We start from the raw sequence: 45,931 nt of genomic DNA on the forward strand, positions 1-45,931 counted from the left end.
GCCACCACAAGGCGCCGCGCGCCACGCGCCCAGTCCAGCGCGCGCACCGGCGCGGCCGGCATGGAAACCGGCCGCCGGCTCGCTGGATTGCCGGCCTCCGCCTGCAATATGACCAGCCTGCCGCTTTCGGTCGCGGCGGCCACCGGCGGGGTGACGCCCGTCAGCGCCAGCAGTAGCGGCGGCGCGCCATCCTGCCCGCGCGAGAGGATCCGTGCCATCGGATGGCGCGGCGCGTCGAAGCGCATCTGCAGCAGCTCGCCCTGTTCGGTGGAGGCAAACAGGCGCTGGTCGCGGCCGGCCAGCGCCAGTCCGGTGATCTGGCTCGGCAGGTCCAGCAGCTCGTTGCGCGTGAACTGCATACGCTCGGGGTCGAGCCGCCAGCGGATCACGCGGCCATCCCAGCCGCCGGAGAGCAATTGCTTGTCGTCGGTGAAGACCAGCCGCACCACGGCATCGTCGTGGCCCAGCAGCGCGCGCGGCCACAGCACGCCATCGGCGGTGCGCCACACGCTGATGCGGCCGCCGCGCGTGCCGGCCACGGCCAGGCTGCCGTCCGGACTGACGGCGATGCTGTGGTAGCCCGCGAACCAGTCGGTATTGTCCGCGGGCGCCGACAGTTCCTGTGCGGGGGTCTTCAACACAGCGGGGTCCGCCCCGGAGTCGGACGGCAGGCGCCACAGCCGGGCCTTGCCGTCGCGCGACGCGGTGGCGAGCTGCCGGCCTTGATCGAACAGCGCCACGTCGGTGATGCGCAGGGCGTGTGCGCGCCCGCTTGCCACCGGGCGCCGCCACGTGTCGCCGCCCTTGGCGAGATCCCACACAACGACGCGGCCGCCGTCGTAGCCCGCGGCCAGGCGCCGGCCGTCGCCGGACAGGGCCGAGACCGGACCCCATCCGCTTGCGCGGCTCGCCCCCGGCGGCTGCAGCACCGTGGCACGCGCGGGCTGCGCGATGTTCCACAACGCCACGCTGCCGTCCTGGCCGCCCGTGGCCAGCGTGCCGGCGCCGGTCAGCGCCAGCACGCGCATGCCGTCGGGATGCTGGTTGCGCAGCGCGGCCTCGTCCAGCCGCACCGTGCGGGCGCCGGGACCGAGCCCGGTGACGTCCACGATCCAGTGATTCGCGCCGAGCCTGGCGCTGACCCGATAGCCGGCATCGGCCTGCACCTCCAGGGTTTGCTCATCCGCGCGCGCCAGGTAGGCTTCGATATGGCGGGCACGATTCATGGTGCTGACCAGGGAGCGCCGGAAATCGAAGCCCGCCGGCGGGGAGTGGCCATGCAGGTCGCGCGTGCCCTCCACGGCCGCCAGCAGCGCGGCGTCCGGCGCGGGCCGCGAGCCGAGCAGCGAGAAAAGGGCGTTTTGCCGGGCGATGTCTTGCTTGGTGGCGCGCAGTTGCCAGGCCAGGATCGCAACGCCGATCAGAACCACGAACGTGACGAACGCCAGCGAATAGCCAAGGATATGCCAGCGCCGCGCGCGCTCCTGCTCCGCGCGATAGCGCTGGTAGGCCGCCAGGAAACGGTTTTCCGCTTCGCTGTGCCGGTCCTCGGCTTCGAGCAAGGTGTCGTCGAGTTCCTCGGTGGAGCTGAGCTTGCCGAAGACGCCGGGATTCTCGCCGGACAGGGCCCAGGCGCGCGCCAGCTGTTTCCAGTGCGGCAGGTACTGGGTGCGCCATTGCGCGTTGCTGGCGCGCACCGGTTCGATCAGCCGGTCGTGCGCAAGCTCGAGCCACTGCGCGTCCTGGCGGCTTTGCGCGCGCACCAGGTGATATTGCTGCAAGAGGTCGAGCTCGGCCGCCGTGGGTGCGCTGCGCGAGCCGGCGTCCAGCGTTGCCTGGGCGCGCATGTTGGTGGCGGTGATCAGGCGGCTCTCGACCCAGTCGCGTACCACGCGCTGCCGTGGGCGCGTGGCGGCGGCCGTGTCGAACACCGTATTGCAGTACGAAGCCAGCGCCGCGCCGGTGTCCAGGCGCCGAACCTGCTCGAGCGTGATCGCGCCCCCGCCGGCCGCCGGCCCGTCCTGGCCGAAGCAGGCTTGCCACAGGCTCAGGCCGACCACCTGCAATTGCACCGGCTCGACAAAGCGCCCCTCGCGCAGGCTTACCTGGCCGGCCGCATCGCGCGTGCGCACCTGGGCCAGATCCTTCACCAGTTGCCGCGCCGCGTCCTCGCGAAAATCCACGCCCGCCGCCAGCGCCGGTCCACGCAGCGCCTCCAGCGCCTGTTCGCGCGACAGCAGGTCGATCCGCATGGTGTTCATCAGGTGCGTCGGCACCAGGTCGCGATAGGCATCGAGCCACGAGAAGTATTCCTCGCGCATCGCCACCAGGGCCCATACCGGGCTGCCGCTGCGATCCAGCAGCTCGCCCAGCTGCGTGAAGAACACCTGCTTGGCGCCGGTGTCGGTGCTGTCGAGCGTGAAGATCTCCTCGAACTGGTCGAGCACGATCAGCAGCCGCCGCGTGCGGCCACCCGGATTGTGGTCTTCCAGGCGGGACAGGCAGGACAGCAGCGTATCGTCCGCGCGCGGCTTCAGTTCGGCGCGCGCAGCCCAGCAGTGCAGCACGCTGGTGACATAGCGGTTGCTGCCTTCATACGGCACGCTGACCCGCGCGGTGGGCAGCACGTCGAAGCGATCCGCCAGGCGCGGACGCAGGCCGGCCTCGATCAGCGACGTCTTGCCCGCGCCCGAGGGCGAATACAGGAGGACGACGCGGTCGGCTATCAGGCGGTCGCGCAGTTCCTCGATCTCGGCATCGCGGCCGAAGATGGGGTCCGTCTCGTCCAGCGGCATGGGGCCGATGTACGGGCCGTGGGCGTTGCGTGTCGTGTCCGGAAGTTCGGGATTGGCCGCCATCTCACCCCTCCAGGCGTCGCAGCAGTTCGGCGGTGAACATGCCGACGTCGCCCCAGTACAGCTTGAGCCGGGCCTTGTCCTGGAAGTAGCGCTCCAGGTAGCGGCGCGCGCTCACCGGGTCGACGATGCTGTTGGGATCGAGCTGCGCGGAAAGGTGCTGGTATTCCTGGCGCAGGTCCGCGCCCTCCAGGTTGAGGATGCTGCGGAACAGGATGCGGAATTCCCACGACTGCACGTCGAAGCCGACGAACAGCAGCGCACTGTCGTTGAGCCGCGCCCGCACGGCCAGCGGGATGGCGTTGCGGTTCATCGACACGCTGGTGAGGTAATCGAAATACTGGTCCTCGGTCAGCACCAGCGAGCCGGGCTCGCGCAGGTCGCCGAACAGCTTGAGCACCATCGGCGCCTGCGCGGTGGGATTCGCGCGCTTGCGGCCTTCGGACAGCGCGTCGTCGCAAGCTTCGGCCTGGCGGTTCCAGCGGCACAGCCGGATGCCGGGATCGGCGCCGCCCTCGCGCAGGGCATCGGCAAGCAGGTCGCTGGGATCCGTCGTCAGGTACACCGGCAACTTGAGCCGCGCCATCGCGCGGTAGGGGCTGGCGGGATCCTGCTGGCGCTGCGCGCGGCCCACGGTGCAAACCACCTCGCCAAGCTGCGCGATGATGTCTTCGTTGCGCAGCGCCGACAGTGCGGGTGGCAGGATGTCGCGGTACTGCTGGCTCAGGTGCTGGTACGCGAACTTGAAGAAAAGCCGCCGCGGGAACACCCCTTGCTGGGACACGGCCAGGTACTGTGCCACCTGCGGCAGCTCATCGCGTTCGTGCGCCGCCATCGGGAAGTGATAGGCCTCGGCCCACATCTGCGCCAGTTGCAGGCGCGAGCCGAAGACCGTCTCGCTCATGGCCGGTCCGAGGATCGGCGTGGTCTCGCCATGCTGGATGTTCTCGATGACGGCGCGCCAGGCATCGGCGCCATCGCCTTCGTCGGGTCCGAAGCCCGGCGGATAAAAGATGCGGCCGCTGTCGAGCCGCGTGAACACCGCCGGCATCCACCAGTCGGGCTGCTGGCTGACCGCCGCGCGCGCGATGCCCGCGGCGCGGTCCACCTCGCCGTGGTCGCGCAGTTCGGTAAAGAACACCGGCATGAAGGCGTCCATGGTGGCCACGCTCACATTGCCCTGCATGGCGAGGACTGCCGGTACGCCGGCCTGCGCCAGCAGCGGGCCGAGCGCCATCAGCGTGCTGCCGCCGCGCGCCGCGCCCGCGCTCTGGCAGGAACAAAGCACCACCAGGCTGGGCGGGCGCTCCAGCGTGCCGATGCGGTCCACCAGCACGCTGCCGGCCACCAGGTCGCGCGTGCCGTCGGTGCGTTCGAGCCACAACATGGGCGTGTCATCCACCAGCGCGCCGTGGCACACGATATAGAGCACGTCCACGCCGTCGCGCAAGGCGGCGAGGATTCGTTCCACGGTGGCGTGTCCCGGCTCGGCCAGCGTGGTCACCGGGACCGGGGCGAGCGCGGCAGCCGCGCGCGCGGCTTCCCCGGCGGCATCGATCGCCGCCATCTCCGGGCCGAGCCCGCTTGGGTTTGCCACCACCACCAGCGCTGTCACATCGCTCTTTGCACGCAGCTTGGGCAGGCGCATCTCCCGCGCGAACAGGTAGCGCGAAAAAAAGCAGTGTTGCCCGATAAAGAGGGGATGCTCGCCGGCGGGGTCGAACAAGGTCTCCCATGGCAGCGCATGCAGTTCGCGCGCATCGATGCTGATGCGCAGGCGCACGCGCAGGTCCAGGCGGCGCTCCTGCGCCGCGGTCTGCGCGGCGACAAAGGCATCGCGCACAGCCGGCGCCGCGAACAGGCTGGCCGCCAGCGCGCGCCCGCACACCCGCGGGTCCGCATCGCGCAGGGCCGGGTCATCCGGTGACAGCGCCAGCGGCACGCGCGGCGTAATGGCGTCCCCTTCAGGCACCCGATGACGGGCTTCCACCTCGTACCTGCCGCCGCCATCGTTGTCGATGACGATTTCTAGCTCGGAGTAGTTGCGTGGCATAGGCCGTCTCGCGGAGTCCGTGACGCGGGGCCGGAATGCGTTGCCGGCGACGGGTGTCCCGATGGAGACGCGCCCGTCCAAGAACTAATGAATATGATATTTGCGAAAAATGCAATTTGCGTCGCTGCCGCACGGATCTGGAACGATGCCTGCGGTGATGCAAGCTGCATCCGGCGCCGCCCGCCACGGCGAGAAGCCGCCATGGCGCAACTGTTGGCCGGGACGCCACATCTCGCATTTCTGTTGCCGGAAAGCCAACATCGCATCTCGCCGCACGAGCCGGCGTCGGACACGGAATAGGCCGCTTCAGCCGCATTGGGCGGGTTTGCCCGGGAAGCAGCGAAGCAGTGTGCCCCATGCGTGGCGCAGACAGCCCAYGCGCGCGAATGGCACGCTCCATGCTCACCTGACATCAAGCCTCGTAACAGGCCCGATACGGATCCCCCSATCCGACACGTCAACATCCCGACCTGTTTTACCGACTATTAGGAGACTGTAATGAACACGCTAGACATTAAAGACCTGCCGGTGTCCGAAGTGCTGGACGAGGAAGCGATGGCGGAACTGCGCGGCGGCATTGGAAGAACGCCCGTCCAGATCCTTGCATGGGAGTTGTCGGGCAAGCCGGCCACCTGGCAAGGCATGATCCTCGGCGACGATGGCCGCCTGCATCCCGGACCGGTCTGAGCCATGACGTCGACCCCAGTGGGAGACGCCGAGCCGGGCGCGAGCCGCCCCGCCTGCCCGATCGCGCTGTCCGCCGGGCAGCGCATGCTGGCGTTTGTGGACGCTTGCCGGTGCGAGACGCGCCAGCTTGCCTGGTGGCCGCAGCCGCGTACGCGGATCGTCAGGCAATGGCGGCTCGCGCCAACAGGCAGGCCTTGAACGCGAGCCCGATGCGGCTGACGTGGCGCGGCGCAGGAAGTCGGTGCGGAAGTAGCCAGGCTCGATCACGGTGACGTGGATGCCAAGCGGTGCAAGCTCGTCATGCAGCGCTTCCGACAGGCCTTCGACGGCAAACTTGGTCGAGCTATAGACCCCGAAACCGGCGGCTGCCCGGTAACCGCCCAGTGACGACACATTGATCACGTGCCCCGCGCGCTGGCTGCGCATCTGCGGCAGCACGGCGCGCGTCACGTTGAGCAGGCCCATCACATTGGTTTCGAAGAGGTTCCGGACTTCGGCCGCGCTGGCCTCCTCCACCGCGCCGGCCATGCCAAAACCCGCGTTGTTGACGAGCACGTCGATACGGCCGAATCGTTTCACCGCCAGCTTTACCGCTTCCCGTGCGGACGCTTCGTCGGTGACATCGAGGTCCACCGCCAGCAGGCCGGGCAAGGCGCCGAACTTGCCGGCCACGGTCTTCGAATTCCGCGCGGTCGCCACGACGGCGTCGCCGTGGGCGAGCGCCGCCGAAACGATCTCCGCGCCGATGCCGCGCGATGCGCCCGTGATCAGCCAGACGCGCTTGAATCGGGTTTGCGTTTGTTGAGTCTGATGAGTCTGTTGCGTGTGTTGCGTGTGTTGCTYGCTCATATTCATTGCTCCTTGGTCGGGTTCGGCAACCGGAAGAGCCGGTGCCGATGAAGCAAATCCTACGCATCCGATTGCCCGGCAAAAAGCGGATCGAGGTACATTCGTCATGAACCAGAGGTTCATAATGGAGTGAGCAATGGACAAGGACGCCTTCGACGGTATCGCCATGTTCCTGGCGGTGGCGGAACACAAGAGCTTTACGGTTGCCGGCAGCCGGCTGCAGGTCTCGCCGACTGCCGTCAGCAAGGCGATCCGGCTGTTGGAGCGGCGGCACGGCGTGCCGCTGTTCCAGCGCACCACCCGCAGGGTGGCCCTGACCGAGGCCGGCGCCGCGCTGTACGCGCGGCTACGTCCCGCGGCGGAGGAAATCGGCGGCGCGCTGGAAGCGCTCGGCGGCTTCAGTACCCATGCCTCGGGCACCTTGCGCATCACCATGACCCGCGCGGCCTGCGCGCTGCTGGTTGAACCGATGATCGAGCGTTTTCGCCTGCTGCATCCCGAGGTACACCTGGACCTGACGCTGGACGAAGGTGTCGTCGACCTGGTGGAAAGCGGCTTCGATGCCGGGATACGCCTGGGCGAGACGCTGGCCAAGGACATGGTTGCGCTGCGGCTCACGCCGGACGTCACCTGGTGCGTGGTCGGCAGCCCCGCCTATTTCGCCAGGGCAGGGCGGCCGAAGGCGCCGGCGGACCTGATGCGCCACCAGGGCATCCAGTATCGCTTCGTCAAATCGGGCCTGATCCATCGCTGGGATTTCCAGGTGGGCCGCCGCAAGGTATGGGTCGATATCGACAGCAAGGTCACGGTGAACGATCGCAACACGCTGGTCGATCTTGCCCGCAGGGGGCTTGGGCTGGCTTACGTCGCGGAGTTCGAGGCCGGGCGGGAACTCGCGGCGGGCGAGTTGGAGGCCGTGCTGGCGCCGTATGTGCCGCGCAGCGATGGCTTGTACCTGTATTTCCCGGTGCGCACGCAGTCGCAGGCGAAGCTGCGCGCGTTTATCGATATGCTCAAGACGGTGCTGCCGCCGGCAGGTTGAGCGGTTTTGCGAAATGCAATGCAAGGATGGCGGCGATGGATTCCTGCTATTCGGCCGCTGCAGCCACTGCTTTCCAGCGTTGGGCAGCCTGTCTCAGCACTTCACCAAATTGCCTCGCCTCGGGCGGGGCGACGGTATTGCTGGTCGCCATGACAATGTCTAGCCGCTCGATATCCACCAATCCATCGTCGCGGTCAAGAATCCGCAGGTGCTCACGGGCGGCTTGCGAGGGTACTGCCGCCACCACCATGCCAGCGTTCACCCCTGCCAGGATGCCGGGTACGGATGTACTCTCATATACGCAGCTATAGTCGGCTTCGGCATGCTCCAACGCGGCCAGGATATGGGCGCGGACCGTGCTCCCAAGCTCGTACAGCCCAATGGGGATTGGATTCTGCTGCCAGATGTGAGGCCCGTCCGGGTGCGCAACCCAGCGTAGCTCCTGGGTGAACAAGGGGTCTCCATCCATATGGGCCCCTCGCACGCCAATGGCAAGGTCCACCTGGCCGCTCTGCAGCTTTCCGTTCAGGTGCGCGGTCGACGCGCAAACCAGCTCAATGAGGACGGTCGGGTGGGTAGCATGAAAGTTCCGGATTGCAATGGGAAGCAGTTCGTTCGCATAGAACTCGGGAGCCCCGACTCGCAGACGGTGCTTTGCGCTGCCGCGAATCGCCACCCAGGCTTCTTCCTCCAGCGCAACCACACGCATCGCGTACGCGTAAAGCGCTTCCCCGGAAGCGGTCAGCTTTAGCTGTCTATTCTCCCGACAGAACAACTTGGCCTCGGCCATTTGCTCCAGTTGGCGCATCTGCATGCTCACAGCAGCTTGCGTCTTGTGACAAGCCCGCGCTGCAAGCGTAAAACTCTGACGGTCTGCGGCTGCCAGAAAAACCCGAAGTTGCTCGATGCTAGGTCTACGGCCCATAAGCGAAGTTTGTCCACCCCATCAATTTTTCTTGCTTTATTCGTCGGCGCAGTCTACGCCATACTTGGGGCGCGCCGGGATGACCTACGTCAAAAAAGGATCGTCTTTACGATAGCGTTGTAAATCGAAGTGTGTAGAGAACATGCAAATCGACCCAAGAGTCGGCTGCATAGGGCCAGAGGCTGCTGAATTAGTTGCGGGGTTATGCTACCCCTGGTCCGTTCGTGACTCGCTCATACCCGGCGCATCCGGTAAAAAAATAGGCCTCAATTGTCGGGGCTTTCGGGTGCAGGCGTCGTCGTCACGGCGACGCGGGCTTTACGGGGGGTGCAACAGGATGGTCGATTTGTGCGGCGATGCGGTGGAGCGAATCGAGTCAACATGGGGTGTGGACAATTTGTCCTTGTACGCATTTGCGATGGAGCAAGTGGCCGATTCCATCGTCATTACGGACTCGATGGGAAAAATCACCTACGTCAACAAGGCGTTCGAAGCCCAGACGGGTTATGACCGTTCGATGGCGCTTGGCAATACGCCCGGCATAGTGAAGTCGGGGAAGATGGCGGAGGCATTCTACGAGAGACTATGGGCGATTCTAGGCGCGGGTGAGACATTCAAAGGGATTTTTGTAAACAGAAGAATAGATGGCGTGCTCTTCTCCGAGGAGAAGGTCATCACGCCGCTTCGCGATCTGAACGGCGCGATTACCCACTTCATCTCGGCGGGAAGGGACGTCACCTCGCGCCTGGAATCCGAGCGCAGACTGCGAGAGCTGGCGTGCTTCGACGATTTGACGAAGCTATACAACAGGGTTTCTTTCTTCGAGCAGCTTGACGTACTGATCTCAGCCAGCAGCGAACGCTGCAACGGGGTCACGCTCCTGCTGATCGACCTTGACCGCTTCAAAGGCATCAATGACGCGTTGGGGCATGACATCGGGGACCAGGTCCTGATCAAGGTGGCGGAGCGCCTGGTCGATGCCACCCGGCTTGGCGATATCGTTGCGAGGCTCGGGGGCGATGAATTCACGGTGGCTCTTGCCGGCCCGCTGACGGATACCGACAGGGAGTCGATTCTCCAGCGCATTTGCGCCACGGTCGAGGTTCCGATCGTGGTATCCGGAACGCCGCTCTATGTAGGCGCCAGCATTGGCGTAAGCCGGTTTCCCGACGACGGCGGCGATAGCAAGGCGCTCTTCAAGCAGGCCGACATTTCGCTGTATGAGGCCAAGCGTGAAGGGCGCGGCAGGGCGAAGCACTACTCCCCTGCGCTAAGAAAGAATGCCGAGCGATATCACCAGATCTACCAGGCGATGCGGCATGCCTTTGGCGCCAGGGAACTGTGGGTTGCCTACCAGCCGGTCTTTGATCTGAAGACCAGGAAGGTAGTCGGGGTGGAAGCCCTCGTCAGGTGGAATTCCCAGACCCTGGGTACGATCATGCCTGCCGAGTTTCTCCCGGTGGTCTGTGACCTGGGGCTCGGCCACAAGCTCACGGACTTCGTTCTCGAGAAAGCATCCTCCGATATCGCTCGCGCCAACGCGGAACTTGGCGTGTCCCTGACCGTGGCGGTAAATGTCCCGGCCGAAGAGCTGCATGCTTCCGGATTTGCGGGCAAGGTCGAAGCGGCGCTGCGCAGGAGCGCGCTTGCGCCGACCTCGCTGAAGGTCGAGATTACAGAAAGTGCGCTCATCCCACAGGGGGAGTCTTCCACCTCCGCGCTGGAGGCGCTCGCGAACGCCGGCGTCGAGATCGTGATCGATGACTTCGGAACGGGGTACTCGAATCTCGGCTACCTAAGTACCCTTCCCGTAAGCTCACTGAAGATCGCGCGCTCATTCATTGAGAAAAGCGGACGAAGCGAGAATTCAAAAAAGATAATCCGGGCAATCATGATGCTCGCCTCGAATTTCGGCGTTGGCGTGATAGCCGAGGGTGTCGAAACTTCAAGTGAACTGGAATTCCTGGAGGAAGAAGGCTGTCGTCTTATACAAGGATTCCTGATTGCCCGTCCTATGCCGATAGGAGATCTGATTAACTATATGAATTCATATGGAAGGGAAGCAGACTGGACGAGAGGCGGCACTGGAAAGGAGAAGTAAGAAGTGTCAAAAAACATGATCTTATTTCTGCGTATTTTTTATGCAACGGGATACTTGTCGGGGAAACGGAATGCGCGGGAATTTTCCAGTCAAAAATGAAGAGTACGTGCTGCCGGATGGTGAGGTCATCATTACGCGCACGGATATTTTCAGCCGCATTACCTATGCTAACGAAGCGTTTGTCAGGAGCAGCGGATTCTCCAGGGCTGAAATCATCGGCGAGCCGCAGAACATCGTCCGCCATCCGGACATGCCGGCGAAGGCGTTCGAGGATATGTGGGCAACGCTGCAGGATGACCGTCCGTGGACAGGGGTCGTCAAGAACCGGCGCAGGGACGGCGGGTTCTATTGGGTGGTCGCAAATGTCACGCCCGTCTTCAAATCGGGGCAGAAGGTCGGCTATATGTCAGTGCGGACCAAGCCTTCCAGGGAGCAGGTGGCAACCGCAACCGAGCTCTACCGGCGGATTCGGGAGGGGGAGGACAAGCGTTTCCGGTTGCATCATGGTGAAGTCAAGCGCGTAGGAATCGCTGGCCTCTCGAGCCGGATTCTGGGACTGCCTGTCGGCATCCGCCTCTGGGCCGTCATGCTTGTGCTCGTAGGCATTCTGTTGGCACAAGCCATCGGCGTCAGCCTCCTGAAAGCGGAGGCTGGCATCTTCGTGGAAGGGATATGGATGCTCACCGCATCCGGCGTGGTGATTGGCCTCGGGGCGGCGTTCTATCTTTCGCGGCAGGTGCTGGAGCCACTCAAGAGGCTGAATGAGACGGCCTTTGCCGTTTCTTCGGGGCAGGTACAGGCCCGGTTCCCGGAGCGCGGCGACGTTCAGGCAAAGATGCTGGGACGCGTATTGAACCAGATGAACGCCAAGCTGGTAGGCGTCTTGCTGGACGCGAGGGTGGCCGTCGATACCATCCGGGTGGCGGCGGCAAACCAGGAGCGCGGCAATGCGGATCTCTCCCGGCGCAATGAGGAAACGGCGAGTTCAATCGAAGAAACGACAGGAAGCCTGTCCCAGATCACTGAAACGGCGCGGCGGAACGCATTGGGCGCGGAACACGTCAACGAGGCGGCACAGGCGGCTTCCAGCGCGGCGATGTCTGCGGCAAGCGATGTTCGCAAGCTGGCGAACCTCATGGGCGACCTGGACCGTCAGTCCAGGAAGATCGCTGAAATCACGTCGATGATTGACGGCATTGCGTTTCAAACGAACATTCTTGCGCTGAACGCCGCCGTCGAAGCCGCCAGGGCTGGCGAAAGCGGCAGGAGTTTCTCTGTCGTGGCTACCGAGGTTCGAGGCTTGTCGACCAGGACGGCAAGCGCAGCCAAGGAGATCAAGCTCCTGATCGACGATTCAAATCAAGCCATATCCCAGGCCGGGGCAGTGGCCGTATGCGCAGGCGGGGCGATGGCGGGCGTCGAAGAGAAGGTGAGGGCGCTGATGGACTCTGTGTCGATCATCGCCAGCGCCAGCAGGGAGCAGAGCCAGGAGATCGGGCATATTGATCTGGCGGTAGGGCAAGTGGCGCAGCTGACGCAACGAAATGCGGGTCTCGTCGAGCAGGCCGCGGAGTCAGCATCCAGGTTGGGTCAGCAGGCGCAGCATCTGGAGGACTGCGTCAATGTATTCATGCTGACCGAATGAGCTGCCGCGCAGGGATCGGGCGCTCAGTGTTCCAGGCCCGGGACATTAGCCCGCATTCGCAAACGCGCGCAACTGCTCGATATCCAGGATCTCGATCGCGCCTCGCGTGCGGTGCAACACGCCCCGCAGTTCGAGATCCTTGAGGATCTGGTTCACCGTCTGCCGGGAGACGGAGAGCATCAGCCCGAGTTCCTCCTGCTGCACGTGGATGACCCGCTTGCTGCGGCCATGCCGCTCGCCGTAGCCGCCGGCTATGGCCAGGAGCCGGTGGGCCAGCCTGACCGGCGCCGGCAGCAATGCCGACGCTTCGATGGCGTTTAGCGTCAGTCTCAGCTTTTGTGTGAGCAGGAGCCCGAACGCTCTCCAGTGCGATGGGTTTTGCGCAAGAAAGTGAAGCAGATCCGACTGGGGTGTGTGCAGCAGCAACGCATCGCTTTGCACCCAAGCATCGTGGGTGCGCGGCAAGCCGTCGAACAGGGAAATTTCCCCGAACCATTGCGGCGCCTCGGCAAAGGCAAGCAGCGCCTCCTTGCCCTGCTCGGAGGTTCTTGTCATCCGGACCGCGCCATCCACCACGAAGTAGAGGCCGTCCGGCGCATCGCCGCGGCGGAACAGGGGCTCGCCGGCGGCCAGGGCCCTGACCCGTGAATGCTCGGCGATCCACCCTTGAAGCCCGGCAGTCAGGCCTGCAAACCAGGCACTGGATTTCAGGGCGGCCAGGCGGTCGTCGATGGTAAATGGCTTTGACACAGCGACATTCTTGGCTTTATGTCAGGAAGACGACATTGTATTCGGCCATTTCCGGCAAAGATCCTCACTTGTCGTGACGACCCCTAGATGAAAACCCTCGTAAACGAGGGCGCAAGCATGAAAACCGCAACGTCAGCGGCTGGCGGCGTCGCGGTCCCGGCAATGACGTCATCAACAGGAACGAGGCAATGGCCACCCAGACCGCCCCCGATCTCTACAAGCGTGATTTACCCGCCGCATTTCGCGCGATCCGCAAGCTGCTCGCGAACGGCGACGATACGACGCAGGTGTTCCTCATCATGCGCGCGCTCAACGGGCCCGCCGCGGCGAAGAATTTCGACCGGCTCATGAAGACGCCGCAGGGGCGCAAGCAGGCCTATCGGCGCGTCGAGCTGGCGGAGCGGTTCTCCGATCCGGCGTTTATCGCGAGCTTCGCGCCGGGCACGCTCGGCGCTGCCTACCGCGCGTTTCTCGAGGAAACGGGATACAGCGCCGCCGGCCTCGCCGAAGTCTCGAACATCAACCGGGAGCCGCTCATCGAGAGTCCCTACGCCTGGAGCGCCAGGCGAACCCGCGACGTTCACGACATCTGGCATGCGCTGACCGGCTACAAGGCCGACGAGAACCTGGGCGAGGCGGCGCTGGTGGCGTTCAGCTACGCGCAGACCGGCGGCCTTGGCTGGGCGTTCATTGCGGCAGCCGCCGCGCTGAAGAGCCTGCGCAAGACTGGCACCACCGCCTATGCGCGTGCCGTGATCGAGGGGTATCGCAACGGCCGCAAGGCAACGTGGCTGCTCGGCGAGGATTATGAGGCGCTCTTGCACGAGCCGCTCGACGCGGCGCGCGCACGGCTCGGCATCGCCGAGCCCATTGCGTACCTGGATTGTCCCGAGAAGCAATGGGCCTGACCGGGCCGGTGGGACCGGCCAAGGGCCGCGCCATGCCGGGCGGCCAGCCTCAGATGGTTCCGAACAGCGCGCGCGGCCGGTCGCGCAGCGTCTGCGCCACGATCCGCAATGCGCTCACCAACTGATCGCGCGAGGCGGCGCAGGCGAGGTTGATCCGCACGCCGTGCTCGCTGGTTGAGCGGTCCACAGCGAATGCCGAGGCCGGCATGGTGTTGACGCCGCGCGCCAGCGCATTCGCCGCGAAGTCGTCCGAGCGCCACGGCGCCGGCACGCGCAGCCAGACGAACATGCAGGCCGGATCGCTCTTCAGATGCGCCTTGGGCAACAGTTCGCGCGCAAGCTCCTGCCGCACCGCGAGCTCCGCGCGCTGGGCATCGAGAATGCACTGCGCCGTGCCGTCCTCGATCCAGCGCGTGGCGATCAGCGTCGATAGCGGCGCGGGCATCCACGCCGTGGTACGCACCGCTTCGGCCGCCAGCGCGGCGCCGTTGGGCGGCGTCAGCACATAGCCCACCCGCAGTCCCGGCGCGAGGACCTTCGATGTCGACGTGACATGGAAGGTCAGCTCCGGACACAGGCTGGCAATCGTGGGCAGGCGCGTGCGCAACAGCGGGCCGTAGACATCGTCCTCGATGATGGCGATGTGGTGCCGGCGCGCAATGTCGACCAGCGCCGCGCGCCGCGCCAGGCTCATCGTCACTACCGTTGGGTTCTGCAGGTTGGGCACGGTGAAGATGGCCTTGACGCGCAGGCGCCGGCACGCATCTTCGAGTTGCTCGGGCAACAGGCCTTCGTCGTCGCTGGGAATGCCGACGAGTTCAAACTGGAACACCGGTGCGAGCGCCTTCAGCCCGTAGTAGGTGAGCTGGTCGGAGAGGATCACGCCGTCGTGGCCCATCAGGCTGCTCAGCACCGCGTAGAGACCATGCTGCGCGCCACTGGTAACGACCACGTTCTCCGGCGCGGGCGTGAAACCCGGCGCCGCCATCCATCGCGCGCCGGCGGCGCGCGCCCAGTCCGGTCCCTGCGGCGGCTGGTACTCCTGCGTTTCCGGATAGCGCGGATCGCGCGGGACGGCGCCCATCGTCCGCGCAAGCTGCGCCAGGAACTCGCCCGTTGCCGGCCGGTTGACCGTGAGGTCGATGACGGTATTCGACGCTTCGCCGGTCGCGCTGCGCGCCGGCCTGGCCTGGACGGACGGCATCGCACCCCCGGTGACGATGGACCCGCGCCGCTTGCTGGCCACGATCAGACCGCGGGCCKGCAATTCCTTGTAGGCCCGCGATACGGTCGAGACATTGATGCCCAGCTCCACGGCCAGGTCGCGCTGGGCGGGCAGCCGGCTGCCAGTGGGGTAGACGCCGCTGCGCACCTTCTCTTCCAGCGCACGCGAGACTTCCAGGTATGGCGCCTGACGTACTTTTGTCTGGAGATCGTCGCCGTCGTTTGTGTGGTGTGTCTCAGTATTCATCCCGTTTTGATCTCCATACAAATACCCTTTGGCTTGCGGTCGCGCCGCGCGGAGAGTCAGATCCACTCGCTAGCCACATATTAACCTGTCGCGTCGCTATCCGGCCAGCGGCAGGCTTTCCACGCAACAATTCCACTGGGCTCAGGGAAAATACCGACGTCCACACAAAGACAAACAAATTGCACTCAAAAAAGTTTTGTGTGACGATATTTGTGTCGTTTGTATGCCCTCAGTCCGGCAGCACGACCCGAACTGTATTACAGGAGGAGACACCCGTGGCAGATCAAGCATTATCGCGACCGGCACGCCCGACGCCGGCCCCATCCAACCCCCCGGCCCCGGCCGACCTTGGCAAGTCCCTGCGGCAGCGGCATGTGACGATGATTTCGCTCGGCGGCATCATCGGCGCGGGGCTGTTCGTCGGCAGCAGCGCCACGATCAGCGCGATGGGGCCGGCGGCATGCCTGAGCTACCTGCTGGCCGGCATCGTCGTGCTGTTCGTCATGCGGATGCTTGGCGAAATGGCGCTCGCCAACCCCGGCATCGGTTCGTTCACCGAATACACGCGCCTCGGGCTGGGCAACTGGGCCGGCTTCACCAATGGCTGGCTGTACTGGTATTTCTGGGTCATCGTGGTCGCCGTGGAGGCGGTGGCCGGCGCCGCCATCCTGCAGCGCTGGATACCCGCGCCGGTGTGGGCGATCGGCCTCGTGCTGCTGTCGGTGATGACCGTCATCAACCTGATGTCGGTGAAGTCATATGGCGAGTTCGAGTACTGGTTCGCATCGATCAAGGTAGCGGCGATCATCGTGTTTATCGCGATCGGCGCGGGCTATCTGCTTGGCTTTTCGTCGTGGCACGAAACGGCCGCGCACCTGACCGGCGACCGCGGCTTCCTGCCCTTCGGCGCCATGTCGATCTTTGCCGGGGTGCCGACCGTGATCTTCGCCGTGGGTGGCGCGGAAATCGCAACCATTGCCGCCGCCGAATCCGACGACCCCGGCAAGAGCGTTGCGGCGATGACGCGCTCCGTGATCCTGCGCGTGATCACGTTCTACGTTGGCTCGATGTTCGTCATTGCCTGCATCGTGCCGTGGGCGCAGATCAAGGTCGGCTATTCGCCCTTCGTCGCCGCGCTGGAAACGATGCACGTGCCCGGCGCCGCGGACATCATGAACGCGATCGTGCTGGTCGCCGTGCTGTCGGCGCTGAATTCCGGGCTGTATGTGTCGTCGCGCATCCTGTTCCGCCTGGCCGAGCGCGGCGATGCGCCGGGCCGCCTGCTGAAGCTTTCGGCGCACAAGGTACCGCGCCTGGGCGTGCTGCTGAGCAGCATGGTCGGCTATGTTGCCATCGTCGCGGCCATTGTCTCGCCGCAAGGCGTGTTCCTCTATCTCGTCAATGCGTCGGGTGCGATCATGCTCTTCGTCTACCTGGCGATCGCGGTCTCGCAGATACGCCTGCGCAGGCGCATCGAGGCCGCCGCGCCCCAGCGCCTGACGCTCAAGATGTGGCTGTTCCCGTGGTTGTCGTACGCTGTGGTAGCGGCCATCGCCGGCGTGCTGCTGGCGATGGCCGCCGATGCGGAGCTGCGGCCGCAACTGCTGGCCAGCGTCGCGAGTCTTGCGGTTGCGCTGGCGGCCTACTGGCTGTGTGCGAAGCGCCGCACCGACGACGCGACGGCAACCGGCTACCGTTCGGCCATCGGTGTGCCCATACTGCAAGGGAGAAAGTAATGGCGAAAGTCGCCATCATCGGCGCCGGCTTCATCGGGCTTGCCAGCGCCGCCTGGCTGATGCGCGACGGGCACGACGTGACMCTGTTCGACCCGTCCGGTGTGGGGCAAGGCGCGTCGTACGGCAACGCGGGCACGTTCGCGCACTATGGGTGCATTCCCGTGAACAACCCATCCGTGTTCCGGGACCTGCCGCGCTTCCTGCTGTCGAGCCAGAGCCCGCTCCGGCTGCGCTGGGGCTACCTGCCGCAGCTCGCGCCCTGGCTCGGCCGCTTCATGATGAGTTCGCTGCCGCGCCGCTATGAGGCCAGCGCCGGCGCCCTGGCCGCTTTGCTGAGTCATGCGCAGGACGGATATGCGCCGCTGCTGGCCGATCCCGGCCTTGCGCAATTCGTGCGGGCGCGGGAATGCCTGTACCTCTACTCCAGTGCATCGTCGTTTGACGGGGCACGGCCCGCGCTGGATCTGCGGCGCAAACTTGGCGTGAAATTCGACGTTGTCGGCGCGGGAGATATCCAACAGCTCGAACCCGCGCTTGCGCCGATCTTCGAGCGCGGCGTTCTCTTCAGCGACAGCTGGCACTTCTCCGATCCGCATGCCTTCCTGCTGGCGCTCCACGCGCAATTGGCCGCGCGCGGATTGAAACTCGAACATGCCGGGGTAAGCGCCGTGCAACCCACGGCGGGCGGCGTGACGGTGGTTGCCGAAGGCATGGCGCAGCGTGGCTACGATCATGTGGTGATCGCCACCGGCGCGCGTTCGGCGAAGTTCGCAAAGCAGTGCGGCGACAGGGTGCCGCTCGATACGGAGCGCGGCTATCACGTGCGCTATGCCGGCGCGGCGCAACTGATCTCGCGGCCGGTCGGCTGGGCCGAACGCGGCTTCTACATGACACCGATGCGCGACGGTATCCGGGTGGCGGGCACGGTCGAACTGGGCGGATTCAGCGACACGCGTAGTCGCTCGCTGCTGGACCTGCTGACATTTTCCTCGCGGCGCGCCTTGCCCGCGCTCAGGGAGCCGGACAGCAGCTGGCTGGGCTTTCGCCCGACGCTGCCCGATGGCGTGCCGGTGCTGGGGCATTCACGCGCCAGCGACCGCGTGATCTACGCATTCGGCCACCAGCACCTGGGCCTGACGCTGGCGGGCATCAGCGGCCGCGTGGTCGCGGACCTGGTCGCGCGGCGCAGCCCCGTGCTCGATCTTGCGCCGTATGCGGCAACCCGTTTCTAGCCATACGACTCCGACATGTCGCGCATCGGCCGGTCGCTTATCCCCAGGCGCGACACCATATCTCGCAAGGAGCGCATCATGAATCGCCGCCATTGTCTGTTGAGCCTGGCAGTTTGCGCACTGTCCGCGCAAGCGCCGCTGACCCGGGCCGCCGAGCCCAAGGTCGTGAAAATCGGTTTTGTCGCGCCGCTGACCGGCTCGGTCGCGCGGGTCGGCAAGGATCTGCAGTATGGCGCGCAACTGGCGCTCGACGAGGAGAACGCCAGGAGCCCGACGGTCGGCGGCGCGCCGGTCAAGTTCGTGCTGGATGTGCAGGACGACCAGGCGGACCCGCGCGTGGCCATGCAGGTTGCGCAGAAACTGGACGACGACGGCGTCGTCGGTGTGATCGGCCACTACAACTCGGGATGCAGCATCCCCGCATCGGCGGTGTATCACCAGGCCAGTATCGCCATGATCACGCCCGGCTCGACCAATCCGCAACTGACCAAGCAAGGCTTCAGGAATGTGTTCCGCACGATGGGGCATGACGGCGTGGGCGGCGTCGTTGCCGGGCGTTTCGTGGTCGAACAGGTCAAGGCCCGGCGGATCGGCATCATCGATGACAGCACGGCCTTCGGACAAGGCCTCGCGGATGCCTTCGAGAGGGGCGTGAAGGAAGCCAAGGGCAGCATCGTCCGCCGCGAGTTCACCAGCGACAAGGCCGTCGATTTCCGCCCGATCCTGACCACGCTCAAGGGCCGGAATGTCGACGTGATCTTCTTCGGCGGCCTGGATGCGCAAGGCGCGATGGTGGTCAAGCAGATGCGCTCGCTGGGCATGCAGGCGCAATTGTTCGGCGCCGGCGCGCTCAAGAGCAATGCCTTCCTGCAGATCGCCGGCACGGCCGGCGAGGGCACGCAGGACCTGGAGCCCGGACCCGCGCTGGACAAGCTGCCCGCGGCGCAGGAGTTCGGCAAGCGCTACAAGGCGCGCTTCAACCAGGATGTCGAACTGTACGCGCCGTTTGCCTACGACGCGGCGCTCGCGATGATCAAGGCGATCCACGATGCCAACTCGCTCGACCGGAAGAAGATCGTCGACAGCCTGGCGAAGGTGACTGTGACTGGCGTCACCGGCAAGATCGCATTCGATCCCTACGGTGACCTGATCAAGCCGCCCTATACGCTGTTCGAAGTCCGGCAGGGGCAGTGGAAGAGCGTCAGGACGCTGGGCGGCGAAGGCGGGAACTGACCGCGCCTGGTCCCGGACCGGCGGCGGGGAAGAGAGTCCCGATAGCGTCAAGGTGGGATGGAGCGGGCAAATGCCTTTATTTGACGGTCCGTTTCCCACGCTTGCTGCCAAGAGCCGCCAGCCAATAAAAGAGGCGCCATCGCCGTTGTTTTTGTATGCAAAAATAGAATACAATCAACCGCAGTAAAGAGCGCGGCGCGGGCATCGGCCCAAGCTGATCATGGGTTCGGAGGACAATATGACATTTTGTGAAGCAGGCCTGACGTCACCACATGTACCGGCTCTCGAGCCGATCGAGAACTACCTGAAAGCCCATATCACCGGCAAGGCCGAATATATGCGCCTGGCTTTCCATCCGGACGCGAGGATTGTCTCGTTTCGCGATGGCGTGCTGCACTCCCTGAGCGTCGATGAATTCTCCGCTCGCTTTCAGGGCCAACCCGCACCTGATGAAGCTCAGCGCAAACGCTTCATCACGCATTTCGACGTCGTCGGCAATGCCGGCAGCGCCAAGGTTGTACTGCAATATCCGGAAGTGACATTCACGGACTACATGACGCTGCTGGAGATCGACGGCGTGTGGAAGATTTCCAACAAGACGTTCAGCGCAGCGCCGCAAGAAAAAACCAGATAAGCGGCGGCGGGTGCGGCTTGTGACCTTCCGCAGGCAGAACCCGGATGCTAGCTGGTCCACCGACGCGTGCATCCGAGCCTGGTCGCCGGGGCACCGGCTGCACCGCACCGGCGAACTCGAACCGGCGCGGCGCGGGAAGTCGCCGATAAACGGTATATACTGTTTATTCCGTTTTTCATTCAAATCTGCCGTGAACTCACCGATCATCAAGCCGCCCACGAAAAAGGCATTTCATTTTCCGAAGAGCGCGGACGTGGCCACTAGCTCGCGCCGGCTCGGCCGTGCCGAAAAAGGCGCCGGGTGCCAAGAAGGAAAAGGTGCTGCGTGACAGCTTCACGATGCCAAAGTCCGACTACGCAAGAATCGATGAACTCAAGCAGCGATGCCTCGATGCGGGTGTGCACATCAAGAAGAGCGAGCTTCTGCGAGCAGGCTTGCTGCTTCTTGCCGCGACGTCGCCAAAGCAATTGCTGGCTGCGGTCTCGAAAGTCGAAGCCGTCAAGACCGGGCGTCCACCGAAGGCCTAGGCGCTTGTAGCGTGCCTGCGCGGCTCGCCGCGGTTGGCTGGCCTCGCATGTGTCCTGGCGTCGAAAGACGCGCAAGTCCTGGCGTTAAGGGCTTTCATTGACGGCCGCGACGAGCGGGGAGGAGCGCGAGTAGCGCAGGACGCCGCCCACATGTCCCAGTCCCATTCCGATGGCGTACAACGAGCACGCCAGTGTCATCAGCAGCAGGGCGCCGACCATCGAAGCGGTCATCGTTTGCGTTGCCATCACCAACAGGAAGGACGCGCTGCGCCAGCTAGCGGCGGCAAGGCGGTACGACGCACGGCCGATTCGCTTGCCGGCGGCAATGCGGAAAGTGCGTTGCATCATCGATGGCTCCGGCTTATCAGTGGATGGTCCTTGCTGGGAGGCAATCCGTCCTTGCGACGCGCAAAGTCAGATTGACCTCATGCGAAACGGACGCTTCAGTGCGCGGCCGCGGCGGCCTCCGATACCTGGCCCTTGACCGGCTTGGTTAGCCAGATCAGCGGCACGATCATGATGAAGATCACACCCGAGATCCAGAAGATGTCGTTCAGGCCCAGCATGATGGCTTGCGTGTTCAGGCTGCGCTCGAAATACGCGACGGCCTGGCCCGGCGTGAAGCCCAGTGTCGACTGGATCGACTGGAGGGCGGCACCGTACAGCGGGTTGTTCGGACTGGCTTGCTCGGCCAGTTGGGCGTGGTGCAGCACGGCGCGGTTGTTCCAGCCGGTCGTGGCCAGCGACGTACCTACCGCCCCGCAGAAGACGCGGGCGAAGTTGGACAGGCCGGCGGCGGCGGGAATCTTCTCTGGCGGCTGGCCCGAGAGGATGATCGCGGTCAGCGGGACGAAGAAGAGCGCGGTCGGAATGCCTTGCAGCAGGGTGGGCAGCACCAGGGTGAAGGTATCCACGCCGGTGGTGTAGTGGGAACGCATGAAGAAGACAGCCGCGAAGCCGACGAAGGAGAGCGTGGCGAGCACGCGCAATTCCGCCTTGGGCATCAGCTTGCCCAGCACCGGCGTGAGCAGCACGGCGAAGATCCCCAGCGGTGCGGTCGCCAGGCCGGCGTTGACGGCCGGGTAGGCCAGGTACTGTTGCATCCATTGCGGCAACACGACCAGGTTGGCAAAGAAGACCGCGAAGGCAACCGAGATGGCGACGGTGCCGGCCAGGAAGTTGCGGCCCTTGAACAGGCGCAGGTCGATGATCGGATTCTCTTCGGTCAACTCCCAGATCACGAAGAAGAGGAAACTGAGCAGCGCCACCACGGCCAGGATGATGATGACCGGGGAGTTGAACCAGTCCAGGTCCTTGCCTTTGTCGAGCATGATCTGCAACGAGGCGACCCAGGTAATCAGCGAGGCCAGGCCCACCAGGTCGATCGGCAGCTTGCGGGCCGGCGTCTCGCGGTCGCGGTAGACGGCCCACGTAACGGCCGCGGCAAACAGGCCGACCGGCACGTTGATGTAGAAGATCCAGGACCACGAGTAGCTGTCGGTCATCCAGCCGCCCAGCGCGGGGCCGGCGATCGGGCCCACGGTGGCGGTCATGGCCCACAGCGCCAGCGCCATGGCGCTCTTCTCCTTGGGATACGAGCCCAGCAGGATGGATTGCGACAACGGGATCAGAGGTCCTGCCACCGCGCCTTGCAGGATCCGCGCGGCGAGCAGCACGGTCAGGTTGGGGGCAATGCCACACAGCCAGGACGACAGCACGAACAGGAGGATCGCGGTGACGAACAGGCGGATCTGACCCACACGCTGGGTCAGCCAACCCGTCAACGGAATCGCGACGGCGTTGGCCGCGGCGAACAATGTGATCACCCAGGTGCCTTCGTCGATCGACACACCGAGGTTGCCGGAGATGGTCGGGATCGCGACGTTGGCGATCGACGAGTCCAGCACGTTCATAAAGGTGGCCAGGGCCACGGCGAAGCTTCCCAGCACGAGCTTGCCGCCGGTGAGCGGGGCGGGTGCGGTCTGGGTCTGGGCTGGGGATTGCATGGGGGCGTTCCGAAAGAGATTCGCTCTGGGGCAGCCGCCGCACGATCTGCGGCAGCGGTCCGGCTAGTAATCTGATATGTCAGATAAATGGACGAGAGAGGGCTGGTGCATTGCGGTGCTCAGGCCCCGGCCGCTTGCATGAGCGGCTGAGGCTTCGCGCCTTGCGCCGTACGCTGCGCCGGCAGCTTCGCCACGTCCGTGCCGGACTTGCCGTTGCTGTTCTGTGCAATGATCCGCGTGATCTCGCGGTCGGCCTCTTCGCCATAGCGCTGGAACACATCGGTGCGATAGGTCGTGCGATATGGCGTTTCGCCGCCGGTGGCGAGCTGCGAGCCGGTGGCCGTGTGGGTTGCCACGTCGACCTGCATCGACAGGCCGATCTGCAGCGGGTGCGCGCGCAGTTCCGCCGGATCGAGCAGGATACGCACGGGCAGGCGCTGCACGACCTTGATCCAGTTGCCGGTGGCGTTCTGCGCGGGCAGCGCGGAGAAGGCGCTGCCGGTGCCGGCCGAGAAGCCCACCACCTTGCCGTGGTAGGTCACGCTGCCGCCGTACAGGTCGGCATGCAGTTCGACCGGCTGGCCCATGCGGATGTGCTTGAGCTGGACTTCCTTGAAATTGGCGTCCACCCAAACGCCGTCGAGCGGCACGATGGCCATTAGCGGCGTGCCGGGGGCAACGCGTTGGCCTACCTGCACCGAACGCCGCGCCACGTATCCCGTGACCGGGGCGGGAAGCGTGTTGCGGGCATTGGCCAGATACGCGTCACGCACCTTGGCCGCGGAGGCGAGCACGCCGGGGTGGTCGGCAACGGACGCCTGGTCCGTCAACGCATGGTTCGAGGCCAGTTGCTGACGAGCGCTATCAAGCGCGGCTTCGGCGGCCTTGACCGCATCGCGGGCGTGCGCCACGTCTTCGGCGGCTACGGCGCCGGCTTCGCCCACCTCGGTACGGCGGCGCAGGTCGTCCCTGGCGCGGGCGAGGTCCGCCTGGCGTTGCCGCACCGTGGCGTCGAGCACGTTGTTGTTGACATAAAGGGCGCTGACCTGGCGTACGGTCTGGCCCAGCGCGGCCTCGGCGCTGGCGAGCGCAACCCTGGCATCGGCGGCGTCGAGGGATACCACCGGCTCGCCGGCCTTCACGATCTGCGTATCGTCGGCATTGACCGCGATCACCGTGCCGATGACTTGCGGCGTGAGCTGGACCAGGTTGCCGTTGACATAGGCGTCATCGGTTTCCTCGTGAAAGCGCGCCACGCTGTAGTAGTAGGCGCCGTAGCCGGCCACGGCGAGCGCGCTGGCCAGGCCGAGCAAGGCAAGCAGCCGCTTGCGGGTGTTTTGCGTGGAGGACTTGGCGGGTTGGGCTTCGGCGGTAGCCTGGTCGGTCTTGGTCGTTTCGTTCATGGTGTCACCTGTTCGTTTTCGCGTTCGTGTTTGTTTTCGTTGAGAGCGGAGTTAGCGGGACTGTGCCGCCTGTCTGGTTGAGTCAGAGGCATCCRTGTAGCCGCCACCCAGCGCCGCGGCGAGGGCAATCTRCCGGTCGCGGCGATTCATGCGCAGGTTGGCTACCGCCTGGCTGCTGGAGAGTGCATTGGTCTGCGCGTTCAGAACGGTGAGCTGGTTGGTCAGGCCTGCCTTGTACTGCGCCAGAGCCAGGGTCAGCGCGCGCTGCGCGGCGGTGTCGCTGCGCAGCGCGCTGTCGATCTGCGTGTCGAAGGCGCGAATATCGGAGAGCTGGGTCGCAACATCGGTCAGGGCGTTCACCAGGGTCTCGTTGTAGTTCGCGACGGCAAAGTCGAAATCGGCGTAGCGGCCCTTGAGCTGCGCGCGCAGCGCGCCGCCATCGAAGATCGGCAGGTGAATCGCGGGACCGGCCGAGGCCGTGCGGCTGGCAGCGCGCAGGAAGCGGCCCCAGCCAAAGGCGTCGAGGCCGATCGCGGCGGACAGGTTGATGTCCGGATAGAACTCCGCCTTGGCCACCTTGATGTCATGCAGGGTGGCATCGACGCGCCAGCGAGCGGCGACGATGTCGGGACGGCGCGAGACCAGATCGGCCGGCAGGTTGTCGGGCAGGCGGACTTCGTCGCCGGTGGCCAGGGCAGGGCGGCTGATCGCCAGGCCACGGTCCGGACCCTGGCCGAGCAGCGCGCCCAGTTGGTAGCGCGTGCGCTGGATATTGCCGTCGAGCGAGGAGAGCGCGACTTCGCTGGCGGCCAGGTTGGCTTCGGCGGTGCGCTTCTCGACCTCGGTCTCCAGTCCCATGGTCACGCGCCCGTTAGTCACGCGCAGCACGCCACGGCGCTGCTTCACTTCGTCCTGCGCAATGTCGTGCAGCGCGTAGAGGCGGGCCAGTTCGTTGTAGGCCCGGGCAATCGCGCTGCTTAGCGTCAGCTTCACCTGTTCCGCCTCGGCCTCGCTGGCGTGCACCGCGGATACGGCGGACTTCAGGGCTTCGCGGTTCTTGCCCCACAGATCGAGTTCATAAGAGGCGTTGATGACAGCCTTGTTCTCCGACTGCCAGGACCCGGCGAACGGGGGCGGCACGAGCGTGCTTTCCGAGAAACGTTGCCGCGTCCAGGAATAGCCGGCGCCTACCTGCGGCAGCGTATTGGCATTGGCTCCCTCGCTGAGCGCCGTGGCGGCCGCCACGCGAGCCCGGGCCTTTTCCAGCGACGGGCTGCCTTGCAGCGCTTCGCCGATCAGCGTCATGAGCTGGGCATCGCCGAACTGGTCGGTCCAGTCCGCCGAAGGCCAGCGGCCTTGCTCGGCGGGGATGCTCTGCGTGGTGGCGTAGGCAGTGGCTTCGGCGATGTGCTTGTCGCTGTGGATGCCGGCATAGTTGGCGCAGCCGGCCAGGACCGCCGCCATCAACACCGAGAGCGCGGGGCCGGCAAAGCGGCGTGTCGAGGAGGTAATCTGATTGTACATTATCTGACCTGTCAGTTAAATAAGCAAAAAAAAGCGATCAAATATTCGCAAATTTGGCAAGGAGCCGGCGAAATTCAGTGAATTCCTCCGGGCTGAACATCTTCAGTCGGGCATTGAGCACCTTCGGCGCCACTTCCGGAATGCGCTCTGCGACGGCCATGCCCTTCTCCGTCAGCGTCAGGTTGACCATCCTGCGATCGTCGACGCTACGGCTGCGCGCCAGCAGGCCCTTGCTTTCCAGTTTGTCCAGCATGCGGGTCATCAGGCCGCTGTCGATGCAGAGCAGCTTGCTCATCTCGAACGGCGTGTGGGCCTCGCCACGCGTCAGGAGGAGCAGAATCCCCATATGCTGGGCAGTGATGTCCAGGTCTCTCAGAGCCGCATCCATTTCGATCAGGAGGCCGTCGCGGGCACGGTTGAGAAAGAACCCTACGCTCTGCATGAGCTGATAGTTCTCCTTCGAGTAATGATCCACGGTGAGACCTCATCGATGTTATTGACGAAACAGTAGTTGATAAGTCAGATATATGCAAGATGGATTTTTGGCCTGCAGCGCTGCGCGACGGTTGAGCTCGTCCAAGCCGCCGATTTGTATGGTGAGCTTTCAGCAGCATGAAGCCCGGAACCTCATCGCGCGGGAGAAGAGGCCGTGGGATAAGCAAAAAGGGAACTAGTCTACGGCCCGGGTTGCATTTGCGTCATGGCGTCGACGCGGCCTGCCGTCGCCGGAATATCTGCCTATCCGCGCTTTGCCGAATCCTCGAACCTGGCGAATACGCGAGCCTGGACCGCGTCCATGACTGCGAGGACCTGCTCATCGGCGGGCGCGCTTGCTGTCACGCCGGTCGCCTTTTTCGGCTTTGAGCCCACTGGATAGAAGACAAACACCGTGTCGAACCGGCCTGCCGATTCCTTCTTCAGGCGTCGGTTGAGCGCCTTCAGGTACTGCTTCTTGATGGTCTTGGACATAGGTTCCGGGGCTCTCAGTGCTGCTGTAAATGGGGGCTCGAATTTCAACTGGCGTAGCGACCACTTCCACGGCGTTCGTCCCAAGGCAGCTAGCCGGGATGCGCCCGCGAAGACGGGGGCAGCCGACCGCTGCCGATCAGTTCAATGAGATCGGCGACCCGCGTCTCGGCCATGGCAAAGGCCTCGGTTTCTTCCATGGAAGGCCGTCCCGCGCGAAACACCGTCTGCAGTGTCCCGGCAAGTGTGTGATGGCGGACAAGAACGAATCCCTGGTGCTTTCCATTCGTAAGTGGCTCGGTGTAGGCCTTAAATTCGTAATAGCCGGCGCGCTTGTTACTTTCCATGCACTCTCGCTGTTATGGTGTGCACGGAGTCCGCCAGCGCGCAGTGGCGAACTCCGGCTCAACTTTCTTGCGGCTCCACCCGCCGTGTTGGCTGGATGTGCATACGCGGGCGAACGGATGTCTTCCCGACGCAATGTGCGACCCTCCAGGCATTAACGAGGGTCTAACCTTAGGATATCAATTCGCAGGCTAGCGTTCCTCAGGGAATTTCCCGGAGACCGCTTGCGCGGCATGGGTGGCGGCCCGCCCGCYGGAAAATCCCGTAGCACCTTTCAAACGCACGTTCGTGGTTCAGGCGGGGAGACATGCCATGGAGAGGGCACTGAAGTTCGAGCTTGCGCAGGAACAGTCTCACGTGCTGCGCGACCTTCCCCTGCTCCCGACATTGCAGGTGGAACCGCCGCGCGAGGAAGCGTTGCGTAGCGACTATTTCGACACACCGGATCTGCTGCTCTGGCGGCAGGCCGCATCGCTCCGGGTTCGTCAGGCGGCCGGTCACTATGTGCAGACCTTGAAGTCAGCGGGCGCACGCCGTGCGGGCCTGTTCGAGCGAGAAGAGTACGAAACGCCGGTTGCCGGTAACGCGCCCGATATCGCTGCATTGCTGGCGATCGTGCCTGAGACATCGCCACTCTCACCGGTGATGAAGACGCACCAGCTACAGGAGCAACTGGCACCGGCGTTCTGTACGGACGTTTGTCGCACTGTGTGGCTGCTAGGGCTTCCCGAGGGAGATGAAGTCGAGCTCGCGATCGATACCTGTACCGTGGTTGCCGGCGAATCAAGCCAGTCATTTTCCGAACTGGAGCTGGAACTCAAGCGTGGCAAGGCGGACCACCTCTATGCACTGGCGCTGAATCTGGCCGACACGGTGCCGGTGCGCCTTAGCCTGGCGAGCAAAGGCGATCGCGGCTACGGCCTGCTTGTCTGCGAGAAGCCGAAAGCCGTGCGTGCGAAGCCGCTCGTGCTGGAGCGGCAGGGCTCCGTGGGGGATGCTTTCCGGGAGATCGCGCGGAACTGCCTTGCGCAAGTCCACGCCAACGAAGCTGTAGTCGCGAGCGCGCAGTCGCCGGAGGGCGTACATCAGATGCGCGTCGGGCTACGCCGTTTTCGCTCTGCGCTCGATATGTTCTCCGGCGTGGTCACGCTGCCCGCCGAGCTGCAGGACGAAATCAAATGGATTGCAGGCGAGTTGGGCAAGTCCAGGGACTGGGAGGTGCTTGCCCATTCGACGCTGCCTCAGGTTTCGGCGGGGGAGGAGGACCTCCCTGGTCTTCGGCGTGTCAGCGAGGCCGCCGCGGAGATTGCGAGTGCTCGACGGCATGATGCCGCCGAAGCGGTTCGTTCCGCGCGCTATGCGCGGCTGGTTCTCGCGCTGGGACACTGGATGGCGGTTGCGTCCTGGCAGGGGGATGCGGAACCGTCAAAGCAAATGCTGCTGGCCATGCCGGCAAGCGAGCTGGCTCGCGATGTGCTGCGCGCGCGCCATCGCAAGCTTGTCCGTCGCGGGCGAGGGCTGCACAAGCTCGACGCGCCACGGCGGCATCGCGCTCGTATTGCCGCAAAGAAGCTGCGCTATGCAGCCGAATTTTTCGCGTCGCTGTTCCGGCGGAAGTCGCTGGACAATTTTCGCGGCGTGCTCGCCAGGCTGCAGGATGACCTTGGCTGGGGCAATGACATGGCCGTGGCTGGCCACCTCCTCGGTTGTCTTCAGCAGGCCAACGAAAGTGTCTCAGGCGGCGCAATCTATGCCAGAGGATTCCTGTCGGCACGCCTCGTCGCTGATCGGGAAAATCAGCGACGGCTCTGGAAGCGGTTCCGCCGCACGGAACGGCCACAGTAAGGCGCATCTTCTCCCGGGCATGGTTGCCGGTTTGGCGGCGGGTGGCATGGCGCACCACCTTGAAATCCGCACAGATCGTGATTRCTTGCCTTTTGATCTGAAGGACCGCACGCCGGGCGACGCGGTGAGCTACCCCGCCGGCGATCCGCATGCCGCCATGCGCGACGACGGGAAGCGGCGCTTCACCCGCAAGGACGGAGCGCAGACTACCCGGCGGCTTTCCCGTTCGATGTCCGCCCGGCCCGTTGACTCATCCTGCATCCAGGCCGCTTGCCTGCCGTGCCTCATGCGCTTGCAAGGCAAGCGCCGCCGCCAGGCCGGCGCCGCACATGGCCGAAGTCAGCAGGAAGGCGCGTCCGCCGACGCTGGCGAAGAGGAAGCTGCCCAGCAGTACACAGCTGGCTGTCAGCAGGCCAGCGCAGGCTGCGTAAAGCCCGGTGCCGCTGGAGATGACTTGCTCCGGTACGCGGGTGCGGATGTATTGCGCTGCGCCAAGCTGGGTGAAGCCGAGCGTGGCGCCTTGCAGCAATTGCGCAAGCATGGCTACGCTGGCCGTTTCGGCCAGGCCGATCATCGACCAGCGCAGGATGCCCGCCGCGCAGGCCAGCGCGATCAGCGCCGGTGCCGATATCCGCGCAGTGCCTGGCGGGGGATCGCCGCATAGACGGCCTGGACCGCACTGGCGAACGTCTCCGGCGATTCGATGGTCCTGCGATGGTTCGATCCGAACCGCTTTGCCAGCGATGGTATCCGGGTGGTCTCCCGAGGTGGCCTTGCGTATCACTTCGGCAAAGCGGGCGGCGTCGCGCAGCGCGCTGTTCATGCCGCCGCTGGCCATTTCAGTGCCCAGCTGGCCTACCTGGATATGGGCCTCATCCTCGGATGCCATTAGTTACCAGTCACCAGTTGCCAGTGGCATAGCCGGCCGTCATTTTTGTTCATTGGAACGCCCGGCGCCGAGCGCTTCGAGCAGTGGCCGGAGGGCATCGAGTTCCGCGCCAAAACCGGTCCAGTCGCCCGCTTTCAACCGCTCCATGGCGCGGTCATAGTGGGCAAGTGCCTCGCGGGCGCGGCTGTCCGACGTGCCCTGGCGCTGCGCCGCCGCGGGGGCGGCTTCCTTGAAGAGCGCCGCCAGTGCGGCGCCCAAGGTCTCCTCCATGACCACATGGTCGCCGTAGGCGGCGATCACCCGCTTCAGCTCGGGCAATTGCCCGGACTCCGCGCGCAGGTAGAGCGGGGAGACGTAGAGTATCGCGTTCTCGATGGGCACGACCTGGAGATGGCCGCGGATGACGCGCGAACCCATCTGGTTCCACAGGGAAATCTGCTGGGAGATCTCGGTGTTCTGCTGGATGCGCGCTTCGATCTGGAACGGCCCGTAGATCAGCTTGTCCTTGGGAAACGCGTAGACGACGAGCTTGCCGTAGTCGGGAGGATCGCAGCGTGCCGCCAGCCACGCAATCATGTTCTCGCGCCGGCTGGGCACCATCGGCAGCATCAGAACGAACTCGGCGCGCGGCTCCGCCGGGAGCCGAACAATCATGTAGTAGGGCGACATCGGCGCGCCGGCGCYAGTCCCGGCCCCGGTCCCGGCGTCAATGTCGGCCAGCTTGCGGGGGAACTGCCAGAGATCCTCCCGGTTGTAAAAGACTTCCGGCGCTTCCATGTGGTAGGCACGGTAGATCTGCGCCTGGATCAGGAACAGGTCCTCGGGATAGCGGATATGTTGCTGCAGGTCCTGCGGCATCGTGCCCAGTGCCTTGAACAGGCCCGGGAAAATGCGCTGGTACGTCCGCACGATGGGATCGGCGGGATCGCTGACATAGAAGTCGACAGTCCCGTTGTACGCATCGATCACTACCTTGACCGCATTGCGTATGTAGTTGTCGCCGTCTTCGCTGGCCGGCTGGGAGTACGGGAACCAGCGGCTGGTGGTATAGGCATCCTGGATCCAGTAAAGCCGCCCGCCGCTTGCGACGATGTAGGGGTCATGGTCGAGGCCGAGGAACGGGGCGATCGTGCGTACCCGGTCCTGGATGTTGCGATGGAGCAGGATCCGGCTTGAGGGTGTGATGTAGCCGGTCACCAGGATGTTGGGATCGTCGAACTGCCAGGCGAAGAGGGCCTGCAGCGCCAGGCTGCCGATGCCGATGCCGTCGCGCCCGCTGTAGTTTGTATAGACGTTCTCGTCGCCCTTGGGATAGTCGAACTCTGGCGCGTTGCCGTTGACGATAACGTAGCCCTTGCCGCCTTCGCCGAAGTACAGGCGCGGCTCGCGGATGGCGGGGCCGCCGTTGGAGACGGGCGGAATATCCTTCAGGTAAAGGGAGGGCAAGCCCTCCGCGGATTTCTCCGTGACCGGCGACATCACGACGCCGTTGCCGTGGGTGAACAGCAGATGCAGGTTGACCCAGGTCTGGGCATTTGCCGGCAGCAGCGACGGCTCCAGTTCCCGCGCCGAAAGCATGACTTGCTGATAGCCGGCGGCAAACCGGTAGCGGTCGATGTCCGTCGCCAGGAATTTGTAATAGGTCCTGATCTCCTGCAACTGCGCATAGGTATCCCGCAACGGCTGCAAGTCCCACAGGCGGATGTTGTCGATGGTCGGGCGATTGGCCTGGAGCGTGGCGAGATTCAGGTTCTGTTGGGCCGGAAACGGCTTTACCGCGATCTGCGCCAGGCCATAGGCCTCCCGCGTCAGCGCAATATTGTGCTGGATATAGGGCGTTTCCAGCTGTAGCTCGTTCGGCTTGACATAGAAGCGCTGGAACAGCGCCGGGTAGGCCACGGCGAATACGAATGCGCCGCCGAACACGATCAGCGCCGACGCCGCGGGAATCCGATAGCTCCGCCAGCGTATATTGGCCAATGAGGCGACCGCGGCAGCGGTGGCCAGGCCGATCAGCGGCCACAGGACCGGCAGCCCGACATGGACATCGGTATAGCCGGCGCCCACCACGACGCCGTTGTCGCCGTAGAGCAGCAGGAAGCGGTCGAGCCAGTAAGACCAGGCCTGCAGCAGGAAGAACAGTCCCAGCAGCACAGAGCCGTGGGTGGCGGCTGCTGGCGCAAGCCCGCGCGGCGACTGCAGGAATGCGATGTCGCCGCGCAGTCCGTACACCACCGCGGCGACGACCGCGCTGCAGCCGAGCAGCAATAGCAGCCAGTTCCTGAGCGCGATATAGGCGGGCAGCGAGAAGAGGTAGAAGCCGATGTCCTTGCCAAAGATCGGATCGCCTTTGCCAAAGGGCACCTGATTGACATAGCGCAGCGCGATGTCCCAGTCCGAGGCTTCGCTGACGGCGAGGAACAGGCCCACGAGGACGGCGGCCCCGGCGATGGCGGTGCGCCAGTGGACGTGGGGCGCGACGTCGCCGACCAGTTCGCTCAGGACCTCCGGCATCCCGGGCGGAGATGCCGACTCCAGCTTCCAGGCGCCAGGGCTCGCGTAGCGGTGCGCCAGCCATCCCGACGCCCATATCGCGCCCGCCGAAGCCACGAAGACGGCGGCGAAAAGAAGCGCCTGGGTAAAGAGGATCGTCCAGAAGACGTCCGCGTAGCCGACGGAGGAAAACCACAGCCAGTCAACCAGCATGCCGGTGACGCGGCTGACGACGATCAGCACGGCGACGACCGCCACGATCCTGGCGGCAATGCCTCTCAGCCGCGTGCCGGATCCGCCTGGCGATCGCATCGATCGTGCTCCTTTGCCGGAACGTCATCCATGGCCTGCTGTGACCGGACCTAGGTACGCTGCCGGTCTGCCCGAAACCTGGCCGAACGGGTTGGCGGGGCGACCGCGATAGCCGGCTCCCAACAAAGCAAAGGTCCGCGCCGGATCGCCCCGGATAATCAATTGTAGGTGGGGAATCACCGCGCAGCACGCTTGCCGGGGCGCGTCCGATACCGCCCCCGCCCAAGTACATGAAGCGGCACCGCGGTGAAGACGGGATTTACGAAAGCTCTATGGCAGGGCAATACCTCTTTACGCCATTTGCACGGGCCAGTTCCTAACCTTGTAAGGCCCGGCAATTCGGTGGCGCCGCGGAGCTTGAGTGCTCGCGGGCCCGAAGCGCGCATTGCCTGTGCTTCCCCTGGCCAACCTACCTGGTAAGCAATATGACGCCGCACTTCACCAAAGCACCGCGCACAAGCGAACCCCGCCACGGCGGCAGCTATTACCTGAAGCTTGCCGGATGCCTGCTCGTGCTTGGCCTGTTGTACGCCTTGTGAATGAGGGGGCGGGGCCCCCCGCAGCCGTCCCTCCTACTCCTCTACGTAGCCTTTGCGCAGCTTCTCCGCCACCAGCTTGTCCATCTCGCGACGGGCCCGCTCGGCAGTGTCGAACTGCTTGAGATTGACCTGCCCGCTGCTGCCGATGCGGCCGTAGCTGACGCTCAGCTCGGTGCCGCTAAGGCTGGCGCGCCAGAACTTGCGCGAACTGCCCTGCTCGAAGCGCAGCGCCCGCACCAGTTCCGCTTGCCTGGCGCCGCTTGCGGAGGTGCCGGTGCTGGCGTCGTTGGCCGAACCTGAATCCGAAGCCGGCGCCAGCGGTTGCGCTGGTGGTGTCACCACCGGCGCCAGCGGCTCGACTTCCGCATCCAGCGCGCGGTCCTCGCCGTCGGCCAGCATGGCTTCGATGCGGGCCAGTACCGCGCCGGCATCGTGCAGCCAGTCCTTGCCGGGAATGTCGAGCACCCGCCAGCCGAAGCTGCGCAGGATGCCGGGACGGAACACGTAGCGCTCGGCGGTGTCCGCCACGGCCTCGGCCGGCGCATCGAGCAGGATCGCCAGCGCATAGCCCTGCGCGGACGGATCGGCGATGGCCAGGTCGCAGCGGAACTGGGAGCGGCCGACATTGACGTGCACCTGGTGGCCGCGCGAGCGCAGCGCCTCGGCCATCGCGTCGCGGATGCTGTCGGACGCGGCCTGGCGCGTGAAGGCATCGCGCGCGCCCAGGTTCAGGGCGCCGAGCACCGCCTGCGCGCGTTCGAACTGGCCGCGCGCGCTGGCTTGCGCGAACTGCAGGAAAGCGCGCAGCGCGGCAGCGCCATCGTTGTGCACATTGGTGATGGCTTCCGCCTGGATCGTCGACACCACCGCCATGCGGTGGCGCGCGCGGCTGAAAATCACGTTGAGGCGCTTCTCGCCGCCGCGCTGGTTGATCGGGCCGAAGTTCATCAGCATCTTGCCGTCGGGGCCAGGCGCGTAGCAGATGCTCAGGATGATCACGTCGCGCTCGTCGCCCTGGACGTTCTCCAGGTTCTTGACGAACAGGCCGTTGAACTGGTCGTCGTCCTCGCGCACGTACTCGCGCTCCAGGCGCATGGCAAAGTCCGCGTCCTCGCTGGCCAGCGCCTCCAGCGCGGACTCGATGGCGGTTTGCTGCGCCTCCGAGAAGGCGACAATGCCCAGGCTCAGCCCGGTCTCGCGGCGCAGCATCTCGCGCACGGTCTGGGCGATATAGCGCGCTTCCGGCGCGTTGCGCCGGTCGAGGTAGACGCCATCGCCCAGCCGGTGGAAGCTGACCGGCCGTGCCAGCAGCGCGTCGGCCCCGGCGATGCCGGCGTCTTCCTGGTCCGAGCGCAGCGGCGCTGCCTCGTCCTCGGCCTGCTCCAGCAGACGGTCGGGAATGGTCACTAGGCGGCCGTCGTAGAAGGCGGCGTTGGAGAAGCTGATCAGCGATTCGTGGCGGCTGCGGTAGTGCCACGCCAGCAGGGTGGCGGGCAGGTTGCGCGCGGCCTGGTTCAGCAGGCTGTCCGAGTCCAGGTTGATGGCGATGCGCTCTCCTTCCTCCTCCACCACGATCTCGTCGTCGCCCTCGGCGCCGCTGGCCGAGAAGAAGCTGGTCGGCGGCAGCTGCATCTCGTCGCCGACCACCACCACCTGGCGCGCCCGGCTCAGCRCAGGCACCGCTTCCTCCGTGGGAATCTGGCTGGCCTCGTCGAATATCACCACGTCGAACAGGTCCGGCGACAGCGGCAGCGTGTCGGACACCGACAGCGGGCTCATCAGCCAGATCGGCTTCAGGTCGTTGATGACCAGCCCGGTCTCGTCGTCGCTGAGGTCGCGGATGGAGCGGTGGCGCATGCTCTTGCCGAACTCGTGTTCCAGTTCGCGCCGGCCGGTGGCATAGCGCTTCTTGAATGCCTTGCCGTCGGCATCCAGTTGCGTCGCCGACAGCGAGGACTGGCGCACGTGCTCGGCAAACTGCCGGTGCAACGTTGCGCGTATCACCTGGGCGTTGAGCGCGAGCAGCTCGCGCTGGCCCTGCGCTACCGCGCGCGCGGCCTGCGCCAGCGCCGCCCCGCTGAAGTGCGCCAGCGCCGGGCTCTCGCGCTCCAGGCGGCGCAACGCCTCGTCGGCGACCAGCGCCTCCAGTTGCGCCGGTGCGTGGTCCAGCAACTGCAGCGTGGCGGCGCAGGCCGGATCGGCGGCATGGACGGCGCGCAGCAGCGGCAGCAGGTCGGGCAGGTCATCCAGCGCTTCGCGCAGGTCGCGCAGCAACTCGGCAATGTCGCCCAGGCGCGCGTCCGGGGCCAGGGTCAGTCCGTCGCGCACGCGCAGGGCCAGCTTGTCCAGCGCCTCGCGCGCGCCGGCTTGCGCGCGCGCCGTGGCGGCCGGATCGACAGCCTGGCGCAGATGGGCAACCAGTTCGCGCGGACCGCTGGCTGACTGCGCGCGCTGCTCCAGTTCGGCCAGCGCGCGCAGGAAGTCCTGCATCGCGACGACGCCATAGCGTTTGCGGCTGTCGGCATCGCACGCGGCCAGCGCGGCGCCGGCCGCGTGCTCGGCGGCCAGCGCCTCCAGCACTTTGCCGAAGCCCGGATGCACGGCATGCTTGCCGAAGTCATAGCGGCGCTTCAGCTCGCCGCGCAGGCGCCACCAGGCTGGCTGCAGCCAGCGCGCCAGCGACGGCTCCAGGCGCCGGACCAGCGCCAGCGCCGACTCGGTGTCGCCGGAGCTGAGCTTGTCGCGCCAGTTGGACGTCGCTGCCTGGGCGGCGGTGAGCGCCTGGGCGCGCGTTTCAAGTTCGGCCCGCACCTGGCGCAGCGCGCCTTGTGCCGGCGATGCCGGATCGAGCAGATCCAGGTGCGCGGCCAGGCCGGTGTCGAGCAGCCATTGGCAATCGGCGGCGATCGCACGGGCCTGTTCCAGCGCGGTGTCGTGGCCGATCAGGCTGGCGGTGCTGTCCAGCAGCGGGTCCAGCGCGTCGAACAGCGCCTCGGTATCGCTGCACAACTGCTCGGCGCGGCCGAAAGCGCGCTCGTCGGCCAGTAGCTCCCGCGGCAGCCGGGCGAACGGGTGCGCGGCAAGCGCGTCCATGCCGAAGCGCTCGCGCATGGCGCGATGCACGCGCTGGGTGAGTTCGCGCTGGCGATCCCAGCTGGCCAGCGCCGGCAAGCGCTCCCGCATGGCCGGGCCGGTCTCGGGCGCCGCGGGCAGTCCGGCCACGCGGCGCAGCAGCACGCGCACGCTATCGCCCAGCGCCTCGGGCGCGGCCGCCATCGCCGACTCGAAGCGGTCGATACGCTGCTGCTGCCCCGCCAGGGCCCCGGCCACCTGTGCCCGGCGCGCCGCGGCCGCGTCGCCGTCGTGCGGCTGGGCGATCCACTGCTCATAGCAGGCGCGCAGATCGGCGATAAAGGCCTTCTTGTCGGTCTGCGAGTCATGGATCAGGCAGCACAGCGGATCCAGCCCGCTTTGCTTGAGCCGGTGGAACACCACGTCCAGCGCGGCGCGCTTCTCGCAGACGAACAGCACGCGCTTGCCGCGTCCGGCGTAGTCGGCGATCAGGTTGGTGATGGTCTGCGACTTGCCGGTGCCGGGCGGGCCCTGGATGATGAAGCTGCGCTGGCTGCGCGCCAGGCCGACGGCGGCGTTCTGCGTGGCGTCGGACGCCACCACGCTCCACTGCTCGCCCGGCGCCAGTGGTGCCGGCGCCTGCGTCTCGATGTCACGCGGCTCGATCGAGAACACGCGGTCGAAGGCGGGGTTGGGCCCGGGTTCGTCCAGCAGTTGCGCGTAGTCGCGCACCAGCGACATCTTCTTGTAGTTGAAGTTGGCCAGCGTCACCTGGGTCAGGTCCAGGTCCCAGGCATAGCGGTGGCCTTCGGATTCCTGCAGCACAAAGCCCTTGCGGTCGCCGGCATCGGCAGCATCGGCGGTGCCGGCAGCAGGCTGGGCGATATTCGGCTGGCGTGGGCCGGCGCTGGGCGCGGCGCCCGCCTCGAAGCGCTGTGGCAGCTCGCTCGGCCGGACCCAGTGCTCGAACAGCGCCCGCCCCAGCGGGCGGTAGTCGTCCTGCGCATAGCTGTAAGGCGGCAGCCAGCCACCGCCGCTTGCGCGCGCGGCGGCCACGCCCGGCTTGCGGCGCTGGAACTGCTGCATGCGCTGCAGCGCCTTTTGCCGCACCAGCCGCACCGCGGCCTTGTCCACCAGGCGCAGTTCCACCGACGGCTCGGAGCCGCGGATCTGCGCCAGGAGACTGGCATGGATCTCGGCCAGCGAGGTCTTGCCCAGGTCCACCGTTTCGTCCAGGCGGATGTCGTACAGCTGGCTCAGGTGGTGGCGCAGCACCGGGTTGAACTCGGCCTCGCCGCTGGTGCACTGGATCACGTACTGGTCGCGCACGCCCTTGCGCTTGACCAGTTCCACCGGCAGCCACAGCAGCGGCGTCACGATACGCTCGTCCGGTGCTTCCTTGAGGTTGTGCCAGCGCAGGAACGCCACTACCAGGCGCAGGTTGCTGAAGCCGAACTCGGCACGGTCGCGGCGTGTTTCGGCGATCAGCCGGTCCAGCGCCGCCGGCAGGTAGGGCTGGTCGTCGAAGCGCAGCCAGCGCTGCAGCGAAACCGGCTTGCCGTCCACCAGCTCGGCGGCGAACGGGCCGCCCCAAGTGCAGATGTGCTCCGGCCGCACGCTTTCGATCTGCAGCATCAGCGGCACGCTGGCCACGGTCAGGTTGACGCTGGCCGCGGTGGGGCGGAAGTACAGCAGGCGGTTGCGCCGGGACAGGTCGAACAGGCGGTCGCGCAGATGCGCGAGCACCGCCGTGCGGCGCGGCGCCGCACCGCTGGCCCCGGCCAGCGCACGCTCCACCTCCAGGGCCAGCGGCTGCTCGCGCCAGGTGCGCAGCCGCGTGGCCAGCGAGGCCACGTCGGTGGCGCGGTCGTGCCGGTTGATCTCGGTCATCTCCACGATCACCGCGGCCACGATGGGGTGCAGCCGCTCGTGCAGCAGGAACAGGTTGCGCCGGCAGGCAACGAACTCGCGCAGATCGTCCTCGTCGGCGAGGTCCGCGCCGCAGGCCAGGCTGGCCAGCGCCATGCCGAGCAGGAAGATGTCGCCGATCTCGTCGTGGTGGCCGACCAGCAACTCCCAGCTGGCCGGGCCGGGCAGGTACACCGGGCGCTCGATCGGCGCCGCGGGATCCAGTTGCAGCGTCAGGTCGGTTTCCTCGCGGCGCCCGTCGTCGGCATGGCCGCGCTGCAACGTGCCGACGATGTTCAGGCCCGAAGCCGGATGCGGCTGCACCCGGTGCACGGCGCCGATATCCATGACCGGCAGCTCGCCGTCCGGCCGGCGCAGGCCGAGCGCGCCATCCTCGCCCACCAGGATACTGTCGGCGTCGAGCGAGGCGACCCTGCCCTGCGCGTGCAACGCGGCGACCTGCTGGAACAGCGGCAGCATCAGCACCAGTACGTCGTCGGTGGGCAATGCCGCGCCCGCCTGCGCCTCGATCAAGGCGCGCAGGGTACGCGGCGCGCTGTTGGCGATCGTGCTGTCGTTCATGCCTGGGCCTCCTTGRCCAGTTGGCGGTTGTAGCGGTCCATCTCGCGCTTGCCGAAGCCGGCATCGCGGCGCAGGTTGCCGTGCAGCGCGTCCAGGCTGCCCAGCGCCTGCGCCACCCGGCCGGCGCGCAGCAGCGCCGCCTCCTGCTGGTCCGGGTCGGCCAGGGCCAGGTCCATCATCAGCGCATTGAGGTAGGCGCGCACGTCATCGCCGGCCACCTCCGCGGCGAATGCCTCCGGGCCCACCGCGGGCTCGTCGTCGCGCCAGTCGGGAAAGAGCATGCGCACCTGTGCCAGCACCGCCTCGCTCGCCAGCGGCGTGCCGGCCAGGTAATGGGCAAGGAAGCCGCGCGTCAGCGCCTGCAGCCGCCGTTGCCCCGGCAGGTCAAGCCGCTCCAGCGCCAGCGGACCATGCAGCCGGGTCTCGATCCACTGGTCCAGGCCGGCCGCGCCCTCCCACCACAGCGCCAGCGCGCGGGCGCGGATAAAGGTCTCCGGGTGGCTGTGCGCGTTGCTGGCGCCTGCCTCGTGCGACTCGATCTCGGCGGCCTGGCGCAGGTAGGCCGCTGCATCGACGCTGCCTATGCCCGTCTGCACCTTGACCAGCGTCGACACGGCCGGCGCCACCGCGCCGGCGGCCACCGCGCCGCCCCGGTCGGCAAACAGCTCGGTGTGCAAGGCATAGCGCCGGTAGGTCTCGCGATGGCTGCCGCTGGTGCCGGGCGCCGCCAGCGCGTCGTTGAGGATGCGGTCGGCCACCAGGAACCGGCCGTCGTCGCGCGACCACAGCAGGTAATGGGCCAGCTCATGGCCGAATACCGCAAGCAGCTCCACCGCCGACAGTCGCTCCAGCAGCGGCCCCTGCAGGATGATGTGGACCTCGCCGGGCACATAGACCAGCGAGGCGTTCATCTCCTGCCCGGGGGACTGGTACAGCGTAGCCCGCGCATCGACGCCCAGCCGCGCCATGGCCTGGGCCAGCGCCGCATGCACATCGGCATGCGCCTCGGCATCGATGCGATAGGTATCGCGCAACAGCATCAYGCGCAGCGCCTCCAGGTGCTCGGCGCGGGTCGTGCGCGCGCTGGCCCAGCGCCAGACGTCGGGCTCGTGGCTGCGCAGGTAGTCGACCACCGTTGCGTGATAGGCCAGCGGCGTCAGCGCGCTGCGATCCGGGGCGTGAGAGTCCATGCGGGAAATCCCAGGGTTGCATGGAGGCTGATTCTACAGGGGGCGGGATGGCTGGCGCGGTTCGCCGGGACCGCCGCTTCATTGGCATGAATGCCCTTGCCGCGCGCTCTTCCCAACCGGCTTGCCTGGTTCCTGGATGGCGTCGTGATTTGCTGCTCACATGTTATGTTGTCATACAACATGAGGTGATGCGTTCGCGGCTGTTGCTGTGTTCCTGGTTCGATTTTTCCGGTGTTAACCCTGGAATTCGCTGTGTACCCTTGCTTGAAGGTTTGCCATGTCATAGGATGACTGATAACGAGAGTACGCCCCTCAAAAGCGGTTCCCTCCTGACAGGACCCCGATATGAAAGCCAACATCCTCCAGCTCAACCCGATCCTGGTCCCTGCGATCAACGACCAGCTGGATTCGCTCTACACCGTGCACCGGTTGTTCGAGCAAGCCGACAAGGATGCCTACCTGCGCGAGCACGGCGCCTCGATCCGCGCGGTCGTCACCGGCGGCCACACCGGCATCGCCAGGGCGATGATGGAGCAACTGCCCGCGCTCGAGGTGGTGGCGGTCAACGGTGTCGGCACCGATGCGGTCGACCTCGAATACGCGCGCGCGCGCGGCCTGCCGGTTACCGGGACGTTCGGGGCGCTGACYGAGGACGTCGCCGATCTCGCCGTGGGCCTGCTGATCGCCACTTGCCGGGGCATGTGCCCGGGCGATCGGTTTATCCGCGCCGGCGACTGGGTCCGGCATCCGCAGCCAAGCGCGATCCCGCTGGCTCGCCGCGTCAGCGGCATGCGCGTGGGCATTGTCGGCATGGGCCGCGTGGGCCGTGCCATCGCGGCCCGCATGGCGGCGTTCGGCTGCCCCATCGCCTACACCGACCTCAGGGCGATGGAGGATGTCCCTCACCCCTTCGTGGCCGACCTCGTGCAACTGGCCCGCCAGAGCGATGCGCTGATTCTTGCCGCCGCCGCGGACAAGGCAGAGGGCATCGTCAATGCCGAGGTCCTCGACGCGTTGGGCAAGGATGGCTACCTGATCAACGTCGCGCGCGGCCGGCTGGTCAGGGAAGACGATCTGGTCGCGGCGCTGTTAGCCGGCCGGATCGCGGGCGCCGGGCTGGATGTTTTCGTCGATGAGCCTAACGTGCCCGAAGCCCTGTTCGCGCTGGACAACGTCACGCTGCAGGCGCACCGCGCCAGCGCCACGCACCAGACGCGGGCGGCCATGGGCGAGATGGTCCTGGCAAGCATTGCCCAGGCGCTGGCCGGGCAACGGCCGGAGTTCAGCCTCACCACCTGAGCGCCGGCAGCCGCCTTCCTCAGCCCCAAAAGACGATAACCAGGATCACAGGAGACAAGATGCAAATCAAATTTCTGGCGGCCATCGCCATGGGCGTGCTCGCGTGCGGCATGGCCGGCGCGCAATCCTATCCGGCCAAGCCGATCACCATCGTGATCGGCTCCAGTCCCGGCAGCACCACGGATGGCCTGGCCCGCGCCATGGGCGCCCAGATCACCATGGAAACCGGCCAGCCGGTCATCGTCGACAGCCGCCCCGGCGCATTCGGCGGCATCGCGGCGCAGTTTGTCGCGCGCGCGGCCCCTGACGGCTATACGCTGTTCATGACCACCAACACGACGCAGGCCGCCAATCCGCACCTGGTGAAGAACCTGCCCTACAACCCCATCAAGGACTTCGCACCGATCGGCCAGGTGGTCCAGGGCTACATGCTGATGGTCGTGAACCCCAACGTGAAGGCCAAGAACGTATCCGAATTCATCGCGCTGGCGAAGACGGAGCCGGGCAAGCTGACGTTCGGCTCGGGCTCATCGTCGGCGCGGGTTGCCACCGAGCAGTTCCAGCACATGACCGGGACCAAACTCACGTATGTCCCCTACAAGGCCAATCCGCCCGCCGTGATTGACCTTGTCGCCGGACAGACCGACGTGATGATCGTCGACCTGACCACCAGCCTGCCGCAGGTCAAGGCCGGCAAGCTGCGCGCGCTCGGCGTCAGCAGCCCGCAGCGCTCGCAGCTGCTGCCCAACGTGCCGACCATCGCGGAGCAGGGCGTGGCGGGCTACGAGTCCGGTTACTGGAACGCGCTCTACGCGCCAGCGGGCACGCCGGCGCCGGTCATCAACCGGCTCAACGACCTGATGCGCAAAGCCATGGCAACCGAGTCGATCCGCCGTTTCGTGACGGAGAACGGCATGGAGGTGAAGGTGTCTTCGCCCGAGGAACTCGCCAGATTCCAGCTTGCCGAGCTGGACCGCTGGGGCAAGATCATCAAGACGGCTGGCATCCAGCCTGAGTAGGAGCCAGCGGTATGCGGTGCGGTACTGCCAGGGCCGCCACCGCCTACAGCGCGTACTTCACCGTCAGGTAGAACGTGCGCTGCGGGAACGGGTGGAACAGGAAATACTTGCGGTTGTTGAGGTTGTCCACGCCCAGCGCGCCGCTCCAGTGCTTGTCGAACTGGTAGCGCACCCGCGCGTCCATGACGAAGAAGCTCTCGAAGCCTTGATAGGTGGCGGGGTTGATGTCCGTGTTGTCGACCGTCGCATAGACGCGGCTGCTGTAGCGCGCCGCCAGGGTGTAGGCCCATTTGCTGTCCGGCTGGTACGTTACCGCCAGGGTGCTGCGCCACGTCGGCACGTAGGGGACCCGCTTGCCGACCGATGTCGCGCCCGGAATGGTGGGGACGTAACTGTCGTTGGACAGTATGCGTGAATCGACGTAGGTCACATTGCCGGAGAACGACAGGCCGTGGATCAGCACGTTGTCCTGCTGGCCTGCCAGCTCCACGCCGACCTGACGTGTCTTGCCCACGTTCTGCGTAAAGGAGACCGGCGTGGCAAAGCCGGGGATCGTCGACGTTTGCGAGATCAGGGCGTTCGACACGTACTCGTTGAATACCGAGAGACGCATCTTGCCGTCGTTGGCATGGTGCTCGACGGCCAGTTCGCCGGACATGACGCGCTCCGGCTGCAGGAAGGGGTTCGCCTGGACAAATGTCGTGCCGGTCTGGATGGATTGATACAGTTCGCCGACGGTGGGGAACCGATACGCCTTGCCGAACGAGCCGGTGACCGACCATGTCTCGGTCGCGTCCCAGGTGACCGACGCCTTGGGCGAGAAGGCCGACTTGTCCACGCCGGGCTGGTTGATCGGCACCCCCACGCCATTGCTGCCCGTCGAGAAATTGAAACCGTCATACGCGCGCCACCATTCGTAGCGGCCGCCCAGCGTGGCCTGCCAGCCCGGTGCCACGCGCCAGACGTCCTGCAGCCACAGCGCGCTGGTCTGTGTCTTGCCAAGCGAGTTGCTGAACAGCGGGCCGCTGCTGCCCGATGTCCAGTTCGCCGTCGTGTACGTAGGGCTGGCGAGCTTGAACTGATCGTAGTGCGCGCCAAAGCTGACGATGTTCGCCCCCGCGGCGCCCTGCGGCCGCCAGATTCCCTTGAGATCGACCGTGGTCCATCCGGTCCCGCTCATGTCGGTGGCGCGGCCGGGGCCGCCGCTCTGCGCGCCTGGGTAGAGTCCGGTGGAAAGGCGGCTCAGGTCCCGGAGATAGTAGAGATTGCTCAGGGTCATTTCCCAGTCGAACAGTCCCTTCGTATGGGTTTCCACCTTCAGGCTCTGCATCAGGTGCTGCTGCTCGATGTTGTTGCTCGAGAACTGGCCGGCGATGGTGTTGGCGTTGTACGCGAACCCGCCGATATTGACGCTGCCGCTCTGGGCGCCATAGAAGGGCGTGCCCGCGGCGGTGCTCAGGTAGGTCTGGGCGTTTGCCTTCGAGCTGTTCTGCCAGTAGCCCAGCGTGTAGGCCGCGCTCAGCGTCGGCGTGAAGTCATAGGCCAGCTTGACGGCGGCGTTGTCCTGCAATGTGTGGATGAAGTTGCCCGCGCCGATCACCTGGATCGCGCCGCCTGTACGGTTGCGGTCCGCGATGGCGCCGGTGATGACCGGCAGYCCGGCGCCGGCCCGGGTCGTCGACTGGCTGACCGTACCGATGCTGAGCGGCTGGCTGAAGCTGTTGAGGTGGCTGGCATTGAACCACCACGACAGCTTGCCCACGCGGTCGCCCAGTGTGGCGCTGTATTGCTGGGCCGGCTCGTTCTCGCTGGTGCCGTATTTGCCGAAATGCTGCACGGCGCCCGTGAATTCCAGGCTGCCTTCGAAGGCCTTCGGCATCCGTGTGGTGATTTCCGTCACGGCGCCATACGAGTTGCCGGGGTAGGCCGCGGAGAAGGGGCCATACATCACGTCGATGCGATCGACTTGCTGCGGCGCCACCATGAACCACTGGGGCGACCCGTTGCCGTTGTTGTTATTGATCAGCGTGGATAGCAGGACGCCGTCGGCGTAGATCAGGCTGCGGGCACTGGCATTGATGCCGGTGGTGCGCGTGGCCATCGGCGACTGGGTGTCGCCGATGAACCGCTTGCGCACCAGCACGTCCGGCAGGTACTTGAGCATGTCTTCGGTGCCCATGACGTTGATGGTCTCGGCCGCCTGCTGTGCCGTGATGCCCTCGGTCGTTTGCGGCAGTTGATTCTTCTCGGCGAAGGACCGGGTTTCGGTGACCTGTACCGCGGGCAGGGTCCGTTCCCCCGGCGCCCCCTGGCCTGCCGCGACGGCTGGCGTTGTGCCGCTGTCCTGGGCGTGGGCGCTGCCGGCCCCCAGGATGGCAGCCGACAGCAAGGTACAGCCGCAGCTGACGAAAGCTAATGCAAATGCCGGTGACGGCAAGGCGCCACCGGCGATGCCGGCGCGAGGGTCTGGATTCATGGTGTTCCGGGCAAGTCTGGAGCGGACCGATAGCCCGCTCGTGGCATGGACGCGCGCCCGCGGAGCGGGGGGGCGATCAGGCGAAGGCGATCATGCCAGGGGTGGCGCCCGGGCCGTTGCGCGCAGGAGGCCCGGAGGCTGGTAGGCATTGCGCTGCAATGCCGGCCGCGCAAGACCAAGCGGGGTGAGGTGGGGGAGAAAGGCGAACGGCGCGTGCGGCACCGCATTGGTGTTGCCAAGATCCGCGCAGACCAGGCAGCAGAGGGCATCGTCGAGGCTGTGATGGCTGCCGGGTGCGTCCTCAGGGAAGTGCGTTTGCTCGTCGATCGGGACAACGCGCATACCGCTTGCGCTGCAGATCGTCATGTCGGCCATCTGCCCGTCCACCTGCCCGTGGGCCATCTGTGGCCACGGTGCATGCAGCACCATGCCGAGCAGCGCGAGCCACAAGATGAGCCGACGAGTGAGGGGCATATTGTATGGAGACAATGGGTGGCCGATTATAGTGGCGAGCCGCCGCCTGCAAGGGCGCTGTGGGCCTGATTCCGCTGGATCGGGGTGCGGCGCAGCGCCGCACCCGCTGCCGTCGGATGGGCGTGTGCAGCACCAGGCATTGGATGCGGCCGGCGTCCTTGCATACCTGTCAGCTTATATCCCCTTGCGGCGCATTTCCCTGTGCTGTGTACGGTTCGCCACGTTTCTGCGTAAGAGGCGCTTGCAATTCAGGCATGCGTGTACGCCGGGGCTGACCGCAGGTGATGGGGGGGCGGCTATGCCTGAGGCCAGCCGAGTTCGATGAACACCTTGCACAGTGCCTCCATGCCTGCCGCATCTTCGTCGTCAAAGCGGCCTGCCACCGGGCTGTCCACGTCCCACACGCCGATGAGCGTGCCGTCGGCGGCGATCAGCGGGACCACGATCTCGGATTTGGAGGCGGCGTCACAGGCGATATGGCCGGGGAATGCGTGGACGTCGCGGACGACTTGCGTGCTGCGGGTCTGGGCTGCGGTGCCGCAGACGCCTTTGCCGAGGGCGATGCGTACGCAGGCGGGTTTGCCCTGGAATGGACCGACTACCAGCTCGGTGCCGTCGTAGAAGTAGAAGCCTGCCCAGTTGAGGTCTTGCAAGGAGTGGAATACCAGGGCGGAGAAGTTGGCGGCGTTGGCGATGGGGTTGGTTTCGTCTGCCAGTAGTGAGCGTGCTTGGGTGATGAGGTTCTGGTATTGCTCGGGTTTGGAGGTGGGGGTGGGATTGGTGGGTTGTTGGTGCATGGTTGGGTCTGGTGGGTGGTTGCAGTCGCTGAACGTTGATGTCAAGGGTTTAACGTCAAAGGCCTGACTTCAAAAGCTTAAAGTCAAAGGCAGTTTCACCACCCCTGCGGGGCGGCGACCTACTTTCTTGTCTTGCCAAGAAAG

The 45,931-nt window shown here is 65.7% G+C and carries 31 protein-coding genes and 1 pseudogene (1 of these 32 only partly in view); 12 read left to right on the forward strand and 20 right to left on the reverse strand.

The genetic code is table 11. The features are described 5' to 3' along the window. The 3 genes and pseudogenes from AC1DKD_RS04045 to AC1DKD_RS04055 all read right to left on the reverse strand — a co-directional run. Positions 1–2,858: the 5' portion of a WD40 repeat domain-containing protein gene (locus tag AC1DKD_RS04045; protein WP_477111130.1), read on the reverse strand. The gene continues 922 nt to the left of window position 1, outside the view; the window shows 2,858 of its 3,780 coding nt (coding positions 1–2,858); it begins with the start codon at positions 2,856–2,858; its stop codon lies beyond the left edge, outside the window. A 1-nt stretch (position 2,859) separates the two neighbouring features. Continuing rightward, positions 2,860–4,908: a CHAT domain-containing protein gene (locus AC1DKD_RS04050; protein WP_441625963.1), complete on the reverse strand. Its 2,049-nt coding sequence runs from the start codon at positions 4,906–4,908 to the stop codon at positions 2,860–2,862. A gap of 514 nt (positions 4,909–5,422) precedes the next feature. Next, positions 5,423–6,444: pseudogene (locus tag AC1DKD_RS04055) on the reverse strand (SDR family oxidoreductase). Between the two features lie 136 nt (positions 6,445–6,580). Between AC1DKD_RS04055 and AC1DKD_RS04060 the strand changes: the two are divergent. Continuing rightward, positions 6,581–7,486, forward strand: coding sequence for a LysR family transcriptional regulator (locus AC1DKD_RS04060; protein WP_441625971.1), 906 nt, complete (start codon positions 6,581–6,583; stop codon positions 7,484–7,486). 46 nt (positions 7,487–7,532) lie between these two features. Here AC1DKD_RS04060 and AC1DKD_RS04065 read toward each other — a convergent pair whose 3' ends face one another. Further along, positions 7,533–8,411, reverse strand: coding sequence for a LysR family transcriptional regulator (locus AC1DKD_RS04065; RefSeq protein ID WP_441625973.1), 879 nt, complete (start codon positions 8,409–8,411; stop codon positions 7,533–7,535). A gap of 337 nt (positions 8,412–8,748) precedes the next feature. Between AC1DKD_RS04065 and AC1DKD_RS04070 the strand changes: the two genes are divergently transcribed. After that, a complete protein-coding gene (locus AC1DKD_RS04070) occupies positions 8,749–10,512 on the forward strand; it encodes a sensor domain-containing protein (protein WP_441625975.1) in 1,764 nt (587 codons plus the stop codon). Positions 10,513–10,582: 70 nt separating this feature from the next. Beyond that, positions 10,583–12,157: a methyl-accepting chemotaxis protein gene (locus tag AC1DKD_RS04075; RefSeq protein ID WP_441625977.1), complete on the forward strand. Its 1,575-nt coding sequence runs from the start codon at positions 10,583–10,585 to the stop codon at positions 12,155–12,157. A 45-nt stretch (positions 12,158–12,202) separates the two neighbouring features. On the opposite strand, the gene AC1DKD_RS04080 is transcribed toward AC1DKD_RS04075, so the two are convergent. Continuing rightward, positions 12,203–12,907: a Crp/Fnr family transcriptional regulator gene (locus AC1DKD_RS04080; protein ID WP_441625979.1), complete on the reverse strand. Its 705-nt coding sequence runs from the start codon at positions 12,905–12,907 to the stop codon at positions 12,203–12,205. Positions 12,908–13,095: 188 nt separating this feature from the next. Between AC1DKD_RS04080 and AC1DKD_RS04085 the strand changes: the two genes are divergently transcribed. Beyond that, positions 13,096–13,815, forward strand: coding sequence for a Coq4 family protein (locus AC1DKD_RS04085; protein ID WP_441625981.1), 720 nt, complete (start codon positions 13,096–13,098; stop codon positions 13,813–13,815). 49 nt (positions 13,816–13,864) lie between these two features. On the opposite strand, the gene AC1DKD_RS04090 is transcribed toward AC1DKD_RS04085, so the two are convergent. Beyond that, on the reverse strand, positions 13,865–15,286 hold the full coding sequence (locus AC1DKD_RS04090) for an aminotransferase-like domain-containing protein (protein WP_477142964.1): 1,422 nt from the start codon (positions 15,284–15,286) through the stop codon (positions 13,865–13,867). A 380-nt stretch (positions 15,287–15,666) separates the two neighbouring features. On the opposite strand from AC1DKD_RS04090, the gene AC1DKD_RS04095 reads away from it, so the two are divergent. The 5 genes from AC1DKD_RS04095 (at position 15,667) to AC1DKD_RS04115 (ending at position 20,648) form a co-directional block, all read left to right on the forward strand. Continuing rightward, positions 15,667–17,022: an amino acid permease gene (locus tag AC1DKD_RS04095; RefSeq protein ID WP_441626078.1), complete on the forward strand. Its 1,356-nt coding sequence runs from the start codon at positions 15,667–15,669 to the stop codon at positions 17,020–17,022. After that, the gene (locus AC1DKD_RS04100; protein ID WP_441625985.1) at positions 17,022–18,254 is read left to right on the forward strand and encodes an NAD(P)/FAD-dependent oxidoreductase; all 1,233 of its coding nucleotides are present in this window, start codon (positions 17,022–17,024) and stop codon (positions 18,252–18,254) included. Before AC1DKD_RS04095 ends, AC1DKD_RS04100 begins: the two co-directional genes overlap by 1 nt. Before the next feature lie 78 nt (positions 18,255–18,332). Beyond that, a complete protein-coding gene (locus AC1DKD_RS04105; RefSeq protein ID WP_441625987.1) occupies positions 18,333–19,487 on the forward strand; it encodes a branched-chain amino acid ABC transporter substrate-binding protein in 1,155 nt (384 codons plus the stop codon). Between the two features lie 238 nt (positions 19,488–19,725). Continuing rightward, positions 19,726–20,121, forward strand: a complete 396-nt coding sequence (locus tag AC1DKD_RS04110; protein ID WP_045236895.1) for a nuclear transport factor 2 family protein — start codon at positions 19,726–19,728, stop codon at positions 20,119–20,121. A gap of 281 nt (positions 20,122–20,402) precedes the next feature. Next, complete coding sequence (locus AC1DKD_RS04115) at positions 20,403–20,648, forward strand: hypothetical protein (protein ID WP_477142965.1); 246 nt, start codon at positions 20,403–20,405, stop codon at positions 20,646–20,648. A gap of 84 nt (positions 20,649–20,732) precedes the next feature. Here AC1DKD_RS04115 and AC1DKD_RS04120 read toward each other — a convergent pair whose 3' ends face one another. From AC1DKD_RS04120 to AC1DKD_RS04150, 7 genes are all read right to left on the reverse strand, one after another. After that, positions 20,733–20,996: a hypothetical protein gene (locus tag AC1DKD_RS04120; protein ID WP_441625991.1), complete on the reverse strand. Its 264-nt coding sequence runs from the start codon at positions 20,994–20,996 to the stop codon at positions 20,733–20,735. A gap of 95 nt (positions 20,997–21,091) precedes the next feature. Next, positions 21,092–22,654 (reverse strand): DHA2 family efflux MFS transporter permease subunit, encoded by a 1,563-nt coding sequence (locus AC1DKD_RS04125; protein ID WP_441625993.1) that lies wholly within the window; start codon positions 22,652–22,654, stop codon positions 21,092–21,094. A gap of 119 nt (positions 22,655–22,773) precedes the next feature. Beyond that, positions 22,774–24,057: an HlyD family secretion protein gene (locus tag AC1DKD_RS04130; RefSeq protein WP_441625995.1), complete on the reverse strand. Its 1,284-nt coding sequence runs from the start codon at positions 24,055–24,057 to the stop codon at positions 22,774–22,776. Between the two features lie 51 nt (positions 24,058–24,108). Then, positions 24,109–25,581 (reverse strand): efflux transporter outer membrane subunit, encoded by a 1,473-nt coding sequence (locus AC1DKD_RS04135; RefSeq protein WP_477142966.1) that lies wholly within the window; start codon positions 25,579–25,581, stop codon positions 24,109–24,111. A gap of 37 nt (positions 25,582–25,618) precedes the next feature. After that, the gene (locus tag AC1DKD_RS04140; RefSeq protein ID WP_441625999.1) at positions 25,619–26,056 is read right to left on the reverse strand and encodes a MarR family winged helix-turn-helix transcriptional regulator; all 438 of its coding nucleotides are present in this window, start codon (positions 26,054–26,056) and stop codon (positions 25,619–25,621) included. Between the two features lie 263 nt (positions 26,057–26,319). Continuing rightward, positions 26,320–26,550 carry a hypothetical protein gene (locus AC1DKD_RS04145; protein ID WP_441626000.1) on the reverse strand — a complete coding sequence of 77 codons (231 nt, stop codon included), beginning with the start codon at positions 26,548–26,550 and terminating at the stop codon, positions 26,320–26,322. Positions 26,551–26,639: 89 nt separating this feature from the next. Continuing rightward, positions 26,640–26,894 carry a hypothetical protein gene (locus AC1DKD_RS04150; protein ID WP_441626002.1) on the reverse strand — a complete coding sequence of 85 codons (255 nt, stop codon included), beginning with the start codon at positions 26,892–26,894 and terminating at the stop codon, positions 26,640–26,642. Between the two features lie 310 nt (positions 26,895–27,204). Here AC1DKD_RS04150 and AC1DKD_RS04155 point away from each other — a divergent pair, with 310 nt between their 5' ends. After that, a complete protein-coding gene (locus AC1DKD_RS04155; RefSeq protein WP_441626004.1) occupies positions 27,205–28,737 on the forward strand; it encodes a CYTH and CHAD domain-containing protein in 1,533 nt (510 codons plus the stop codon). Positions 28,738–28,987: 250 nt separating this feature from the next. Here AC1DKD_RS04155 and AC1DKD_RS04160 read toward each other — a convergent pair whose 3' ends face one another. The 4 genes from AC1DKD_RS04160 to AC1DKD_RS04175 all read right to left on the reverse strand — a co-directional run bounded on the left by AC1DKD_RS04160 (position 28,988) and on the right by AC1DKD_RS04175 (position 39,722). Further along, positions 28,988–29,626: an MFS transporter gene (locus AC1DKD_RS04160; protein ID WP_441626006.1), complete on the reverse strand. Its 639-nt coding sequence runs from the start codon at positions 29,624–29,626 to the stop codon at positions 28,988–28,990. Between the two features lie 39 nt (positions 29,627–29,665). Continuing rightward, the gene (locus tag AC1DKD_RS04165; RefSeq protein ID WP_477142967.1) at positions 29,666–32,431 is read right to left on the reverse strand and encodes a UPF0182 family membrane protein; all 2,766 of its coding nucleotides are present in this window, start codon (positions 32,429–32,431) and stop codon (positions 29,666–29,668) included. Positions 32,432–33,003: 572 nt separating this feature from the next. Further along, positions 33,004–38,532 (reverse strand): AAA domain-containing protein, encoded by a 5,529-nt coding sequence (locus tag AC1DKD_RS04170; RefSeq protein WP_477142968.1) that lies wholly within the window; start codon positions 38,530–38,532, stop codon positions 33,004–33,006. After that, entirely contained in the window at positions 38,529–39,722 is a 1,194-nt protein-coding gene (locus tag AC1DKD_RS04175; protein WP_477142969.1) for a M48 family metalloprotease, read from the reverse strand. Before AC1DKD_RS04175 ends, AC1DKD_RS04170 begins: the two co-directional genes overlap by 4 nt. 345 nt (positions 39,723–40,067) lie before the next feature. Here AC1DKD_RS04175 and AC1DKD_RS04180 point away from each other — a divergent pair, with 345 nt between their 5' ends. Then, positions 40,068–41,021, forward strand: a complete 954-nt coding sequence (locus AC1DKD_RS04180; RefSeq protein WP_441626013.1) for a 2-hydroxyacid dehydrogenase — start codon at positions 40,068–40,070, stop codon at positions 41,019–41,021. 59 nt (positions 41,022–41,080) lie between these two features. Continuing rightward, entirely contained in the window at positions 41,081–42,040 is a 960-nt protein-coding gene (locus AC1DKD_RS04185; protein WP_441626015.1) for a Bug family tripartite tricarboxylate transporter substrate binding protein, read from the forward strand. A 43-nt stretch (positions 42,041–42,083) separates the two neighbouring features. Here AC1DKD_RS04185 and AC1DKD_RS04190 read toward each other — a convergent pair whose 3' ends face one another. From AC1DKD_RS04190 to AC1DKD_RS04200, 3 genes are all read right to left on the reverse strand, one after another. Continuing rightward, positions 42,084–44,516 (reverse strand): TonB-dependent receptor, encoded by a 2,433-nt coding sequence (locus AC1DKD_RS04190; RefSeq protein WP_441626017.1) that lies wholly within the window; start codon positions 44,514–44,516, stop codon positions 42,084–42,086. Between the two features lie 90 nt (positions 44,517–44,606). Further along, positions 44,607–44,966 (reverse strand): DUF2946 family protein, encoded by a 360-nt coding sequence (locus AC1DKD_RS04195; RefSeq protein WP_441626019.1) that lies wholly within the window; start codon positions 44,964–44,966, stop codon positions 44,607–44,609. Between the two features lie 320 nt (positions 44,967–45,286). Continuing rightward, complete coding sequence (locus AC1DKD_RS04200) at positions 45,287–45,787, reverse strand: GAF domain-containing protein (protein WP_441626021.1); 501 nt, start codon at positions 45,785–45,787, stop codon at positions 45,287–45,289. Between the last annotated feature and the right edge of the window lie 144 nt (positions 45,788–45,931).

It is taken from the genome of Cupriavidus sp. 05T313, assembly GCF_056396665.1.

Coding starts and splice junctions, on each gene's coding strand:
- AC1DKD_RS04155 (WP_441626004.1), top strand. CDS start 27,205: ATGGAGAGGGCACTGAAGTTCGAGCTTGCGCAGGAACAGTCTCACGTG.
- AC1DKD_RS04125 (WP_441625993.1), bottom strand. CDS start 22,654: ATGCAATCCCCAGCCCAGACCCAGACCGCACCCGCCCCGCTCACCGGC.
- AC1DKD_RS04105 (WP_441625987.1), top strand. CDS start 18,333: ATGAATCGCCGCCATTGTCTGTTGAGCCTGGCAGTTTGCGCACTGTCC.
- AC1DKD_RS04085 (WP_441625981.1), top strand. CDS start 13,096: ATGGCCACCCAGACCGCCCCCGATCTCTACAAGCGTGATTTACCCGCC.
- AC1DKD_RS04130 (WP_441625995.1), bottom strand. CDS start 24,057: ATGAACGAAACGACCAAGACCGACCAGGCTACCGCCGAAGCCCAACCC.
- AC1DKD_RS04150 (WP_441626002.1), bottom strand. CDS start 26,894: ATGGAAAGTAACAAGCGCGCCGGCTATTACGAATTTAAGGCCTACACC.
- AC1DKD_RS04050 (WP_441625963.1), bottom strand. CDS start 4,908: ATGCCACGCAACTACTCCGAGCTAGAAATCGTCATCGACAACGATGGC.
- AC1DKD_RS04095 (WP_441626078.1), top strand. CDS start 15,667: ATGATTTCGCTCGGCGGCATCATCGGCGCGGGGCTGTTCGTCGGCAGC.
- AC1DKD_RS04200 (WP_441626021.1), bottom strand. CDS start 45,787: ATGCACCAACAACCCACCAATCCCACCCCCACCTCCAAACCCGAGCAA.
- AC1DKD_RS04060 (WP_441625971.1), top strand. CDS start 6,581: ATGGACAAGGACGCCTTCGACGGTATCGCCATGTTCCTGGCGGTGGCG.
- AC1DKD_RS04145 (WP_441626000.1), bottom strand. CDS start 26,550: ATGTCCAAGACCATCAAGAAGCAGTACCTGAAGGCGCTCAACCGACGC.
- AC1DKD_RS04070 (WP_441625975.1), top strand. CDS start 8,749: ATGGTCGATTTGTGCGGCGATGCGGTGGAGCGAATCGAGTCAACATGG.
- AC1DKD_RS04120 (WP_441625991.1), bottom strand. CDS start 20,996: ATGATGCAACGCACTTTCCGCATTGCCGCCGGCAAGCGAATCGGCCGT.
- AC1DKD_RS04075 (WP_441625977.1), top strand. CDS start 10,583: ATGCGCGGGAATTTTCCAGTCAAAAATGAAGAGTACGTGCTGCCGGAT.
- AC1DKD_RS04065 (WP_441625973.1), bottom strand. CDS start 8,411: ATGGGCCGTAGACCTAGCATCGAGCAACTTCGGGTTTTTCTGGCAGCC.
- AC1DKD_RS04110 (WP_045236895.1), top strand. CDS start 19,726: ATGACATTTTGTGAAGCAGGCCTGACGTCACCACATGTACCGGCTCTC.
- AC1DKD_RS04185 (WP_441626015.1), top strand. CDS start 41,081: ATGCAAATCAAATTTCTGGCGGCCATCGCCATGGGCGTGCTCGCGTGC.
- AC1DKD_RS04160 (WP_441626006.1), bottom strand. CDS start 29,626: ATGGCATCCGAGGATGAGGCCCATATCCAGGTAGGCCAGCTGGGCACT.